We start from the raw sequence: 42,956 nt of genomic DNA on the forward strand, positions 1-42,956 counted from the left end.
ATCTAATGTTTTTTTAATTGTATATAAATCTAATTGCCAATTTTCCAAACTTTTAATAGCATTATATTTTATACCTAAAATTTTTGCATTAATTTTATACATACCATATGTAGGAGGAAAAAATAATATTTTATCATTTTCATAATTACAAAATGTACGAATTAATAATTCTATTCCTTCATCTGCACCACGACTTACTAATATATTATCAATATTAACACCACAATAATTACTATAATTTTTAATTAATCTTTTTGGTTGAGGTTCTGGATATCTATTAAATGTATTTTTAATAAGTTTTAAAATAGGTGTAATTGGTGATTCATTAGCATTTAATAAAATATGATCAAATCTACTATTATCTAATAATCTTGCTGATTGATAAGGTATTAAATTAATAATATTTTTTCTAGCTATTTTATTTATATTATTTTTATATTTATTATTATTTTGTTCTAAACAATATTTTTTTTTAATAAATTCACTTCTTAAAGTAACTGCATTTTTATGACCTATTAATTTTTCTGTTTTTGACATAATTTCAACAGTATTAGATATATTTAATAACCCTTGTGGAGTTAATTCTTGAACAGTCATGCGTTTCTGAAAATCAGAAACTCCTAAACTAGAATAAGTTAAAGCATGTCCATATGTTGGCAATACATGATTGGTTCCTGATGCATAATCTCCAACTGATTCTGGAGCCCAATTACCTAAAAATATTGATCCAGCATTTATAATATTGGGTAATATTTTTTCATATTCATGACATTGAATCATTAAATGTTCAGGTGAATATTCATTAGATATCTCTATACATTGATTAATATTTTTTGTAATTATAATATAACTATTACTAAGAGATTTTTTTATTATATTTTTTCTAGGTAAATTTATAATTTGATTATTAATTCCATTAATTACTTCTTTAGCTATTTTTTCTTCTGGAGTAAGTAAAATAACTTGAGAATCAACTCCATGTTCTGCTTGAGAAATTAAATCAGCTATAATAAAATTAGAATAAGCAGATTTATCAGCAATTATCATTAATTCTGATGGACCAGCTGGCATATCTATAGATGTATTTTCAGTATTTTCTTTTTGATTACTAACTTGTTTTTTAGCTTCAGTAACAAATGAATTTCCTGGACCAAAAATTTTATTTACTTTTGGTACGGAATTTGTTCCAAAAGCCATAGCTGCAATAGCTTGAGCACCTCCAATTTGAAAAATTTTTTTAATTTTACATAAATCAGCAGTATATAATATTTCATTAGATATAGGTGCTGGAGAGCACATTATAATATTTTTACATAATGCTAATTGTGCAGGAATTCCTAACATTAATACTGTAGAAAATAAAGGAGCTGTTCCTCCAGGAACATATAATCCTATAGAATTAATAGGACGATAAATTTCCTGACAGTATACTCCAGATGTAGTTTCTATTTTTTTAGTTGTAAATATTTGATATGAATGAAATTTATGTATATTATAAAAAGCATTATCAATTGCATTTTTAATATCTTTTTTTATATTTAATTTAGCATTATTAATTTTTTCAACAGGAATTTCTAATGTATGGACTTTAATTTTATCAAATAATAAATTATAATATTCTAAAGCACTATCACCTTCCTGTTTTACTTTTTTTATAATATTTTCTACATCTTTTTTTACATTTTTATCTAAAAAAATTACTGGTCTAGTTAATATCTTTTTTTGTTGATTTTTATTACATAAATCCCAATAAATGATATTTTTAAAAAAATTCATTTTTACTCCATCATTTTTTCAATAGGTAAAACTAAAATTGAGCTAGCACCAAGTAATTTCAATTTTTCCATAGTTTCCCAAAATAACGTTTCACTACTTACCATATGCATAGCAACTTTATTATTTTCTCCAGCTAAAGGTAATATTGTTGGATGTTCTGCTCCTGGTAATAAAGCAATTATTTCTTTTAATTTTTTATTAGGTGCATGTAGCATAATATATTTTGATTCTCTAGCTTTAATTACTCCTTGAATACGAGATAATAATTTATTAATTAATTTTTGTTTAATATTTATTATATTTCCATAACGTTGTATAAGGCAGGCTTTAGAAGCATATATTATTTCTACCTCTTTTAAACCATTTGCTTCTAAAGTAGCACCAGTAGAAACTAAATCACATATAGAATCTGCTAAACCTACTCTCGGAGCTAATTCTACTGAACCATTTAACATACAAGATTTAAATTTTATATTATAATTATCAAGATATCTTTTCAATAAATTTGGATATGATGTAGCAATACGTGTATTTTGTAAATATTTAATACCTGTATAATTTTCATCAATAGGTATTGCAATTGATAATCTACAAATGCCAAAATCTAATCTACGTAATGTTAAATAATAAGCATTATCTCCTTTAGAATAACGAGTTAAAACTTCTTCTTCTAAAACATTTTCTCCGATAATTCCTAAATCTACAACTCTTTCCATTATTAACCCTGGTATATCATCATCACGTACCATTAAGATATCAATCGGCATATTTTCTGCAAAAGCTATTAACCGTTGTTGTTGTAAATTAACTTTAATACCACATTTTTTTAATAATTCACGAGAATCATCACTTAAACGACCAGATTTTTGCATAGCTATGCGTAACCGATTGTTATCTAACATGATTTATCGTCCTTTTATTTTTATTTATAATGTTTTAAATTCGTCTGTTTATATTAAATATATCAGGTATTTATTATAAAAATAAAAATTTATTTAAAATATATTATGAATATTTATACCAAAATTATAAATAACAATATTTAAATATATTTAACTTAAATTAAACAAATTATTAAAAAATAACAACTATTTTTTAAAAGAATTTTTTTCTTTTTTTATTATATTAATATATCCAATATCTTGATAATTAGGATTTTTAGCAGAAAAACGAGCTAATTGGTCACATTTTTCATTTTCAATGTTTCCAGTATGTCCTTTAATCCAATACCAATGAATATCATGATTAATTAATGCTAAATCTAATCTTTTCCATAAATCAATATTTTTTACCGGTTTTTTATTAGAACACATCCATCCATATTTTTTCCATTTATGTATCCAAGTAGTTATACCTTTTTTTAAGTATTTACTATCAGTAATAATATTTATATTAAAATATTCTTTTAAAGATTCTAATGCTATAATGGAAGCCATTAATTCCATTCTATTATTTGTAGTAAAAAAAAAACCTTGCGTAAAAATTTTTTCATGGGAATAATACTTTATTATAGCAGCATATCCTCCAGGTCCTGGATTATAAAGACAAGAACCATCAGTAAAAATTTTTATATTTTTGTACATATATTAATTCTCTATATAAATTTATAAATATATATTAAAAACAAATTATGAATAAATTAAATTTTCGTCAAATAGTTTTAGATACAGAAACAACAGGAATAAATTCTTCTCCTCCTTATTATAAAGGACATCGTATTATAGAAATAGGTGGAGTAGAAATAATAAATCGTCGTGTTACAGGAAATAATTTCCATGTATATATTAATCCTAAAAAAACAATAAGTTTAGAAGCATTAAATATTCATGGTATTACTAATAAATTTTTATGTGATAAACCTACATTTAGTCAAATTATAAATGATTTTTTAAATTATATAAATAATTCTGAATTAATTATTCATAATGCTCAATTTGATATTGATTTTATCAATTATGAATTATCTCTATTAAAAAAAAATATACCTAACATTGAAAAAAATTGTTCTATAATAGATACATTAAAAATATCTCGTAAATTATTTCCAGGAAAACGTAATTCTTTAAATTCATTATGTTCACGTTTTAATATTGATAAAAGTAATCGTACTATGCATGGAGCTTTATTAGATGCCAAACTTTTAGCTAATGTTTTTTTATCTATGACTAGTATTCAAAATTCATTTATATTAGAATTTTCAAAAAAGAATATGGTAGATAAAAATGATATTTTAAAAAAAAAAATAATAAAGAAAAAATTATTAGTATTATATCCTTCTAAAGAAGAATATGAATCACATTATTTAAAATTAGATATTATTAAAAAAAAATGTGGTTTTCATTTATGGAATTAATTAAAAAAATTTAAATAAAAGTATTGACGATATTAACATATAATTTATAATATAATTATATTATAGGTGCGATAGTTCAGTTGGTTAGAATACCGGCCTGTCACGTCGGGGGTCACGGGTTCAAGTCCCGTTCGCACCGTGATAAAAACTAAAATAATATTTTTCATAATATTATTTTAATTATTATTAATCCATAATACACAGGAATTTTTATATAATTCTAAATTATGTTTAATAATATTCGTTAAATCAGAACATATTTCTTTTTTATAAAGAAAATTACTAATCCAAAAAAAAACTGTAAGATTTATTGAAATATTATTAATTTCATCTATAATAACAATTATTTTAGAATTTTTAATTATTCTTTGATCTAAATAGATTGTATCCAATAATATTTTTTTTATCATATTTAAATCTTCACTAATTAATAATCGAGAAAGTCCTAAAGTAATTTTATTACGATATTCATGACATTGAGAAAGATTAGTAATATTATCTGCTAATATTTTACCATTAGGTATTAATGTAATAATACCATCAAATGTTTTTAACTGAGTAGAAAAAATTTCTACTTTAGTTACTTGACCACTAATATTACAAACATTTATATAATCACCTATTTCAAATATACGAAAAGTAATAATTAATAATCCAGATGCTAAATTTGATAATGCACTTTGCCAAGCTAAACCAATAACAATACTTATTGTACCAAAAGCAGCAATTATTGATGCTGTATGTACACCTATATTACTTAATAGACTAACTATAGTAAAAATTACAATAAGATACTTTAAAATATTTGAAATAAATCCTATAGCAATAGGATCTATTTTTTTTACAATAAAAATATTATATATAATTTTTGCAAGTAAACGAATTATTAATAATTCAGTTAATAAAATACAACTTGATGTTAGTATATGTAATAATTGATAAGAAATAAACATTTTATTATATATAATCCTATTTACATTAAAAATAATAATTTATTTATTATTATATATATATATATAATAATAAGATATTATTATTGTTATATATAACAATTATAAAGAAATATATTATAATATATTTATAGCATTTAATTCTTGAAAAGTTTTTTCTAATCTTTTTCCCATTGATATTTGAGATGCTCTAATCCATGATCTTGGATCATAATATTTTTTATTTGGTTTATTTAAACCTTCTGGATTACCTAATTGTGTTTGTAAATATTTTTTATGTTCTTTATAAAAGTTTAATATTCCTTCCCAACTTGCCCATTGAGTATCTGTATCAATATTCATTTTAACTACACCATAATTTATAGATTCTTTAATTTCTTTTTCAGACGACCCTGAACCTCCATGAAAAACAAAATTTATAGGATTATGAATTAAATTATGTTTTTTACTTATAAAATTTTGTGAATATTTTAAAATTTTAGGTAATAATTTTACATTTCCTGATTTATATACACCATGTACATTACCAAATGAAGCAGCAATTATAAATTGAGAACTAATAGAATTTAACTTTTCATAAGCATAATTAACATCTTTAGGATCAGTATATAATGATTTTTTTTCTAAATTACTATTATCTAAACCGTCTTCTTCTCCTCCTGTACATCCTAATTCTATCTCTAATGTTATATTCATTTTAGACATTCTTTTAAAATATTTACTACATATATCAATATTATCTTGTATAGAATTTTTTGATAAATCAATCATATGAGAAGAAAATAAAGGCTTGCCATTTAATAAATAAAATTTTTCATTTTCATCTAATAATCCATCTATCCAAGATAAAGTTTTTTTAGAACAATGATCTGTATGTAATATTACTGGTATTCCATAATATTGAGCAATTTTATGTACATGATGTGCTCCAGATATTGCTCCTATAATAGATGCTAATGGAGAATTTTGAATTTGTAATTTTTTACCTGCAATAAAAGAAGCACCACCAATAGAAAATTGAATAATTACTGGAGATTTAACTTTAGCTGCTGTTTCTAAAACTATATTGATAGAATCAGTACCTATACAATTTATTGCAGGTAAAGCAAATTTATTTTCTTTTGCTATTTTAAATATAGTTTGTACATCATGACTAACAACAACACCTGGTTTTACATAATTTAAAATTTTAGACATATCATTACTTTGCCTTATTATTGATGAATATCTAATAATGATTATTTAAATCATCATAATAGATAGAATTAATATTCTGATATTTTTTTAATATAGATACGCAAGGTAATTTTTTACCTTCTACAAAATTTAAAAATGATCCGCCTCCTGTGGAAATATAGGAAATTTTATTAAATAAATTAAATAATTCTATTGCAGCTAATGTATCTCCACCTCCTGCAATAGAAAATGCATCACTATTAGCAATAGTATAAGCTATAGTTTTAGTTCCTTCATTAAAATTTGTTAATTCAAAAACTCCTACAGGTCCATTCCATAATATTGTTTTTGCTGTATTTAAAATATCTACTATAATTTTTATAGTATTTTTACCAATATCCATGATTTTTTCATTCAATAATATATTATTAATTTTTTTTGTTTTAACTAATGTGTTATTTGAAAATGATGTACCTACTTTACAATCTATAGGAATAATAATATTATTATATTCTTCTTTTAATTTTTTTGCTAAAATTAAAGCATTTGGTTCATATAATGATTGACCAATATTATTATTTATTGCTAAAAATGTATTAGCAATACCACCTCCAACAATAATTTTATCTGATAATTTAGCTAATTTATTTAATACATTAAATTTAGTTGAAATTTTTGATCCACCTACAATAGAAATAATAGGATGTTTAGGTTTTTTAAAAATTTTATTTAAATTATTTAATTCATTTATTAATAATAAACCTGCACAAGATTTATTTGCATATTTTATTACTCCATAAGTAGAAGAATGTTTTCGATGTGATGTTGCAAATGCATCCATTACAAATATGTCACATAATGAAGCATATTTTTTAGATAATTCTTCATTATTATTTTTTTCACCTATATTAAAACGAACATTTTCTAACATTATTATTTCATTTTTTTGAATATTTAATTTATTTAAATAGTTTTTTTGTAAGGTTACTTTATAATTTAAAATATTTTCCAAATATTGACTAATATTTTTTAAAGAAAATATGTGATTATATAATCCTTCTATAGGACGTCCTAAATGAGAAGCTATAATAATTTTAGCTCCTTTATTTATAGCATATTTTATAGTTGGTAATGATAAACGAATTCTAATATCAGAAATTATATTTCCCTTACAATCTATAGGAACATTAAGATCAGATCTAATTAATAATATTTTATTTGTAATATTAATATCTAAAATACTTAATATAGACATATTTTAAAATCCTTTACTTAATTAATTATTTTTTAAAAGATCTTGAATTTTTAAAATAATATTTTCTACTGTAAAACCAAATTTTTTAAATAATATTTCAGCAGGAGCAGAATAGCCAAATTTATCTATTCCTATAACAATTCCTTTTAAACCTACATATTTATACCAAAAATTAGATTGACCAGCTTCAATTGCTATTCTTAATTCAATATTTTTTGGTAATACATAATTTTTATAATCATCATTTTGTTTTTCAAAAATATCTGTAGAAGGCATAGAAACAACTCTAATTTTATATTTTAATTTAGATAATTGATTATATGCTTCTACAGCTAAATAAACTTCTGAACCTGTTGCTATTAAAATAATATCAGGATTTTGTTCTAAACAATCTTTTAATATGTAACCTCCATGTGTAATATATGTTATTTTATTTTTATTTCTGATTTGTGCAGGTAAACTTTGACGGGATAATATTAATGCAGTTGGACTATTAATATTTTCAATTGCATATTTCCATGCAATAGCTGTTTCTAATTGATCACATGGACGCCAAACACTTAAATTTGGAATTAATCTTAAACTAGATAATTGTTCTATTGGTTGATGAGTAGGTCCATCTTCACCTACTCCAATAGAATCATGAGTATAAATCATTATATTTCTAATTTTCATTAATGCAGCCATACGAATAGCATTACGGCAATAATCAGAAAATGTTAAAAAAGTCGCTGTATATGGAATGAATCCTTTATATAAAGAAATTCCATTAGCTATAGCAATCATACCAAATTCTCTTACTCCATAATGAATATAATTACCACATATAGATTTATTTATAGCTTGAGATTCTGAACATAAAGTTAAATTACTAGAAGCTAAATCAGCAGAACCACCTAAAAATTCAGGTAAAATTTTTGAAAAAAATTCTAAACATTCTTGAGATGCTTGACGAGTAGATATATTAATAGGATTTTGATATAATTTTTGAATAAATTTTTTAAAGTTAATAATCCAATTATTAGGTAATAAATTATTAATTCTTCTTTTTAATTCTTTAGCTAGTTCCGGAAATATATTAGAATAATCATTAAATTTATTTATCCATTTTAATTCTTTTAAACTACCAATATCTTTTGCATTCCATTTTTCATAGATTGATTTTGGTATTTCGAAAGGTTTATAATGCCAATTTAATTTTTTTCTAGTTAATTCAATTTCTATTTCTCCTAAAGGAGAACCATGTGATATATTTTTCCCAGATTTATTAGGAGAACCAAAAGCAATAGTTGTATTACAAATTAATAAAAATGGTTTTTCTTCTATAGAAGACTTAGCTTTATCAATAGCTTGTTGTATTTCTTTATAATCATGTCCATTTATATTAGGAATAACATTCCATCCATATGATTCAAATCTTTTTTTAGTATCATCAGTAAACCATCCATTAATATTACCATCAATAGATATACCATTATTATCATAAAATACTATTAATTTTTTTAATTTTAATGTTCCTGCTAAAGAACATACTTCATGAGATATCCCTTCCATTAAACAACCATCACCTATAAATACATAGGTATAATGATTAATTATATCATAATTTGGTTTATTAAATTGTGATGCTAATGTTTTTTCAGCTATAGCCATACCAACAGCATTAGCTAATCCTTGACCTAATGGTCCTGTAGTAGTTTCTATATTTGGTGTACATCCAAATTCAGGATGTCCTGGAGTTTTAGAATTTAATTGTCTAAATTTTTTTAATTCTGATATTTTTAAATCATATCCAGTTAAATGTAATAAACTATATATTAACATTGAACTATGGCCATTAGATAATATAAATCTATCACGATTTATCCATAGTGGATTTCCAGGATTATGATTTAAATAATCACGCCATAATACTTCTGCTATGTCAGCCATACCCATAGGAGCACCAGGATGTCCAGAATTAGATTTTTGTATAGCATCTATACTTAATATACGAATAGCATTAGCAAGTTCTTTTCGAGAAGACATTATTCATGATTCCTAATAATTATATTTGTTAAAAAAATAAATTTTTAAAATTAATAATTTAAATTTATAAGAATTTTTCTATAAAATAAATATATACTGAAATAATATTAAAATCTATTTATTATATTTTCAAAAAATTAGATTAATTATATTAATTAATATAATATTAGTAATTAATTTTTTATTATTAAAATATTTATAAAACATAATTTAATTTATTTAAATTTTATTTTTAATAGAATATTTTTCTAATAAATATTATTTAAAATTATTAACATTAAATTTTATTAAGTAATTTAAAAGGGATAATAATGAGTGAATATCTTTTTACTTCAGAATCTGTTTCTGAAGGACATCCTGATAAAATGGCAGATCAAATTTCTGATGCTATATTAGATGCTATAATTAAACAAGATATAAAAGCACGTGTTGCATGTGAAACATATATTAAAACTGGAATAGTATTAATTGGAGGAGAAATAACTACTACTGCAACTATAGACATAGAAAAAATAATAAGACAAACAATAAAAGAAATAGGATATACAAACTCAAATATGGGATTTGATTATAATTCTTGTGCTATATTAAATAATCTAGGTAAACAATCAGAAGATATTTATAAAGGAATATTTAATAAAAATGGGTTAATAAAAGGAGCAGGAGATCAAGGACTAGTTTTTGGATATGCGACTAATGAAACAGATAATTTTATGCCTGCACCCATAACTTATGCTCATCGTTTAGTATATAAACAATCTGAAGTAAGAAAAAATGGAATTTTACCATGGTTAAGACCAGACGCTAAAAGTCAAATTACTTTCAAATATAAAAATAATAAAATTATAGGAATAGAAACAGTAGTTTTATCAACTCAATGTTCAGAAGATATATCTTATAAAAAATTACAAGAAGCAGTAATGGAAGAGATTATTAAACCAGTATTACCTAATATATGGTTACATAAAAATACAAAATTTTTTATTAATCCTGCTGGTCGTTTTATAATTGGTGGTCCAATGGCAGATTGTGGATTAACAGGACGTAAAATTATTGTAGATACATATGGTGGTATGGCACGACATGGTGGAGGATCATTTTCAGGAAAAGATCCTTCAAAAGTAGATAGATCTGCAGCATATATAGCAAGATATATAGCAAAAAATATAGTTGCTTCTTCTTTAGCATCACGTTGTGAAATTCAAATAGCTTATGTAATTGGTATTTCTAAACCTATATCTTTAATGGTAGAAACATTTGGAACTGGAAAAATTTCTAATGAAAAATTAACTTTGTTAATACAAGAATTATTTGATTTAAGACCTTTTAATATAATTAAAATGTTAAATCTTTTAAATCCAATATATAAAAAAACATCTTCTTATGGACATTTTGGAAGAAATATTTTTACATGGGAAAAAATAGATAAAATTAATGAATTACTAGAAAAATCTAAAATTCAATAATTTTACTATTATTAATTTTAATATTATAATAAATATTATTATTTTATAGAAATTTTTTCTAATGCGATTACTTTTTCATTTTTATTTGTTTTTATTATAGTTACTCCTTTAGTATTACGACTAACTACACAAATTTCTGAAACATATGTACGTATTAAAGTTCCCATATTAGTTATTATTAATATTTGATCATTATAAGATACTTGTATAGCATTTACTACTAAACCATTTCTTTTATTAATTTTAATAGAAATTACACCTTTAGTAGATCTTGATTTAATTGGATATTCTTTATTATTTGTTCTTTTACCATATCCGTTTTGAGTAATAGTAAGAATATCATTCTTAGATTGATCATTTAAAACAATTAATGCAACTACACTATCTCTTTGAGATAAAAGTTTTATACCTCTTACACCAGTTGATACTCTACCCATAGATCTAACTTTTATCTCATTAAATTTTACAACTTTACCAAAAGATGAAAACAACATTATTTTATCTTTTTTATGAGTTATAGCAACTCCTATTAAAGAATCATTTTTTTTTAATTTTATTGCGATAATTCCGTTATTTCTAGGATTACTAAATTTATTTAAATTAGTTTTTTTAACTATTCCTTTTTTAGTTGCCATAAATAAATTTAATTTATCACTATATTTATTTACTACAAGTAAATTAGTGATTCTTTCATAATTTTTTAAAGGTAAAATATTAATAATTGGTCTTCCTTGCGCATATCTATTAGATTTAGGTAAATTATAGACTTTTGTCCAATATAAACGTCCTAAATTAGAAAAACATAAAAGAGTATCATGTGTATTAGCTATAAGTATACGATTAATAAAATCTTTTTCTTTTATTTTAACGGCTAATTTTCCTTTACCACCTCTATGTTGAACTTCATAATCAGATAATTTTTGATATTTAATATATCCTTGATATGATAAAGTAACTATTACATCTTCAGCATTGATTAAATCTTCTGTTGTTATAAAAGATTTATTTTTAATAATTTCAGTTTTTCTTGTATCTCCAAATTCTTGTTTAATAAAAATTAATTCTTTATATATTACTTTCATTAAACATTGATAATCATCAACAATTTTTATAAGTTCTGATATTTTATATATTATATTTTGATATTCTTGGAATAATTTTTTATGCTCTAAATTAGTTAATTTATGTAATTTTAAATCTAAAATAGATTGTACTTGTTCATGACTAAAAGAATAATTATTAGATTGAATTAAATTTAAGTTATTAGTATAATTATTAGACTCTTTTATTTCTTTAGATTTTAAAATAGATAATACATTATTAATATTCCATAATTTAGAATGAATTTTATTTTTTATTGTTTCTATAATAGAAGAAGAACGAATAATTTCTATTATTGGTTGTATATTAGATAATGCTACTATTAATCCTTCTAAAATATGAGCTTTATTACGAGCTTTATTAATTTCATAATTAGTTCTACGTATTACTACTTCTCGACGATGGGATATAAATGCTTCAATAATATTTTTTAACGACATAACTTTGGGTTCCCCTTTATATAAGGAAACCATATTAATATTAAAAGAAATTTGTAATGGAGTTAAAGAATATAAATTATTTAGAATAACATTTGTTGACATATCTTTTTTTATTTCTATAACAATTCTAATTCCATCTTTATCTGATTCATCTCGTAAATTTTTAATTCCATGAATTTTTTTTTCTTTAACAAGTTCTGCTATTTTTTCTATTAATTTAGCTTTATTAACTTGATATGGTAATTCATATATAATAATTGAAGATTTATTATTATTTGTAATAATTTTACTACGTCCACGAATAAAAATTTTTCCTTTTCCTGTAATATAAGCTTTTTCAATTCCATTAAAATCGTTTATAATTCCTGATGTAGGAAAATCAGGACCTGTAATATATTTCATTAATTCTTGAATAGAAATATTTTCATTTTTTATATAAGCTAAACATGCATTTATTACTTCTGTAAGATTATGTGGAGGTATATTTGTAGTCATACCAACAGCTATTCCAGAAGATCCATTAATTAATAAATTAGGTATTTTGGTAGGCATTACTTCTGGAATTTTTTCGGTACTATCATAATTAGGTAAAAAATTTACTGTTTGTTTTTCTAGATCATTAATTATTTCTTGAGCTATTTTAGTCATTCTTATTTCAGTATAACGCATAGCTGCAGCTGAATCACCATCAATAGATCCAAAATTACCTTGTCCATCTATTAATGTATATCTTAAAGAAAATGATTGTGCTAATCTTACTATTGTATCATAAACAGCAGAATCGCCATGAGGATGATATTTACCTATAACATCTCCTACAATACGTGCTGATTTTTTATAAGGTTTATTCCATGTATTTCCTAATATATACATAGCATATAACATTCTTCTATGCACAGGTTTTAATCCATCTCTAGCATCTGGTAATGCTCTACCAACTATAACAGACATAGCATAATCTAAATAAGAATTTTTTAATTCTTCTTCAATATTAATTGAATTAATTTCTTTAGAAAAAAAAACCATATAAATTATTATCCTTTTAAACATATATTAATATGTTAATTTTAACATAATTAATTATATTCTATTAATATATTTGAAAATAATATTAACAGGATTAATATAAAAAATTATTTATTTAATGTATTAATTGCTATTTTATAAATAATTTTTTATTTAATAAAAATTTAAACATTATAATTTTAAATTAATGATTTATTAGATAAATATAATATATTTTTTTATCATTATATATTAATATTTATAATTTTTTTCTAATTGAATAATTTTTTTTTTAGCTAATTTAATTACTTCTTTAGGTATACCAGCTAAAGAAGCAACAAATAAACCATAATTTTTATTAATAATGCCATTTTTTAATGCATACATAAATACAATAGATCTATTAGATTCTATAGCATCAAAATAAACATTTTTTATTCCTTTATTTTTTAAAGACAAATTAGTTAATTCAATATAATTAGTAGAAAATAATGTCATTGATTTTATTTTTTTTGCAAGATTTTCAGCACAAGCCCATGCAATAGATAATCCGTCATATGTAGATGTACCTCTACCAATTTCATCCATTAATACTAAACTATATTTATTAGCATTTCTTAAAATATTTGCTGTTTCAATCATTTCGATCATAAAAGTAGATAAACCAGAAGAAATATCATCCATAGAACCAATTCTTGTAAATATACGATCTATTGGTCCAATTATAGCTTTATCAGCAGGTATATAACTACCTATATATGCCATTAAAATAATTAATGCAATTTGACGCATATAAGTACTTTTACCACCCATATTAGGACCTGTAATTATTAACATATGATTTTTAGGAGTTAATAGTAAATTATTAGGAATAAATTGATCTTTAAGAATATTTTCTACAATAGGATGACGAGAATTTTCTAAATATAATCCTAAATTATTACTAATAATAGGTCGTTTATAATTTAAAGTGATTGATCTTTCTGCTAAATTACATAATACATCTAACTCTGATATAAATAAAACTATTTTTTGTAAATTAGGTAATTCAGGATAAATAAGATCAAATAATTGATTATATAGAAATTTTTCTAATATTAATAATTTGTTTTTAGATGAAAAAATAATTTCTTGGTAATTTTTTAATTCAGGAATAATATATCTATTACAATGTTTTAATGTTTGAATATTTAAATATTTTTTAGGTAATTTTTTAATTTTTTGATTTTTAGTTATTTGGATATAATATCCATGAATAGTATTAAATCCTATTTTTAATTTTTCTATATTTAATAACTTACGTTCTTTTTTTTCTAAAACGATTAAGTATTCTTTAGAATTTTTAGATAATTTTCTTAATTCATCTAAAGATTTATTATATCCTGTAGCAATAACATTGCCATCTTTTAATAAAGTAGAAGGATTCTTTTTAATTGATTTTTCTAATAAAAGTTTTAATTTTTTAAAAAGTCCTAAATTAAAAATTTTATTTTTAATATAACAATCTCCCATAATTTTTAAAATATTATGTATGTCAGGTAAAATATGAAAAGTATTTCTTAAAGAAACTAAATCTTTAGGTTTTGCTGTTCTTAATGATAATCTTGCAATTATTCGTTCAATATCATTTATATTAATTAATAATTTTTGAAAATTAGTAAAATATTTTCGTAATTTTGAAATACTATTTTGCCGATTAATAATAGTATTATTATTACGAGTTGGAGAATGTAACCAACGTTTTAATAAACGACTACCCATTGTAGTACTACAATGATCTAATATATTTATTAAAGTATTATCTTTATTACGTGATATACTTTCTGTAATTTCAAGATTCTTTCTAGTATTTTCATCCATGATAATTTCACTATTAGAATTTTTTAATTTAATATTATTTATATGAGGTAAAAATATACGTTGTGTATCTTTAACATATTGTATTAAACAACCAGCAGCTTTAATAGCCATTAATGCTTTTTCGATACCAAAACTTCTTAAATTTTTAGTTTTAAATTGCATATTTAATTGTTGATTAGCTGTTTCAAGATCAAATTCCCATATAGGTCTACGTTTAATACAATTTCTTTTTTCTATTAATTTCATATATTGAAAATTTTCAGGATATAATAATTCAACGGGATTAGTTTTTTGTAATTCACCAGATATTATATCATAATTTTTACTTTCCATAATCCTAAAATTTCCAGAACTCATGTTTAAAGTTGCATAACCAAAACCATAATCTATTTCTTGCCATATAGATGCTAATAAATTATCTTGATTATTTTTTAATAAAATATCATCACTTACAGTTCCAGGAGTAATAATACGTACAATTTTACGTTCTAATATTTTATTAGGAGTTCTATTCATGTTGTTAATTTGTTCACAAATAGCTACTGATTCACCTAAATAAATTAACTTTGATAAATAATTATCTAAACTATGATATGGTATTCCTGCCATAGGTATTGGTTTTCCATCTAATATACCTCTTTGAGTAAGAACAATATTAAGTATTTTTGATGCTTTTTTAGCATCTTCAAAAAACATTTCATAAAAATCACCCATACGATAAAATAATAAAATATTAGGACATTGATTTTTTATTTTGAAATATTGTTTCATTATAGGAGTATATTTAATATTTTTTATGTTCATTATTATTTCAAACTCTATATTATTTTATATTAAATATATGATAAAATTATATAATTTAAATAGTAATTTATATAGTTTATATTAATATAAACAATTTTAATAAAATTTATTTTTTTTTATAAAAAATAATAACTTAAAAAATAAATTAATAACATTTATATAAAATAAAGATTTTAATCTTAGATGTTTTAAAGTTTGCTTAATAATATGTTTGTTAAAATATATAATTATTAATTATATATTTATATTATTTATATAAAATTATTTTAATTAAAATTTATTTTAAATAATATACAGTCTATAATAATTTCTTATACATATGAAAAATTTAAATTACTTAAAATTATTTAATAAAATTTTATATAAATATAAAAAATATCTTAAGAAGATTATTTAAAATTAAAAATTACTTTTTTAGTACAATATTTTAATTATTTTTAATAATTAATTAAAATAATTATTTAATCATATATAAATATAAATTATGATAAAACATTTACCAGTTATGTTAAAAGAATCTGTCGATAGTTTAAATATAAAAGAAAATGGAATTTATATAGATGCCACATATGGATGTGGAGGACATACAAAATTAATTTTATCTAAATTAGGAAAAAAAGGTCGTATTTATGCGATAGATTGTGATATAAAAACAATATTAATTAATAAAATTTTAGATAAAAGGATAATATATATAAATGAGAAATTTTCTAATTTAATAAATATTTTAGATTCTCAAATATTGGGAAAAATAGATGGAATATTATTTGATTTAGGTTTTTCATCTTTTCAATTAAATAATCCTAAAAGAGGTTTTTCTTTTATGTTTGATGGTCCATTAGATATGCGTTTTGATCAAAATCATGGAATAACTGCAGCTCAGTGGATTCAACAAGTTAGTAAAAATAAATTAGCTTATGTATTAAAAAAATACGGGGAAGAAAAATTTGCTAATATTATAGCATATAATATTAAAAAATATATTATAAAAAATAAAATAAATAAAACAAGTCATTTAAGTAAATTAATATGTTCTATAATATATAAATTTAAAACCAATAAAAAAAGATTTAAACATCCTGCAACAAGATCTTTTCAAGCTATAAGAATTTTTATTAATAAAGAATTAGAAGAATTAAAAAAAGCTTTATTTAATTCATTAAGTATACTAAAAAAAGGTGGTATATTATCTGTAATTAGTTTTCATTCATTGGAAGATCGTATTGTAAAAAGATTTATGAAAATAAATAGTATAAATAATAATCAATATTATTCTCGTATTCCATTAACTGAAAAAGAAATAAATATTCTATCTAAAAATAATTATAAATTAAAAATAATTAATAGAATATTTCCTAGTTCTAAAGAAATTTATAGTAATCCAAGGTCAAGAAGTGCGATACTACGTATAGGAAAAAAAATATAAAATTATATTATATTTTTTATATTAATATTTAAATTTTATAAGGTATATAATTGAATAATTATAGATTAAATTTAGCAGAAATGTTAAATAATTTTATTAATAATCATAAAATATCTAATATTTTTATAAATAAAATAGTTTTAGATAGTCGAAAAATTAAAGGTAAACATTGTTTATTTTTAGCTATTAAAGGTTATAAATTAGATGGTAAAAATTTTATAGATGATGCCATTAAAAATGGTGCTATTGCTATTATAGTTGATAGTAATCGTAATATTAATCCATATAATATTATTTATAAAAATAATATTCCTATAATTACTTTACCAAATTTACAAGAAAAAATTTCTTTTTTTGCTGGAAAATTATATAAAAATCCTAGTAATAAAATACCTGTAATTGGAGTAACAGGAACTAATGGAAAAACAAGTATTACTAATTTTTTAATGCAATGGATTAATTTATTAGGTAAAAAAGCAGCGATTTGTAGTACATTAGGTAATGGTTTTGATAAAAATTTAATAACTACTAATAATACAACGGATTCTGCTATTGAAATTCAATATATATTAAAAAATTTTATAGAACAAAAAGCAGACATAGCTATTGTAGAAATATCTTCTCATGGTTTAAAACAGTTTAGAGTATCTAATTTAAAATTTTCAGCTGGAATTTTTACAAATTTAAGTAGAGATCATTTAGATTATCATCTTAACATGAAAGATTATGAGCTAACTAAATGGAAATTTTTTTCTGAACATAAAATTAAAACAAGTATAATAAATATTGATGATATCATAGGATATAATTGGTTTAATAAACTATCTTACAATAATAATACCATTGCAGTTACTACTAAAAAAAATATTTTTATTAAAAATAATTTATATTTTAAAGTTAATAAAATAATTTTTTTAAAAAATTATACTATTATTAAATTTAATTCAAGTTGGGGTAAAGGGATTATTAAAATATTTCTTCTTGGATATTTTAACGTAATTAATATTATTTTAAGTATGACTACATTATTAACTTTAAATTTTCCTTTAAAAGAGCTTATACATACTTCATCTAAATTACATTCTGTTTATGGAAGAATGGAAGTTTTTCCTTCACAAATAAAATATCCAACTATTATAATTGATTACGCTCATACTCCTGATGCATTAAAAAATGTACTTTTAACTATTAAATTATATTGTAAAGGAAAAATATGGTGTATATTTGGATGTGGAGGTGAAAGAGATATTGGTAAACGTTTAATTATGGGAGTTATTGCTAAAAAATTTTCAGATATTGTAATTATTACTACTGATAATCCTAGATCAGAAAATATAATGAATATTATTAAAGATATTATACAAAAATATAAATGTAATAGTAACTTACATATAATAATAGATAGATGTGAAGCAATTAATTATGCAATAAATAATGCTAATAAAAATGATACTATACTAATAGCAGGTAAAGGTCATGAACAATATCAAATTATAGGAAATAAAATTTTTAATTATTCTGATTATAATGTTGTTAATAATTTTTTTAAAAAAATATCTAATGAATAAATTAATTTACTTAAAAAAAATTACACAAATTGTTAATGGTAAATTAATTGGAAATAATATTGATGTATTAAATTTTTCTATAAACAGTAAAAAAATTAATGCTAAATGTGTATTTATTGCTATTATTGGAAATAATTTTGATGGACATGATTTTATTCAAGAAGCCATTCATAATGGAGCAATAGCTATAATTGTAAATAAATATTTACAAGTAACAATTCCTCAAATAATTGTATTAAATACAACTATTAGTTTAGGTAAAATAAGTTTATGGAAAAGATTACAATCAAAATCTCATTTTATAGGTATTACAGGATCATCTGGTAAAACATCTGTTAAAGAAATGACCGTATCAATTTTAAAAAATACCGGAAAAACTTTATTTACTAAAGATAATATGAATAATATTATTGGTGTATCTTTAACATTATTAAATTTAAATGATAAATATAGATATATTATTATTGAGTTAGGAGCTAATAATTTAAATGATATTAAATACTCAAGTAATTTAGTTAGACCTAATACAGCTATTATTAATAATATATCAGAATCTCATTTAGAAGGTTTTAAATCTTTTAAAAATATTATTAAATGTAAAAGTGATATATTCAAATATTTATCAAATAATGATAGAGCTATTATTAACTTTGATGATATAAATCATAAAAAAATTTTATATAAATTAATTAATAAAAAAATATGGACATTTTCTATAAATAATCATAATACTGATTTTTTTACTACTAATTTAAAAATATTACAAGATAAAATTTACTTTAATTTACATACACCAATAGGAATTATTTTTATTAATTTATTTATTATTGGTGGATTACATAATGTAAGTAATGCATTAGCTGCATCAGCATTATCATTATCTGCAGGAGCATCTTTAAAAGATATATCTAAAGGTTTAGCTGATTTTAAATCAGTATTTGGTAGAATTTCTCCAATAAAATTGGGAACTAATAAATTAATTTTAAATGATACATATAATGCTAATCCTCAGTCAGTTATAGCTGCTATTAATGTTTTAAAAAAAATGAATGGAAAAAAAATTTTAGTAATTGGTGATATGATGGAATTAGGATTTAATTCATTTTTTTTTCATAACCAAATAAAAATTTTTATTTTACAATGTAAATTAGATTATGTTTTAAGTATTGGAAAATATAGTAAATATATTACAAAAGATAATAATAATGCTGAACATTTTTTTAATAAAAAAACATTAATTAAAAGATTAATTAAAATATTAACTAATTTTAATAATTTTACTATATTATTTAAAGGATCTAGAAAAGCTCAAATAGAAATTTTAATAAATATGTTATTAGAGCAGGAGCAATTTAAATGATAATAATATTAGTTAAATATTTAAAATATTTTTTTCCAATATTAAATATTTTTATTAGTCTAGCTTTTCGTGCTATTATAAGTCTTTTAACTTCTTTTTTTATTTCATTATATATTATTCCATATTTTATTATATTTTTTAAAAAAAAAAAATATTCTCAAGTTATTCGTTTAGATGGTCCAAAATCTCATTTAAATAAAAATAATATTCCTACTATGGGTGGTATTATAATATTAATATCATTTCTTATTTCAGTTTTATTATGGTCTGATTTATATAATCCATATTTATGGTATGTATTAATAATAGTTATATTTTATGCATTAATTGGTTTTATCGATGATTATTATAAAATTATTTTAAATAATTCTATTGGATTAGTAGTTTATAAAAAAATTTTTTTACAAACTATTATAACAATAATAATTATTACATTTTTTTATATGAATAATACAGAAAAATCTGCATTTCAATTAATAATTCCTTTTTATAAAAATATTAAAATTTATTTAAATTTTACTATATATTTAATAATTTCTTATTCAATTATACTATGGATTAGTAATTCTGTAAATTTAACAGATGGACTAGATGGTTTAGCTATTATTTCTGTAATATTGGTTATGTTTGGATTAGCATTATTATCATATGTTACAGGAAATATAAATTATTTTAAATATTTAAATATTACATATTTAAAACATACAAAAGAATTAGTAATTGTATGTACTGCTATTATTGGTTCAGGATTAGGTTTTTTATGGTTTAATACATATCCAGCGATTATATTTATGGGAGATACAGGATCATTATTTTTAGGAAGCGCTATAGGAATGATTACTGTTTTAATAAGACAAGAATTATTATTAATTATTATGGGTGGAATATTTTTATTAGAATCATTATCTGTAATAATTCAGGTTATATTTTATAAATATAAAAAATATCGTATATTTCTCATGGCTCCTATACATCATCATTTTGAATTGAAAGGACATCTAGAATCTCATATTGTTATTAGATTTGGAATAGTATCATTAATATTATTACTTATTGCTTTATCAATATTAAAGGTATGTTAATAAATATGATTAAAAAAGTAGTAATTATAGGTTTAGGAATTACTGGACTTTCATGTATTAAATTTTTTATTAATAAAGGTATTATACCATATGTTATGGATAATAGAACTAATCCTCCTTGTATTAAAGAAATACCACCTTTAGTTAAATATTGTATTGGTTATCTTAATAAAGATTGGATTTTAAATGCTAAATTAATTGTTATTAGCCCCGGAATTTCTTTGTTCCATCCATTATTAAAAAATGCTGCTAATAAAGGAATTAAAATAATAGGAGATATTGAATTATTTTATTATTTTTCCCAAAATCCTATAATTGCTATTACAGGAACTAATGGAAAAAGTACAGTAACTAATATGATTGGAAAAATTATAAATAATTATTATAGTGCTGGAATTGGAGGAAATATTGGATATCCTGCATTAGATTTATTATCTAATTTTCAAAATTTTTATGTATTAGAAATATCTAGTTTTCAATTAGAAACTATTAAAAAATTTAAAGCATATATATCTGTTATATTAAATATTTCATTCGATCATATGGATCGTTATCCATTAGGAATAAAGCAATATCAAAAAATTAAATTAAATATTTATAAAAATGCTTCTATATGTATATATAATACTAATGATTTTTTAACATATCCAAATAATTTACAAAAAAATCAACGTGTTATTAGTTTTGGTATAAATAAAGGAAAGTATCAATTATATAAAAATCAACAAAATATGTATTTAAAGGTAAATAATAAAATAATTTTAAATTTTAATAATACTAAATTAATAGGAACACATAATTATCTTAATTCTTTAGCTGTATTAGCAATATCAGATATATTACATATACCAAGAAAAATATCTTTAAAAATTATTAGTAATTATACATCAAATAATCATACATTACAAATTATACATAAACATAATGGAGTAATGTGGATTAATGATTCTAAATCTACTAATATAAATAGTACAAAAGCAGCTTTAAATTTTTTTAGTAATGCTAAAAGAATATGGTTATTATTAGGAGGATATGATAAAAATTGTAAATTTCATTTATTAAAAAAATATTTAATGAATGATAAAATTCATATTTATTGTTTCGGATTAGCTAGTAAAAAAATAATATCTTTATATCCTAAAGCAATACGAGTAAAAACTATGGCTGATGCAATAAAAAATATTTCAAAATTTTTAAAATATGGTGATATAGTTTTATTATCTCCAGCTTGTTCAAGTATTGATCAATTTATTAATTTTAAAGATCGTGGAGAAAAATTTATTAAATTAGCTAAACAAAATATTTAAAATATATTTTAAATATTTTGTTTTTCATTAATTTAAATATTTTTTATTAAATTTATTATATAAATGAAAAATTCAAAAAAAATTATTATAGTCTCTGGTGGAACAGGTGGACATATTTATCCAGGTCTTAATATAGCATATAAATTAATAGAGAAAGGATGGGATGTGCGTTGGTTAGGCACAATAAATAGAATGGAAGCAGATATTATTCCTAAAAAAGGAATTAAAATTTATTTAATTAAGTTTTTTAAATTTGAAAAAAAAAATATTTGGTCTAAAATATTTACTTTATTTAAATTAATAAAACCAATGTATGAATCTATTTTAATTTATAAATCTTATAAACCTAATGTAGTTTTAACAATGGGAAGTTATATATCAGGACCTAGTGGAATAGCAGCATGGTTATGTGGTATTCCGTTAATTATTCATGAACAAAATAGTATTCCAGGAATCACTAATAATTTTTTATCAAAAATATCTAAAATAAATATGCAAGCTTTTCCTAATACATTTACAAATGGTATATTAGTAGGTAATCCTTTAAGTAAAGAAATAATTAAATTATCTTTATATAAAAAAAATATTTTAAAATATAATTTTCCTCTTCATATATTAATTATGGGTGGTAGTCAAGGATCTAATATAATAAATAATATAGGGGTACAATTAGCAAAAATTTTAAAAAATAAAGTAATTATATTACATCAAGTAGGTAAAGGTAATTTAAAAAATATATCTTTATCTTTTTTAGATAAATATCAAAATAAATTTTATTCTGTAACAGAATATATTTCTGACATACATAATGCATATAAATGGGCAGATATTGTTATTAGTAGATCAGGAGCTATGACTGTTAGTGAAATTTCTGCTATAGGATTACCAGCTATTTTTATACCTTTTAAACATAAAGATAATCAACAATATTTAAATGCATTAAGATTAGAAAAAATTGGAGCAGCAAAAATTTTTGATCAAAATAATTTAAATATTAATGATATTATTAATACTTTATTATCTTGGAATAAAAAAATATTAACTATTATGTCAAAAAGATCTCGTAATATTTCTTTAATTAATTCTACAGAATTAATTTATAAAGAGATAAAAAATATTTTTATTAATTAAAATTTTCTATAATATAGAATGATAAAATAATGATAAAAAATATACTTTATGAAAAAATAAAATATGTAACACCTAAAATGGACAATATCAATAATATTCATTTTATTGGTATAGGAGGTTCAGGTATGGGTGGTATAGCTTATATTTTAGTCAAAAAAGGATATAATATCAGCGGATCAGATATTATTTCTAATGATATTACAAAGAATTTAATTTCATTAGGAGTAAAAATATATTTTCAACATAATGCTAAAAATATTAATAACGCAAATGTTATTGTAGTATCTTCAGCAATAAAAAATAATAATCCAGAAATAATTGCTGCTAAAAGAAATAATATAATAATAATTAGTCGAGCAAAAATGTTAGCTGAAATAATGAGATTTTATTATGGTATAACCATAACTGGTAGTCATGGTAAAACTACTACTACTGCTATGATATATCATATATATTCATCATTAGGTCTTGATCCAACATTTGTTAACGGAGGTATATTAAAAAAATCAGAATTATATGCTCATTTAGGAAAAAGTAAATATTTTATAGCAGAAGCAGATGAAAGTGATGCTTCTTTTTTAAATTTAAGACCAATTATAAATATCATCACTAATATTGAAGATGAACATTTAGAATATTATCAAAATAATATTGAAATATTAAAACAAAATTTTTTAAATTATTCACAAAATATACCTTTTTATGGTTGTGTTATTGTTTGTATTGATAATTTATCTATTCGAAATTTATTAAAAAATAATTTGATACATAATAATATTATAACCTATGGTTTTAGTAAAGATGCAGATATAAAAATATGTAATTATCAACAACATGGTTTAAAAAGTAAATTTGTTTTATCACACAAAAAAAAAAATATATTTTTAAAAATAAATTTAAATATACCTGGTTATCATAATGTTTTAAACGCAACAGCAGCTTTTATTGTATCTTCTTATATAGGAATTAATCATAAAAATATTTTAAAAGCATTAGAAAATTTTTCAGGTATAAAAAGAAGATTTGATATTTTAGGTATTTTTAAATATAAAAAAAATAATTTAATAAATAATATTATTATTATTGAAGATTATGGACATCATCCTACTGAAATAAATATAACAATTAATACAATACGTATGATTTGGCCTAAAAAAAAAATTATAATGATATTTCAACCACATCGTTATTCTAGAACTATAAATTTATTAAATAAATTTATTAAAGTATTATCTACTGTTGATGTATTATTTATATTAAATATATATTCTGCTGGAGAAGAATATATTATGGGTGGAGATAGTATTTCTTTATATAATAGTATTAAAAAATATGGAAAAATTAATCCAATTCTTGGAATATGGAAAAATTATCATGAAATGATGATAAGTTTATATTCAAAATTTACTGGAAATGATATATTATTAATTCAAGGTGCTGGAGATATTAATAATATATCATCTTTATTAGTTAAAAAAAAATTAAAATTATAATTATTAATATTATTAAAATATTTTTTATAAAAAATTCATATGTCTAATAAAATAGCTGTTTTATATGGTGGTAATTCACCAGAAAGAGAAATATCTTTAATTTCAGGTAAAATGGTATTAAATTCATTAAAATCAATGGGTATTAAAGCTTATGGACTAGATACTAAATATTTTTCCTTATTTTCATTAAAAAAAAATAAATTTAAAAAAATTTTTATTGCTTTACATGGTAAAGGAGGTGAAGATGGAAGTATACAAAATATATTAGAATATCTTAATATTCCTTATACTGGTAGTAGATCATTAGCATCTTCTATAACTATAAATAAATTTATTACAAAAACTTTATGGAAAGAATATGGTTTACCTGTATATCCACACTTTTTTTTAAAAAAAAAAGATTTTATAAAAAAAAATTATTTAATAATAGAAAAAAATATTTTAAATTTAACCTTACCTGTATGTGTAAAACCTAATACTACAGGATCAAGTTTAGGAGTTTTTAAAATAGATAATATTAATTATTTATTAAATGCTATAAAAAAATCTTTTATGTATGGTAATAGTGTATTAATTGAAAAATATATTGAAGGAATAGAATATACAGTTAGTATTTTAGGTAGTAAAATATTACCATCAATTAAAATTGAATCTCCTTATTTATTATATGATTATGATGCAAAATATATTAATAAAAATACTAAATATTTTTGTCCTAGCGGATTAAATAAATATAAAGAAAAAGAATTAGCTAATTTAGCTATGAATGCATGGAATTTATTAGAATGTAGTGGTTGGGGTAGAGTCGATATAATTTTAGATAAAAAAAATAATTTTCAATTATTAGAAATAAATACTTGTCCAGGAATGACTCCTCATAGTTTATTTCCTATAGCTGCTAAAACAGCTGGTTTATCTTTTAATAATGTGATTAATAAAATTTTATTTTTAGCTAAATAAATATTTTTATAAAAATAATTTAAAATTACTATTTTTTTAAAAAATAGATAAATATAATTTAAAAGTTTTATTTTTATAAAATTATATATATTATATATTTTATAAAAATTTATTTTATATAAATTAATTTGCTAAAGCAGCTAATTGTTCTATGATATAACGTAATTTTATAGGACTTTTTTTAGCTAGGTTTAGTAATAAAATAGCACTATTTTTACTTAAAATATTTTGTTTATAAAAATATTTATTTTTAATAATATTATTATTTGTTAATAGCATTGGATTAATCTTAATATTTATATTTTTTAAAGAAGGCAAAATTTTTTTTTTTAAAAGTGATAAAATATTTGATTTTTCATATAAAAATCTCATCATAGAGCTAGCATTATATGTTTCTATAATTAAAATATTATTTTTAAAATTTTTTGCATCATAGCAATTATTTAATTCTATTGGAAAATAATTTTTAATTATTTGGTTAATTTTTTTTAAAATATTTATATATAATTTTAATTTTATGAATATTCTTGAACAAGAAGGATAATTATATTCATTATAAAATATTTTTTCAATTGATAATAACTTATTATTACGCATAAAAATATTTATCCTTTAATTATTTATTTTAAATTGTTTAATAATTTATTTTAACAAATAAATTTATATTTTTTACATTATAATTAAAAATTTTATTTAAGAGTATATATATGTTAAAAAATTTTTTATCAAAAATTTTTGGTAGTCATAATGACAATGTTTTACGACGTATAAAAAAAATAGTCAATAATATTAATAGTTTGGAAAAAAATTTTGAAAAATTAACTGATTTAGAATTAAAAAATAAAACTTTATTATTTAAAATAAAATTAAAAGAAAATTTTACATTAGAAAATATTTTACCAGAAGCTTTTGCTACCGTAAGAGAAGCAATTAAAAGATTATTTGGTATTAGACTTTTTGATGTTCAATTAATAGGAGGAATAGTATTAAATAATAATTGTGTTGCTGAAATGCGTACAGGAGAAGGAAAAACTTTAACAGCAACTTTACCAGCTTATCTTAATGCTCTAACTGGTAATGGAGTTCATATTGTTACAGTTAATGATTATTTAGCCAAACGTGATGCAGAAAATAATAGACAATTATTTGAGTTTTTAGGATTAAATATAGGTATTAATTTATCAGGAATGTCACCTAATGAAAAAAAAATATCTTATTTAGCTGATATTACTTATGGTACAAATAATGAGTTTGGATTTGATTTTTTACGAGATAATATGATTTTTAGTTATACAGATAAAGTACAAAGAAATTTATATTTTGCTATAGTAGATGAAGTTGATTCAATTCTTATAGATGAAGCTAGAACACCATTAATAATATCTGGACCAACTGAAGATAGTTCTAAACTATATACACAAATAAATAAAATTATTCCAAAATTAATATATCAAGAAAAAGAAGATTCTGATTCTTTTAAAGGTAAAGGACATTATTTTATAGATGAGAAATCTCGTCAAGCATATTTAACAGAAAAAGGATTAGTTTATGTAGAAAAAATTTTAATAGAGAAAAAAATTATTAAAAAAGAAGAATCATTATATTCTAATTCTAATATTATTATTATGCATAATATTATTGCTGGATTAAGAGCTCATAAATTATTTATAAAAAATGTTGATTATATTGTAAAAAATAATGAAGTTATTATAGTAGATGAACATACAGGACGTATTATGAAAGGAAGAAGATGGTCAGATGGACTTCATCAAGCAATAGAAGCAAAAGAAAATGTAAAAATTAATAATGAAAATCAAACTTTAGCTTCTATTACATTTCAAAATTATTTTAGATTATATACAAAATTATCAGGAATGACAGGTACAGCTAATACAGAAGCATTTGAATTTAAAGAAATTTATAAATTAGATACTATTATTATTCCTACTAATAAACCAATGATAAGAAAAGATTTACCTGATTTAATATATATTACAGAAAAAGAAAAGATTAAAGCAATTATAAATGATATAAAAAATAAATATTTTATAGGACAACCAGTATTAGTTGGTACAATTTCAATTGAAAAATCAGAATTAATTTCAAAAAAATTAACGTTAATAGGTATTAAACATAATATTTTAAATGCAAAATTACATTCAAAAGAAGCTGAAATTATATCTCAAGCAGGTAAAAAATATGCTGTAACTATAGCAACAAATATGGCAGGAAGAGGAACAGATATTGTTTTAGGAGGAAATATTCAATTTAAACTAAATAACCAATTAAATAAAGATCAAATAAAAAATATAAAATTATCTTGGTTAAAAGAACATAATGAAGTTTTATCTTTAGGAGGATTATATGTAATTGGTACTGAACGTCATGAATCTCGCAGAATTGATAATCAATTAAGAGGTCGTTCAGGACGTCAAGGTGATTATGGTTCTTCAAGATTTTATCTATCTATGGAAGATTCTTTAATGCGTATTTTTGCTTCAAATAAAATATCAAAAATTATGCATAAATTTGGTATGAAAAAAAATGAATCTATTGAACATCCATGGATAAATAAAGCTATAGCTAGAGCACAAGAAAAAGTAGAAAATTATAATTTTGATATAAGAAAACAATTATTAGAATATGATGATGTAGTTAATGATCAACGTTTAGCTATATATACACAAAGAAATAAATTACTAAAAACTCAAAATATTAGTATAATTATAAAACAGTTTAGAAAAGATGTATTTCAAAAAATTATAGATAAATATATAAAATCTAATTTTTTTTTAGAAGATGAATGGGATTTAATAAAATTAAATAATTATTTTAAAAAAAAATTTAATTTATATTTACCTATTGATAAATTATTAAAAAATTCTAAAAATAATAAACAAATTCTTAGTAAAGATTATTTTTTTAAAAAAATAATTAATTTTTCCGAACAAGAATATAATAAAAAAGAAAATATATTAGGTAATGATATTATACGTAGTTTTGAAAAAAATATAATGCTTCAATTATTAGATAGTTTATGGAAAGAACATCTTTCTGCTACAGATTATTTAAGAGAAGGAATTCATTTAAGAGGATATGCACAAAAAGATCCTAAACAAGAATATAAAATTGAATCTTTTAATATGTTTAGTTTAATGTTAGATTCTTTAAAAGAAGAAATTATTACTGTTTTAAGTAATATTTCAATAGAAATACCAGAAAAAGATATTTTTAATTCATCAATAAAATTACAAAATTTTAGAAATAAAAATAATGAAAAAATTATAAATAATTTAAATCTTTCTAAAGAAGATTATCATTATTTTATAAATAAAAAGAAAAATATTAATACTAACATTTACTCATTAAATAAAATAGGTAGAAATGATTTATGTCCTTGTTCTTCTGGAAAAAAATATAAATTTTGTCATGGTAATGGATAAATATTTTTTTTAACATTACAATAGAGGGTATAAAAAATTTATTTTTTACCCTCTATTGTATTAATTTTTTAAATTATCAAAAAAAAGTTTTATATTATTTAAAAATTTTTTATATTTAGGAGTATTTTTATAATTATCTAATTTAATAAAAGTTTTTCCTAAATTATATAATATTATTTTTTGTTTATCATTTAAATTTACTGGAGTCTCTACAATAACTTTACATAATAAATCTCCAATAATATTATCTCTTATTGATTTAATACCTTTATTACGTAATCTAAATATTTTTCCTGTTTGAGTTTCTGGTGGAATTTTAATTTTTATAAATCCATTTAATGTTGGAATATCTAAATTTCCACCTAATGCTGCTATAGAAAAATTAATAGGTAATTCACAAAATAAATTATTTTCTTCTCTTATAAAAAGAGGATGTTTTTTTATTCTAATTTCTATATATAAATCTCCAGATGGAGCACCATTATTACCTAGTTCTCCTTCTCCATTTAATCTAATACGATCTCCAGTATTAATTCCTGACGGAATTTTTATAGATAATATTTTATATTTTTCTACTTTTCCTTTACCTTTACAAGTAATACATAAATTTTTTATTAAAGAACCTCTACCCTGACAATTAGGACAAGTTTGTTGTACAGTAAAAAAACCTTGTCTCATTTGTATTTGTCCATGACCATTACAAGTATAACAATTTTGAAGAGATCCTTGAGATCCGGTACCATTACAATTAATACAAATTTTTAAAAATGGAATTTTAATTTCTTTAGTTACTCCTTTTACTGCTTCTTCTAAAGAAATATTAATAGCATATTTTAAATCATTTCCTTTATTAGATTTATTATTTCTTGTACCTCCAAAAATATCACCAAAAACATCACCAAAAATATCACTAAAATCAGTTGTATTATTTACATTATCTTGTTCAAAAGCAGAATGTCCATATTGGTCATAAGCAGATCTTTTTTGTTTATCACTTAAAATTTCGTAAGCTTGTTTAATTTCTTTAAATTTATTTTCAGCCTTTTTATTTCCTGGATTACGATCTGGATGAAATTTTATAGCCAAACGTTTATATGCTTTTTTAATTTCACGATCTTTTGCATTTCTAGTAATACCTAAAATTTCATAATAATCTTTTTCTGACATAATATATTACTACCTTTCCTAATCCTATAACTTTAATACCGATTTCTATATTAATAAATATTATTTATAATATATAAACGGTATTAATATAATTTTATAATCAATTAGTGAAAATAATTTAATGATTGAGGAGGCAATTATTTTTTATTATCTTTGACTTCTTCAAATTCAGCATCTACAACATTATTATCTTTATTTTTAGATTTATTATCATTCATATTATTATTTGTTTTTTGTTGATTATTATTTTCCATTAAATTTGAAATTTTACTGGATGCTTGAAGTAATAATTGCATTTTTGTTTGGATATCATTTTTATCTTCTGTTTTTAATGATATATTAAGTGCATTTATTGCATTTGTAATAAATGTTTTATCTTCTTTAGTAATTTTATCACCTACTTCTTCCATTTTTTTCTTTGTACTATGAATAAGTTGATCAGATTCATTACGTATTTTAATTAATTCTTCAAATTTAATATCTGATTCAGCATTAGATTCTGCATCTCTTATCATTTTTTCTACTTCTTTTTCATTAAGTCCTGATGATGCTTTTATTATAATTTTTTGTTCTTTACCACTTTTTTTATCTTTTGCAGAAACATGTAATATTCCATCAGCATCTATATCAAAAGTTACTTCTATTTGTGGAATACCACGAGGTGCAGGACTAATACCATCTAAATTAAACTGTCCTAGAGATTTATTATCATTTGCTCTTTTACGTTCTCCTTGTACTACATGAATAGTTACAGCAGATTGGTTATCTTCAGCAGTAGAAAAAACTTGACTATGTTTTGTAGGAATAGTAGTATTTTTATTAATTAAAGGAGTCATAATACCTCCTATAGTTTCTATTCCTAATGATAAAGGTGTAACATCTAATAATAATACATCTTTTACATCACCAGCTAATACACCTCCTTGAACAGCAGCACCAATTGCAACTGCTTCATCTGGATTAACATCTTTTCTAGGTTCTTTGCCAAAAAAATCAGCAACTTTTTTTTGAACCATTGGCATCCTTGTTTGTCCACCTACTAAAATCACATCATTAATATCAGATATAGATAAATGAGCATCTTTTAAAGCCATTTTCAATGGATTTATAGATTTATCTATTAAATCCTCTACTAAAGATTCTAATTTAGCTCTTGTTACTTTAATATTTAAATGTTTAGGTCCTAAAGAATCTGCAGTAATATATGGTAAGTTAACATCTGTTTGTTGTGTAGATGATAACTCAATTTTTGCTTTTTCTGCAGTTTCTTTTAAACGTTGCATTGCTAATGGATCATTAGTTAAATCAATTCTTTGATCTTTTTTAAATTCTGATACTAAATAATTAATTAAACGACTATCAAAATCTTCACCACCTAAATGAGTATCACCATTTGTTGCTAATACTTCAAAAGTTTTTTCTCCATCAACTTCATCTATTTCAATAATAGAAATATCAAATGTACCTCCTCCTAGATCATATACAGCTATAGTCTGATTTCCTTTACCTTTATCTAATCCATAAGCTAAAGCTGCAGCTGTTGGTTCATTAATAATACGTTTTACTTCTAACCCTGCTATACGTCCTGCATCTTTTGTAGCTTGTCTTTGAGCGTCATTAAAATAAGCAGGTACCGTAATTACAGCTTCACTAACTTTAGTACCTAAAAAATCTTCTGCAGTTTTTTTCATTTTTTTTAATACTTCTGCAGAAATTTGTGGTGGTGCTATTTTTTGTCCTTTAACATATAACCATGCATCACCATTATTTGATTCAATAATTTTGTAAGGCATAATTTTTATATCACGTTGTACTTCTTCATCTTGGAAACGACGTCCAATAAGCCTTTTAATTGCAAAAAGAGTATTTTGCGGATTTGTAATAGCTTGACGTTTAGCTGGTTGACCTACTAAAATTTCTCCATCTTTAGTATAAGCAATAACTGATGGTGTAGTTCTATCACCCTCTGCATTTTCTAATACACGAGCTTTTGTTCCATCTATTATTGCAACACAAGAATTTGTTGTACCTAAATCAATACCAATTATTTTACCCATTTAAAAGATCCTCAACTTAATTTTTTATTAAATTATATAAATAATTTAATTAATAAAATATTTTAAAATATTTCACATTTTTGAAAATCATAGTCCTTGATGAAAAGAAAATGGGGACTCATATCTAAGCATCAAGGTCTAAATGTAAAAATTTTTTTAATTTGATTTTATATAAGTATAATTATTGAATTTATAATATAAAAATTTTTTAAAATATATCTATTTTATTTTAATAAAATTCTAAAAATAATATTTAAAACAAATGTTTTAACAAACTTATATTATATGTATAATATAAGTTGATTTTTTTCTGTAATATATTTGGAGAATAAAAATGAAGTACCTAATGGAAAAAATAAATTTTACAAAAAAATATAAATCAGAATGTATAGTAATTGGAATGTTTGAAAAATATCAATTTTCTTGTATTGCTGATATTATTAATAAAATATCTAATAATTATATATTAAATATTACAAAAAAAAATAATTTTAAAGGAAAAATTAATCAAATATTAATGTTATATGAAGTACCTAATATTTTAATAAAAAAAGTATTAATTATTGGTTGTGGTATTAAAGATAAACTTAATAGAGAAACTAATAAAATCATTATTAAAAAAGTAATTAATCAATTAAAAGAAATTGAAATAAAAGATGTTCTTTGGTGTTTAACAAATTTAATAATTAAAAATATTGATTTATATTGGAATATAAGAGATACAATAAATATTATTGAAGATAAATTCTATATTTTTAACAAATTTAAAAAAATAAAAAAATATAAATTATCTCTTATTAAATTTAATACGAATGATAATAATATTGAAATTTATAAAAAAGCAATTAAACATGCTATAGCAATCAAAATTGGCATTATAAAAACTAAAAATCTTGCAAATTTACCTCCTAATATATGCAATCCTAAATATTTATCTTTAGAAACATATAAATTAGCTGAGAAATACTCTAAAAATATTTCAGTAAAAATTATCAATGAAATAGAAATGAAAAAATTAGGTATGAATGCTTATTTAGCTGTAGGTAATGGTTCTAAAAATGAATCTATGATATCTATCATTAAATATGATAATTTATTTGATAATAGTCAACCTATAGTATTAATAGGAAAAGGTTTAACTTTTGATTCAGGAGGAATATCTTTAAAACCAAGTTTAAATATGGATGAAATGAAATATGACATGTGTGGTGCAGCATGTATATATGGAATAATGAATATTATATCTGAATTAAAATTACCTCTTAAAGTTATTGGTATTATTGCAGGATGTGAAAATATGCCTGATAGTAATTCATTTCGTCCTGGTGATATTATTAAAACAATGTCAGGAAAAACAGTAGAAATAATAAATACTGATGCGGAAGGAAGATTAGTTTTGTGTGATGTATTAACATACGTAAATAAATTTAATCCTTCTATAGTTATAGATATTGCTACATTAACAGGAGCTTGTGTAGTTGCTTTAGGAAATAATATTAGTGGGTTGATGTCTAATAATTTAAAATTATCAAAAAATATAATGAAAGCATCATTAGATGTAGATGACCGAGTTTGGGAATTACCTATTAATGATAAAAATTATTATAACCAATTAAAATCAGATATTGCTGATATAAGAAATACTGGAAATTCTAATGCTGGAGGAGCAATTACAGCTGCATGTTTTTTAGCAAAATTTACTAAACAATATAAATGGGCACATATAGATATTGCAGGAACAGCATGGAATTATAGTGAAAATAATAAATCTTTTTCTTCTGGTAGACCTGTTAATTTATTATGCCAGTTTTTATTAAATTATTCATATAATAATTAAATATTATAAATAGTTTTACATATAGGATATTATTTAATAATGGATAAAATATATAATCCCCAAGAATTTGAAAAAAAAATATATTTTTATTGGGAAAATAACAAATATTTTAAATGTGTAATAGATAAATCTAAAAAAAACTTTTCTATTATGGTTCCTCCACCAAATATTACTGGTTCCCTACATATGGGACATGCACTACAATATATTATAATTGATATAATAATACGTTATCAACGTATGTTAGGTAAAAATATTTTATGTCAAGTAGGTACAGATCATGCAGGTATTGCTACTCAAAATATAATAGAACAAAAATTATTTATAAAAAAAAATGAAATTAAATATAAAAATAATAAAAATATTTTTTTAAATGAAGCGTGGAAATGGAAAAAAAAATATTGTAATATAATATTTAATCAAATGCGTAGATTAGGTTTATCTGCAGATTGGGATCGTAAAAGATTTACTATGGATAAAAATTTTTCTAAGTCTGTAAGAAATATTTTTATATCTCTTTATGAAGAAGGATTAATATATAAAAAAAAAAAATTAACTCATTGGGATTTAAAACTTCATACTGCAATTTCTGATTTAGAAATAGAACATAAAAAATTTAATACTTATATTTGGTATATTCGTTATTCATTAGAAAATAACGTAACAACTTTAACTGGTAAAAATTATTTAATTATTTCTACTACTAGACCAGAAACATTATTAGCTGATACTGCTATAGCTATTAATCCATTAGATAAACGTTATTCAAATTTAATAGGAAAATTTGTAATAGTACCATTAATTAATAGAAAAATACCTATTATTGCAGATAATCATGCAGATATAAATAAAGGTACTGGATGTGTTAAAATAAGTCCAGCACATGATTTTGATGATTATCAAGTAGCTTTAAGAAATAATTTACCTTTAATTAATATATTTAATACCTATGGTAATATTTTAAAAAAATATCAAATTTTTGATATTAATGGTAAAAAAATAACAATATATCCTGATAATATACCTAAAATATTTCAAAATTTATATTTTATAACAGCAAGAAAAATTATCATTGATATTATTAAAAATAATGGTTTACTTGAATACTGTGAACAAAAATTAGTATTAATACCATGTAGTTCTCGTAGTGAAACTATAATTCAACCTATGTTAACTAGTCAATGGTATTTAAATATTAAAAAATTAGCTAAAACAGCAATAAATGCAGTTAAAAAAAAAAAGATTAGTTTTTTCCCTAAAAATTATGAAAATATGTTTTATTCTTGGATGGAAAATATTCAAGATTGGTGTATATCCCGTCAATTATGGTGGGGCCATAAAATACCAATATGGTATGATATTAATAAAAAAATTTATGTTGGAAAAAATGAAAAAGAAATACGTAAAAAATATAATTTAAATAAAAATTTTTTTATCATACAAGATCAAAATGTTTTAGATACTTGGTTTTCATCAAGTTTATGGACTTTTATTACTTTAGATTGGCCTAATCATACACAAGAATTTCATATATTTCATCCTACAAATGTTATTGTTAGTGGTTTTGATATTATATTTTTTTGGATATCCAGAATGATTATGATGACAATGCATTTTGTAAAAAATAAAGATAATACACCACAAATTCCATTTAAACATGTTTTAATGACTGGATTAATTAGAGATGAAAAAGGAGAAAAAATGTCAAAATCAAAAGGAAATGTTATTGATCCAATTGATATTATTGATGGTATTTCATTTTCTAATTTAATAAAAAAAAGACTTAATAATATAACAGAAAAAAAATATATAAAATTAATTAAAGATTATACAAAAAAACAATTTCCAAATGGAAGTAAAAATTATGGTACAGATTCTTTAAGATTTACATTAGCTGCTTTATCTTCTACTGGAAGAGATATATATTGGGATATGTCTCGTTTAGATGGTTATCGTAATTTTTGTAATAAAATTTGGAATGCTAGTATTTTTATACTAAAAAATATAAAATATGAATATATAAATAATAAAGAAAAATTATCTATTCCTGATAAATGGATTATTAGTGAATATAATTTAATTATAAAATTATATTCAGATGCATTAAATAAATATCGTTTTGATCAAGCTACTAATATTTTATATAATTTTATATGGAATAAATTTTGTGATTGGTATTTAGAATATGCAAAAATTATTTTTAAAAATAAAAACTATACTCAATATATAGGAACACATTATACATTATATAATGTTTTTAAATCGTTATTAAAACTTGCTCATCCTATTATTCCTTTTATAACTGAAGTTATATGGCAAAAAATTACAAATAATAAAAAAATATATAATAATAGTATTATGATACAATCATTTCCAAAATTCAATAAAATAGCAATAGATAACAAAGCTACAAATTTTTTTAATCTTTTTATTAAAATAATTACTATTGTTCGTAAAATAAAAGTTGAAATGTATATAAAAAATAATAAACAAATTAATATTTATTTTAAAAATAAAAATACAAAAATATTGTTTTTTTTAAAAAAAAATATAAATTTATTAAAAAGTTTTTTAAAAATCAATGAAATTTTTTTTATATCACAAGAAGAATGCTTTCCTAAAATATCATTTATAAAAAAAATAAATGATATTGAATTATCAATTCCTATAAATAATGATTTAATCGATAAAAAATATATATTAATTAAAATTGAGAAAGAATTAAAAAATAACGAACAAATAATAAATTATTTGAATAAAAATATTAATAATAAAAATTTTTTTAAAAATGCACCTAAGCATATTATTGAAAATAATATTAAAAAATTAGAAAAATATAAAAATTTACAAATAGAATTAATTAAAAAACAAAAATTAATTTTAACATTATAAAAATAAAAAATTTAATTATTATATTTATAGGTAATTATTATTATGAATCAGTTTTATAATCGTCATTTTTTAAAATTATCAAATTTTTCTAAAAAAGATATTTATGAATTACTTAATATTTCTTTAAAACTTAAAAAAGATAAAAAAAAAAATAAGGAAATTAAAAAATTATACAATAAAAATATTGCCTTAATTTTTGAAAAAGAATCAACTAGAACAAGATGTTCTTTTGAAATAGCATGTTATGATCAAGAAGCTAAAATAACATATTTAGATAAATATAATAGTCATATAGGATATAAAGAATCAATTAAAGATACAGCTCGTATATTAGGTCAAATATATGATGGAATTATATTTCGAGGAAAATATCAAAAAGATATAGAAGTTTTATCAAAATACGCAGGTATTCCTGTTTGGAATGGTTTAACAAATGAATTTCATCCTATTCAAATATTATCAGATTTATTAACAATTAAAGAAAATTTAGTAAATAAATCTTTAGATAAAATATCATTATCATATATAGGAGATATAAATAATAACATTGCTAATACTCTCTTAGAAGCAGCATTAATTATTGGATTTAATTTAAATTTAATATCACCAAAAAAATTATGGCCTGATAATAAATTATTTAATAATTTATTATTAAATAATCAAAATATTATTTTAACAGATAATATTAATAATGGTGTTAATGGTGTAGATTTTATTTATACTGATGTTTGGTTATCAATGGGAGAATCTTCTAAATTATGGGAATCAAGAATTAATGATTTACACATTTATCAAGTAAATAAAGAACTATTATTAAAAACTAAAAATAAAAATATTAAAATTATGCATTGTTTACCATCCTTACATTTATATAATCATTATAAAAAATATTTTAATCAAAAAATTATGTCTAAATATAATTTATTTAATGGATTAGAAATTACAGATGAAATTTTTGAATCTAAAAATAGTATTATTTTTGAACAATCAGAAAATAAACTTCATGTTATTAAAGCTATAATATTATCAACTTTATTAAAAAATAAATATTATTTATAATATTTTACAAAAAAATTTGTTAGATATAAATTTAAAACAATAAAAATTTCTTTAAGAGTTTGTTTTTTATGAAAAAAATAATTTATACTAAAAAAGCACCTATACCTATAGGTCCATATGTTCAAGGAATTATATTTAATAATATAATTATTACTTCAGGACAAATACCTATCAATCCAATATATAATAAGATTGATAGTAATGATATAGAAAAACAAACTGTACAAGTATTAAAAAATATAAAATCTATTATTAATAAAGCACATTTTTCTATTAAAAATATAGTAAAAACTACAATATTTTTAATAAATTTAAATGATTTTAATATTATAAATAATGTATATAAAAAATTTTTTATTGAAAATAATGCTAATTATCCAGCTAGAACTTGTATAGAAGTATCTCGTTTACCACAAAATGCAAAAATTGAAATAGAAGCTATAGCAATAAAACCAAATAATAATAATTATTATTAATAAGGAATATTATATGATTTTTTTAATAAAATTAATATTTATTTTTTTTGTATTAAATTTACAAAATATATATTCATATGCGAATACTAATAATACAGTTTTCTTTTATAATTGGACAGAATATGTTCCTGCCGGTTTATTAGAAGAATTTACTAAAGAAACTGGAATTAAAGTAATTTATTCAACATATGAATCAAATGAAAGTATGTATGCAAAATTAAAAACTTATAAAAAAGATTCTTATGATCTTATTGTACCTTCTACATATTTTATAGCTAAAATGAGAAATGAAGGAATGTTACTAAAGATAAATAAAAATAAATTAACAAATTTTATTAATTTAGATCCTAAATTTTTAAATAAATCTTTTGATCCTAATAATGATTATTCCATTCCATATATATGGGGATTTACAACTATAGCTATAAATAGTCATGATATAAATTCAAATTCTATAAATAGTTGGGCTGATTTATGGAATCCTAAATATAAAAATGCAATTTCTTTAATTGATGATACTAGAGAAGTTTTTCAAATTGCATTAATGAAATTAGGTTATTCAGGAAATGAAACAAATTTAAATCATATTAAACAAGCATTTCAAGAATTACAAAAATTAATACCTAATATTATTACATTTAATTCTGATAATCCTGGAATACCTTTTATAGAAGGAGAAGCAAAATTAGGTATGATATGGAATGGATCTGCATATGCAGTAAAAAAATTAGGTATTCCTTTAAAAATTATTTGGCCAAAAGAAGGTGCAATTTTTTGGATGGATAGTCTTGCTATTCCTTCTAATGCAAGAAATGTAGAAGGTGCTTTAAAATTAATTAATTTTTTATTAAGAGCTAGAATATCAGCTAAAGTAGCAGAATTAACAGGATATTCAACACCAAATTTAGCAGCAAAAAAATTATTACCTCAAAATATCATTAATGATAATACATTATATCCAAATGATCAAATAATTAAAAAAGGTGAATGGCAAAATGATATAGGAGATAATATTAATAAAGAATATGAATCTTTTTTTCAAAAATTAAAACATTCATAAAAAATTCTAATAATAATTAATTTTATATTTAGAATAAATATTCATACATTTTTTACTACAACAATTATGATATTTATCCTTACATGAAGAACATTGAATAAATAATAAATGGCAAAAATTATTTTTACAATTTGTATAAATATCATAATAATTATTACATTGATAACAATGAGAAATAACATCTTCGGTTACTGATTCGCTCATTCTATTATCAAAAACAAAATTTTTTCCTTTAAACTTTATAGGTAAATTATTTTTTTTAGCATCATTAATATAACCAATAATTCCTCCTTTAATATGAAAAATATTTTTAAAATTATTATATAATAACCAAGAAGTAGCTTTTTCACAACGAATACCTCCAGTACAATATAAAATAATATTTTTATTTTTATACTTTTGTAAATTATATAATAATGTTGACATTTGTTCTCGAAAATTATTTGCTGGAGTAAATATAATAGCATTATTAAAATGACCTATTTTATATTCATAATAATTTCTTATATCAACAATAATAGTATTATCACTATCTTCTAGCATTATATTTACTTGATAAGCATTTAAATATTTACCTACAGTTATAAAATTTAAAAAATCAAAATTTTTTATACCATCATTTATAATATTTTTTTTATTTATAACTCTTAAAACCCAAAATGCATTTTTTTTATATTCTATTGCTGAATTTATATATAAATTTTTTAATTGAGGATTTAATTTATATAAAAAAAATTTCATCATTTCATAAAAGTAACAAGGAATACTAATTTGTGCATTTATTCCTTCAGAAGAAATATATATTCTTCCAAAAATATCTAAAGTATTAAATAAAATATAAATATTATTACGAAATATTAATGGATCATTAATAAAAAAATATTTATAAAAAGACAAAATTTTTCTTTCTTCATTTTTTTTAAATATAATTTTTTTTAATTCAAAATTAGATTTTCTATTATGTAATAACATAAAATTCCTTAATAATTTATTACCGAAGATCGTAATTAACAAATATATCATAAAATAATATTTGATTTTGCATAAACTGTATTTACCTATTTCGCTACTTCGATATAATAATTTTTTAATATTTTAATTTATTTTAACATAAAATTATTCATTAATAATTATTTAAATTATATAAAAATCAAATATTTTTATAATTTTCTTGACATAAACATAATATTAATAATAGAATTATATTAGTTGTAATAATCCTCTGTAGTTCAGTTGGTAGAACGGCGGACTGTTAATCCGTATGTCACTGGTTCGAATCCAGTCAGGGGAGCCAATAATATAATTATATTATTTTCATTTTTAATAATTTTATATTTATTAGTTTACTTTTTTATGAATATAAATTTAAAAAAACTTCTTAAGATAGAAATTATCAATGAACTTTTATCTATAAAAGATATGATTCGTTGGTCTGCTAGTTGTTTTAGTATATCTAATATATGGTATGGACATGGTCCTAATAATCCTTTAGATGAATCTATTCAGTTAATATTACCTATATTAGGATTACCACCATACACATTAAATAATATATGGGATGCAAAATTAACTTTACAAGAACGTAAATTAATATTTAGATTAGTTTTTAAAAGAATAAAAAATAGAATTCCTATAGTATATTTAACAAATAAAACTTGGTTTTGTGGTCATGAATTATATATTGATCGTAGAGTATTAATACCTAGATCACCAATATCTGAATTAATTAATAATAAATTTAAATTTAATGGATTAAAATTAAAATTTACTCCTAAAAATATATTAGATTTATGTACTGGAAGTGGATGTATTGCTATTGCTTGTGCATATTTATTTCCTAACTCTTATATAGATGCTATAGATATTTCTTTAGATGCTATTAATGTAACTGAATCTAATATTGAATTACATGGTTTAGAAAAACGTATTACTCCTATTCATAGTAATTTATTTGAAAAATTACATACTTCTCATTCTTATGATTTAATAATATCTAATCCACCTTATGTTGATAAAAATGAATTAAATTATTTACCTAAAGAATATTCATATGAACCACAAATAGGATTAATAGCTGAAGATAATGGATTAGATATTATTAATAAGATTATAATAAATTCTTTTTTTTATCTTAAAAAAAATGGTTTTTTAATTTGTGAAGTAGGAGATAAAATGAAATATATCATAAAAAAATATTCTTTTATAAATTTTCAATGGTTAAAAATAAAAAATGGTGGTATAGGAATATTTAAAATAGATCGTAATATAATAGAAAAAATAAGAATAATGCAGAAGAGGTAAATATGTCAGGTAATAGTATTGGAAAAATATTTCGTGTAACTACATATGGTGAATCTCATGGAATCGCTTTAGGATGTATTATAGATGGTTTTCCTCCAGGTATTCCATTAAGAGAAAATGATT

At 21.0% G+C, this 42,956-nt stretch carries 31 protein-coding genes and 2 tRNA genes; 20 read left to right on the plus strand and 13 right to left on the minus strand.

What is annotated here, in order from left to right; all coding sequences use genetic code 11:
- From hisD to rnhA, 3 genes are all read right to left on the minus strand, one after another.
- A partial coding sequence (hisD, locus tag GJT84_RS00670; RefSeq protein WP_168866990.1) for a histidinol dehydrogenase occupies positions 1 to 1,776 on the minus strand: 1,776 nt, incomplete at its 3' end.
- A gap of 2 nt (positions 1,777 to 1,778) precedes the next feature.
- A complete protein-coding gene (gene hisG, locus GJT84_RS00675; protein ID WP_168866991.1) occupies positions 1,779 to 2,678 on the minus strand; it encodes an ATP phosphoribosyltransferase in 900 nt (299 codons plus the stop codon).
- A gap of 186 nt (positions 2,679 to 2,864) precedes the next feature.
- A complete protein-coding gene (gene rnhA, locus GJT84_RS00680; protein WP_168866992.1) occupies positions 2,865 to 3,359 on the minus strand; it encodes a ribonuclease HI in 495 nt (164 codons plus the stop codon).
- Positions 3,360 to 3,406: 47 nt separating this feature from the next.
- Here rnhA and dnaQ point away from each other — a divergent pair, with 47 nt between their 5' ends.
- Positions 3,407 to 4,129, plus strand: coding sequence for a DNA polymerase III subunit epsilon (dnaQ, locus tag GJT84_RS00685; protein WP_168866993.1), 723 nt, complete (start codon positions 3,407 to 3,409; stop codon positions 4,127 to 4,129).
- 65 nt (positions 4,130 to 4,194) lie between these two features.
- Positions 4,195 to 4,268: transfer RNA gene (locus GJT84_RS00690), tRNA-Asp, on the plus strand.
- 37 nt (positions 4,269 to 4,305) lie between these two features.
- Here GJT84_RS00690 and GJT84_RS00695 read toward each other — a convergent pair.
- From GJT84_RS00695 to tkt, 4 genes are all read right to left on the minus strand, one after another.
- A complete protein-coding gene (locus GJT84_RS00695; protein ID WP_168866994.1) occupies positions 4,306 to 5,082 on the minus strand; it encodes a mechanosensitive ion channel domain-containing protein in 777 nt (258 codons plus the stop codon).
- 114 nt (positions 5,083 to 5,196) lie between these two features.
- Positions 5,197 to 6,276, minus strand: coding sequence for a class II fructose-bisphosphate aldolase (fbaA, locus tag GJT84_RS00700; RefSeq protein ID WP_168866995.1), 1,080 nt, complete (start codon positions 6,274 to 6,276; stop codon positions 5,197 to 5,199).
- A 31-nt stretch (positions 6,277 to 6,307) separates the two neighbouring features.
- Positions 6,308 to 7,510, minus strand: a complete 1,203-nt coding sequence (locus tag GJT84_RS00705; RefSeq protein ID WP_168866996.1) for a phosphoglycerate kinase — start codon at positions 7,508 to 7,510, stop codon at positions 6,308 to 6,310.
- A 21-nt stretch (positions 7,511 to 7,531) separates the two neighbouring features.
- Positions 7,532 to 9,538 carry a transketolase gene (tkt, locus tag GJT84_RS00710; RefSeq protein WP_168866997.1) on the minus strand — a complete coding sequence of 669 codons (2,007 nt, stop codon included), beginning with the start codon at positions 9,536 to 9,538 and terminating at the stop codon, positions 7,532 to 7,534.
- 311 nt (positions 9,539 to 9,849) lie between these two features.
- Between tkt and metK the strand changes: the two genes are divergently transcribed.
- On the plus strand, positions 9,850 to 11,004 hold the full coding sequence (gene metK / locus GJT84_RS00715; protein ID WP_168866998.1) for a methionine adenosyltransferase: 1,155 nt from the start codon (positions 9,850 to 9,852) through the stop codon (positions 11,002 to 11,004).
- A 38-nt stretch (positions 11,005 to 11,042) separates the two neighbouring features.
- Here metK and gyrA read toward each other — a convergent pair whose 3' ends face one another.
- Together gyrA and mutS are read right to left on the minus strand one after the other, a co-directional pair.
- Positions 11,043 to 13,571, minus strand: a complete 2,529-nt coding sequence (gyrA, locus tag GJT84_RS00720; protein ID WP_168866999.1) for a DNA topoisomerase (ATP-hydrolyzing) subunit A — start codon at positions 13,569 to 13,571, stop codon at positions 11,043 to 11,045.
- Positions 13,572 to 13,802: 231 nt separating this feature from the next.
- A complete protein-coding gene (mutS, locus tag GJT84_RS00725) occupies positions 13,803 to 16,214 on the minus strand; it encodes a DNA mismatch repair protein MutS (protein WP_168867000.1) in 2,412 nt (803 codons plus the stop codon).
- A 484-nt stretch (positions 16,215 to 16,698) separates the two neighbouring features.
- Here mutS and rsmH point away from each other — a divergent pair, with 484 nt between their 5' ends.
- The 8 genes from rsmH (at position 16,699) to GJT84_RS00765 (ending at position 26,541) form a co-directional block, all read left to right on the plus strand.
- A complete protein-coding gene (gene rsmH, locus GJT84_RS00730; RefSeq protein WP_168867001.1) occupies positions 16,699 to 17,640 on the plus strand; it encodes a 16S rRNA (cytosine(1402)-N(4))-methyltransferase RsmH in 942 nt (313 codons plus the stop codon).
- 50 nt (positions 17,641 to 17,690) lie between these two features.
- The gene (gene murE / locus GJT84_RS00735) at positions 17,691 to 19,208 is read left to right on the plus strand and encodes a UDP-N-acetylmuramoyl-L-alanyl-D-glutamate--2,6-diaminopimelate ligase (protein ID WP_168867002.1); all 1,518 of its coding nucleotides are present in this window, start codon (positions 17,691 to 17,693) and stop codon (positions 19,206 to 19,208) included.
- Entirely contained in the window at positions 19,201 to 20,568 is a 1,368-nt protein-coding gene (murF, locus tag GJT84_RS00740; protein ID WP_168867003.1) for a UDP-N-acetylmuramoyl-tripeptide--D-alanyl-D-alanine ligase, read from the plus strand. Before murE ends, murF begins: the two co-directional genes overlap by 8 nt.
- A 5-nt stretch (positions 20,569 to 20,573) precedes the next feature.
- Positions 20,574 to 21,650, plus strand: a complete 1,077-nt coding sequence (gene mraY / locus GJT84_RS00745) for a phospho-N-acetylmuramoyl-pentapeptide-transferase (RefSeq protein WP_246208506.1) — start codon at positions 20,574 to 20,576, stop codon at positions 21,648 to 21,650.
- Between the two features lie 5 nt (positions 21,651 to 21,655).
- Positions 21,656 to 22,957 carry a UDP-N-acetylmuramoyl-L-alanine--D-glutamate ligase gene (gene murD, locus GJT84_RS00750; RefSeq protein ID WP_246208500.1) on the plus strand — a complete coding sequence of 434 codons (1,302 nt, stop codon included), beginning with the start codon at positions 21,656 to 21,658 and terminating at the stop codon, positions 22,955 to 22,957.
- Positions 22,958 to 23,020: 63 nt separating this feature from the next.
- Positions 23,021 to 24,088, plus strand: coding sequence for an undecaprenyldiphospho-muramoylpentapeptide beta-N-acetylglucosaminyltransferase (murG, locus tag GJT84_RS00755; protein WP_168867006.1), 1,068 nt, complete (start codon positions 23,021 to 23,023; stop codon positions 24,086 to 24,088).
- A gap of 29 nt (positions 24,089 to 24,117) precedes the next feature.
- Positions 24,118 to 25,581, plus strand: coding sequence for a UDP-N-acetylmuramate--L-alanine ligase (murC, locus tag GJT84_RS00760; protein ID WP_168867007.1), 1,464 nt, complete (start codon positions 24,118 to 24,120; stop codon positions 25,579 to 25,581).
- Positions 25,582 to 25,620: 39 nt separating this feature from the next.
- The gene (locus tag GJT84_RS00765) at positions 25,621 to 26,541 is read left to right on the plus strand and encodes a D-alanine--D-alanine ligase (RefSeq protein ID WP_168867008.1); all 921 of its coding nucleotides are present in this window, start codon (positions 25,621 to 25,623) and stop codon (positions 26,539 to 26,541) included.
- Between the two features lie 123 nt (positions 26,542 to 26,664).
- Here GJT84_RS00765 and GJT84_RS00770 read toward each other — a convergent pair whose 3' ends face one another.
- Positions 26,665 to 27,138, minus strand: coding sequence for a DUF721 domain-containing protein (locus tag GJT84_RS00770; protein WP_168867010.1), 474 nt, complete (start codon positions 27,136 to 27,138; stop codon positions 26,665 to 26,667).
- 110 nt (positions 27,139 to 27,248) lie between these two features.
- Between GJT84_RS00770 and secA the strand changes: the two genes are divergently transcribed.
- Positions 27,249 to 29,984, plus strand: coding sequence for a preprotein translocase subunit SecA (gene secA, locus GJT84_RS00775; RefSeq protein ID WP_168867016.1), 2,736 nt, complete (start codon positions 27,249 to 27,251; stop codon positions 29,982 to 29,984).
- A 60-nt stretch (positions 29,985 to 30,044) separates the two neighbouring features.
- On the opposite strand, the gene dnaJ is transcribed toward secA, so the two are convergent.
- Entirely contained in the window at positions 30,045 to 31,151 is a 1,107-nt protein-coding gene (gene dnaJ / locus GJT84_RS00780; protein ID WP_168867018.1) for a molecular chaperone DnaJ, read from the minus strand.
- A gap of 137 nt (positions 31,152 to 31,288) precedes the next feature.
- Complete coding sequence (dnaK, locus tag GJT84_RS00785) at positions 31,289 to 33,208, minus strand: molecular chaperone DnaK (protein WP_168867020.1); 1,920 nt, start codon at positions 33,206 to 33,208, stop codon at positions 31,289 to 31,291.
- A gap of 346 nt (positions 33,209 to 33,554) precedes the next feature.
- On the opposite strand from dnaK, the gene GJT84_RS00790 reads away from it, so the two are divergent.
- The 5 genes from GJT84_RS00790 (at position 33,555) to GJT84_RS00810 (ending at position 40,532) form a co-directional block, all read left to right on the plus strand.
- Positions 33,555 to 35,045, plus strand: coding sequence for a leucyl aminopeptidase (locus GJT84_RS00790; protein ID WP_425483710.1), 1,491 nt, complete (start codon positions 33,555 to 33,557; stop codon positions 35,043 to 35,045).
- A gap of 39 nt (positions 35,046 to 35,084) precedes the next feature.
- Positions 35,085 to 37,937, plus strand: coding sequence for a valine--tRNA ligase (locus tag GJT84_RS00795; RefSeq protein ID WP_168867028.1), 2,853 nt, complete (start codon positions 35,085 to 35,087; stop codon positions 37,935 to 37,937).
- A 42-nt stretch (positions 37,938 to 37,979) separates the two neighbouring features.
- Positions 37,980 to 38,996 (plus strand): ornithine carbamoyltransferase, encoded by a 1,017-nt coding sequence (gene argF / locus GJT84_RS00800; RefSeq protein ID WP_168867030.1) that lies wholly within the window; start codon positions 37,980 to 37,982, stop codon positions 38,994 to 38,996.
- A gap of 68 nt (positions 38,997 to 39,064) precedes the next feature.
- Entirely contained in the window at positions 39,065 to 39,472 is a 408-nt protein-coding gene (locus GJT84_RS00805; protein WP_168867032.1) for a Rid family detoxifying hydrolase, read from the plus strand.
- Between the two features lie 13 nt (positions 39,473 to 39,485).
- On the plus strand, positions 39,486 to 40,532 hold the full coding sequence (locus GJT84_RS00810; RefSeq protein WP_168867034.1) for an extracellular solute-binding protein: 1,047 nt from the start codon (positions 39,486 to 39,488) through the stop codon (positions 40,530 to 40,532).
- A 6-nt stretch (positions 40,533 to 40,538) separates the two neighbouring features.
- Here GJT84_RS00810 and trhO read toward each other — a convergent pair whose 3' ends face one another.
- A complete protein-coding gene (gene trhO / locus GJT84_RS00815) occupies positions 40,539 to 41,504 on the minus strand; it encodes an oxygen-dependent tRNA uridine(34) hydroxylase TrhO (RefSeq protein ID WP_168867036.1) in 966 nt (321 codons plus the stop codon).
- Between the two features lie 246 nt (positions 41,505 to 41,750).
- Between trhO and GJT84_RS00820 the strand changes: the two genes are divergently transcribed.
- The 3 genes from GJT84_RS00820 to GJT84_RS00830 all read left to right on the plus strand — a co-directional run.
- A tRNA-Asn gene (locus tag GJT84_RS00820) sits at positions 41,751 to 41,826 on the plus strand.
- A gap of 59 nt (positions 41,827 to 41,885) precedes the next feature.
- A complete protein-coding gene (gene prmB, locus GJT84_RS00825; RefSeq protein WP_168867037.1) occupies positions 41,886 to 42,833 on the plus strand; it encodes a 50S ribosomal protein L3 N(5)-glutamine methyltransferase in 948 nt (315 codons plus the stop codon).
- 2 nt (positions 42,834 to 42,835) lie between these two features.
- A partial coding sequence (locus GJT84_RS00830; protein ID WP_168867039.1) for a chorismate synthase occupies positions 42,836 to 42,956 on the plus strand: 121 nt, incomplete at its 3' end.

This window comes from Enterobacteriaceae endosymbiont of Plateumaris sericea, from assembly GCF_012562605.1.
Lineage (GTDB): Bacteria > Pseudomonadota > Gammaproteobacteria > Enterobacterales > Enterobacteriaceae.

Excerpts from the sequence above, each read along its gene's own strand:
- hisG (WP_168866991.1), bottom strand. The coding sequence starts at position 2,678 with ATGTTAGATAACAATCGGTTACGCATAGCTATGCAAAAATCTGGTCGT.
- rnhA (WP_168866992.1), bottom strand. The coding sequence starts at position 3,359 with ATGTACAAAAATATAAAAATTTTTACTGATGGTTCTTGTCTTTATAAT.
- dnaQ (WP_168866993.1), top strand. The coding sequence starts at position 3,407 with ATGAATAAATTAAATTTTCGTCAAATAGTTTTAGATACAGAAACAACA.
- GJT84_RS00695 (WP_168866994.1), bottom strand. The coding sequence starts at position 5,082 with ATGTTTATTTCTTATCAATTATTACATATACTAACATCAAGTTGTATT.
- fbaA (WP_168866995.1), bottom strand. The coding sequence starts at position 6,276 with ATGTCTAAAATTTTAAATTATGTAAAACCAGGTGTTGTTGTTAGTCAT.
- GJT84_RS00705 (WP_168866996.1), bottom strand. The coding sequence starts at position 7,510 with ATGTCTATATTAAGTATTTTAGATATTAATATTACAAATAAAATATTA.
- tkt (WP_168866997.1), bottom strand. The coding sequence starts at position 9,538 with ATGTCTTCTCGAAAAGAACTTGCTAATGCTATTCGTATATTAAGTATA.
- metK (WP_168866998.1), top strand. The coding sequence starts at position 9,850 with ATGAGTGAATATCTTTTTACTTCAGAATCTGTTTCTGAAGGACATCCT.
- gyrA (WP_168866999.1), bottom strand. The coding sequence starts at position 13,571 with ATGGTTTTTTTTTCTAAAGAAATTAATTCAATTAATATTGAAGAAGAA.
- mutS (WP_168867000.1), bottom strand. The coding sequence starts at position 16,214 with ATGAACATAAAAAATATTAAATATACTCCTATAATGAAACAATATTTC.
- rsmH (WP_168867001.1), top strand. The coding sequence starts at position 16,699 with ATGATAAAACATTTACCAGTTATGTTAAAAGAATCTGTCGATAGTTTA.
- murF (WP_168867003.1), top strand. The coding sequence starts at position 19,201 with ATGAATAAATTAATTTACTTAAAAAAAATTACACAAATTGTTAATGGT.
- murD (WP_246208500.1), top strand. The coding sequence starts at position 21,656 with ATGATTAAAAAAGTAGTAATTATAGGTTTAGGAATTACTGGACTTTCA.
- murG (WP_168867006.1), top strand. The coding sequence starts at position 23,021 with ATGAAAAATTCAAAAAAAATTATTATAGTCTCTGGTGGAACAGGTGGA.
- murC (WP_168867007.1), top strand. The coding sequence starts at position 24,118 with ATGATAAAAAATATACTTTATGAAAAAATAAAATATGTAACACCTAAA.
- GJT84_RS00765 (WP_168867008.1), top strand. The coding sequence starts at position 25,621 with ATGTCTAATAAAATAGCTGTTTTATATGGTGGTAATTCACCAGAAAGA.
- GJT84_RS00770 (WP_168867010.1), bottom strand. The coding sequence starts at position 27,138 with ATGCGTAATAATAAGTTATTATCAATTGAAAAAATATTTTATAATGAA.
- secA (WP_168867016.1), top strand. The coding sequence starts at position 27,249 with ATGTTAAAAAATTTTTTATCAAAAATTTTTGGTAGTCATAATGACAAT.
- dnaJ (WP_168867018.1), bottom strand. The coding sequence starts at position 31,151 with ATGTCAGAAAAAGATTATTATGAAATTTTAGGTATTACTAGAAATGCA.
- dnaK (WP_168867020.1), bottom strand. The coding sequence starts at position 33,208 with ATGGGTAAAATAATTGGTATTGATTTAGGTACAACAAATTCTTGTGTT.
- GJT84_RS00790 (WP_425483710.1), top strand. The coding sequence starts at position 33,555 with ATGGAAAAAATAAATTTTACAAAAAAATATAAATCAGAATGTATAGTA.
- GJT84_RS00795 (WP_168867028.1), top strand. The coding sequence starts at position 35,085 with ATGGATAAAATATATAATCCCCAAGAATTTGAAAAAAAAATATATTTT.
- argF (WP_168867030.1), top strand. The coding sequence starts at position 37,980 with ATGAATCAGTTTTATAATCGTCATTTTTTAAAATTATCAAATTTTTCT.
- GJT84_RS00805 (WP_168867032.1), top strand. The coding sequence starts at position 39,065 with ATGAAAAAAATAATTTATACTAAAAAAGCACCTATACCTATAGGTCCA.
- GJT84_RS00810 (WP_168867034.1), top strand. The coding sequence starts at position 39,486 with ATGATTTTTTTAATAAAATTAATATTTATTTTTTTTGTATTAAATTTA.
- trhO (WP_168867036.1), bottom strand. The coding sequence starts at position 41,504 with ATGTTATTACATAATAGAAAATCTAATTTTGAATTAAAAAAAATTATA.
- prmB (WP_168867037.1), top strand. The coding sequence starts at position 41,886 with ATGAATATAAATTTAAAAAAACTTCTTAAGATAGAAATTATCAATGAA.